Source organism: Lysinibacillus sp. A4 (assembly GCF_024919535.1).
Lineage (GTDB): Bacteria > Bacillota > Bacilli > Bacillales_A > Planococcaceae > Lysinibacillus > Lysinibacillus capsici.
Map to the genome: position 1 here is coordinate 628053 of NZ_JANWTB010000001.1, position 57671 is coordinate 685723.

The 57671-nt window shown below is 38.3% G+C and carries 55 protein-coding genes and 2 riboswitches (2 of these 57 cut by a window edge); of the genes, 16 read left to right on the plus strand and 39 right to left on the minus strand.

Going from position 1 to position 57671, the window contains the following annotated elements:
• The 8 genes from NY607_RS03510 to NY607_RS03545 form a co-directional block, all read right to left on the minus strand.
• On the minus strand, positions 1–83 hold the beginning of the coding sequence (locus tag NY607_RS03510) for a Zn-dependent hydrolase (protein ID WP_131519725.1). 1153 nt of this gene lie to the left of the window's left edge; only the first 83 of its 1236 coding nucleotides appear in the window; the start codon lies at positions 81–83; its stop codon lies off the left edge, out of view.
• Between the two features lie 169 nt (positions 84–252).
• Positions 253–711, minus strand: coding sequence for a nucleoside deaminase (locus tag NY607_RS03515; RefSeq protein WP_054550759.1), 459 nt, complete (start codon positions 709–711; stop codon positions 253–255).
• Between the two features lie 13 nt (positions 712–724).
• Positions 725–1675, minus strand: a complete 951-nt coding sequence (gene arcC, locus NY607_RS03520) for a carbamate kinase (RefSeq protein ID WP_048389956.1) — start codon at positions 1673–1675, stop codon at positions 725–727.
• Between the two features lie 2 nt (positions 1676–1677).
• On the minus strand, positions 1678–3156 hold the full coding sequence (locus NY607_RS03525) for a cytosine permease (protein ID WP_259419158.1): 1479 nt from the start codon (positions 3154–3156) through the stop codon (positions 1678–1680).
• A gap of 31 nt (positions 3157–3187) precedes the next feature.
• A complete protein-coding gene (locus tag NY607_RS03530; RefSeq protein WP_131519723.1) occupies positions 3188–4615 on the minus strand; it encodes a YlbE family protein in 1428 nt (475 codons plus the stop codon).
• Positions 4608–6161, minus strand: coding sequence for an acyl-CoA synthetase FdrA (gene fdrA / locus NY607_RS03535; protein ID WP_259419159.1), 1554 nt, complete (start codon positions 6159–6161; stop codon positions 4608–4610). The genes NY607_RS03530 and fdrA overlap by 8 nt, the downstream gene beginning before the upstream one ends.
• 2 nt (positions 6162–6163) lie before the next feature.
• On the minus strand, positions 6164–7039 hold the full coding sequence (locus NY607_RS03540; protein ID WP_259419160.1) for an oxamate carbamoyltransferase subunit AllH family protein: 876 nt from the start codon (positions 7037–7039) through the stop codon (positions 6164–6166).
• A 32-nt stretch (positions 7040–7071) separates the two neighbouring features.
• Complete coding sequence (locus tag NY607_RS03545; protein WP_081011059.1) at positions 7072–7680, minus strand: ankyrin repeat domain-containing protein; 609 nt, start codon at positions 7678–7680, stop codon at positions 7072–7074.
• A 214-nt stretch (positions 7681–7894) separates the two neighbouring features.
• On the opposite strand from NY607_RS03545, the gene NY607_RS03550 reads away from it, so the two are divergent.
• The 4 genes from NY607_RS03550 to NY607_RS03565 all read left to right on the plus strand — a co-directional run bounded on the left by NY607_RS03550 (position 7895) and on the right by NY607_RS03565 (position 13264).
• Positions 7895–9613, plus strand: coding sequence for a PucR family transcriptional regulator (locus tag NY607_RS03550; RefSeq protein ID WP_259419161.1), 1719 nt, complete (start codon positions 7895–7897; stop codon positions 9611–9613).
• A 131-nt stretch (positions 9614–9744) separates the two neighbouring features.
• Positions 9745–11502 (plus strand): ABC transporter ATP-binding protein, encoded by a 1758-nt coding sequence (locus tag NY607_RS03555; protein ID WP_310794741.1) that lies wholly within the window; start codon positions 9745–9747, stop codon positions 11500–11502.
• Between the two features lie 14 nt (positions 11503–11516).
• On the plus strand, positions 11517–12194 hold the full coding sequence (locus NY607_RS03560) for a response regulator transcription factor (RefSeq protein ID WP_131519718.1): 678 nt from the start codon (positions 11517–11519) through the stop codon (positions 12192–12194).
• Complete coding sequence (locus NY607_RS03565; RefSeq protein ID WP_193767299.1) at positions 12191–13264, plus strand: sensor histidine kinase; 1074 nt, start codon at positions 12191–12193, stop codon at positions 13262–13264. Before NY607_RS03560 ends, NY607_RS03565 begins: the two co-directional genes overlap by 4 nt.
• A 24-nt stretch (positions 13265–13288) precedes the next feature.
• Here the strand turns inward: NY607_RS03565 and NY607_RS03570 are convergent, their stop codons facing one another.
• A complete protein-coding gene (locus NY607_RS03570; RefSeq protein ID WP_054550751.1) occupies positions 13289–13876 on the minus strand; it encodes an NAD(P)H-dependent oxidoreductase in 588 nt (195 codons plus the stop codon).
• Positions 13877–13997: 121 nt separating this feature from the next.
• On the opposite strand from NY607_RS03570, the gene NY607_RS03575 reads away from it, so the two are divergent.
• Both NY607_RS03575 and NY607_RS03580 read left to right on the plus strand, forming a co-directional pair.
• Positions 13998–14435: a MarR family winged helix-turn-helix transcriptional regulator gene (locus NY607_RS03575; RefSeq protein WP_131519717.1), complete on the plus strand. Its 438-nt coding sequence runs from the start codon at positions 13998–14000 to the stop codon at positions 14433–14435.
• A 524-nt stretch (positions 14436–14959) separates the two neighbouring features.
• Positions 14960–15766 (plus strand): YqcI/YcgG family protein, encoded by an 807-nt coding sequence (locus NY607_RS03580; RefSeq protein WP_259419162.1) that lies wholly within the window; start codon positions 14960–14962, stop codon positions 15764–15766.
• On the opposite strand, the gene NY607_RS03585 is transcribed toward NY607_RS03580, so the two are convergent.
• The gene (locus NY607_RS03585) at positions 15713–17026 is read right to left on the minus strand and encodes an amino acid permease (protein WP_259419163.1); all 1314 of its coding nucleotides are present in this window, start codon (positions 17024–17026) and stop codon (positions 15713–15715) included. The two genes, NY607_RS03580 and NY607_RS03585, sit on opposite strands and share 54 nt — an antisense overlap.
• A 17-nt stretch (positions 17027–17043) precedes the next feature.
• Complete coding sequence (locus tag NY607_RS03590; RefSeq protein WP_131519714.1) at positions 17044–17979, minus strand: arginine deiminase family protein; 936 nt, start codon at positions 17977–17979, stop codon at positions 17044–17046.
• Between the two features lie 187 nt (positions 17980–18166).
• On the opposite strand from NY607_RS03590, the gene NY607_RS03595 reads away from it, so the two are divergent.
• Entirely contained in the window at positions 18167–18295 is a 129-nt protein-coding gene (locus NY607_RS03595; RefSeq protein ID WP_227744828.1) for an NUDIX domain-containing protein, read from the plus strand.
• Positions 18296–18576: 281 nt separating this feature from the next.
• On the opposite strand, the gene splB is transcribed toward NY607_RS03595, so the two are convergent.
• Both splB and NY607_RS03605 read right to left on the minus strand, forming a co-directional pair.
• A complete protein-coding gene (gene splB, locus NY607_RS03600; RefSeq protein ID WP_112117699.1) occupies positions 18577–19605 on the minus strand; it encodes a spore photoproduct lyase in 1029 nt (342 codons plus the stop codon).
• A gap of 12 nt (positions 19606–19617) precedes the next feature.
• Entirely contained in the window at positions 19618–19842 is a 225-nt protein-coding gene (locus tag NY607_RS03605) for a transcriptional regulator SplA domain-containing protein (RefSeq protein WP_004232790.1), read from the minus strand.
• Positions 19843–20020: 178 nt separating this feature from the next.
• Here NY607_RS03605 and NY607_RS03610 point away from each other — a divergent pair, with 178 nt between their 5' ends.
• Positions 20021–21409 (plus strand): TldD/PmbA family protein, encoded by a 1389-nt coding sequence (locus NY607_RS03610; RefSeq protein WP_259419164.1) that lies wholly within the window; start codon positions 20021–20023, stop codon positions 21407–21409.
• 3 nt (positions 21410–21412) lie between these two features.
• Positions 21413–22756 carry a TldD/PmbA family protein gene (locus NY607_RS03615; RefSeq protein ID WP_237900137.1) on the plus strand — a complete coding sequence of 448 codons (1344 nt, stop codon included), beginning with the start codon at positions 21413–21415 and terminating at the stop codon, positions 22754–22756.
• A gap of 130 nt (positions 22757–22886) precedes the next feature.
• Here the strand turns inward: NY607_RS03615 and NY607_RS03620 are convergent, their stop codons facing one another.
• From NY607_RS03620 to ribE, 7 genes are all read right to left on the minus strand, one after another.
• Positions 22887–23732, minus strand: coding sequence for a GNAT family N-acetyltransferase (locus NY607_RS03620; RefSeq protein ID WP_237900135.1), 846 nt, complete (start codon positions 23730–23732; stop codon positions 22887–22889).
• Positions 23733–23745: 13 nt separating this feature from the next.
• The gene (locus NY607_RS03625; RefSeq protein WP_237900123.1) at positions 23746–24294 is read right to left on the minus strand and encodes a histidine phosphatase family protein; all 549 of its coding nucleotides are present in this window, start codon (positions 24292–24294) and stop codon (positions 23746–23748) included.
• A gap of 98 nt (positions 24295–24392) precedes the next feature.
• Positions 24393–25700 carry an ATP-binding protein gene (locus NY607_RS03630; protein WP_103117740.1) on the minus strand — a complete coding sequence of 436 codons (1308 nt, stop codon included), beginning with the start codon at positions 25698–25700 and terminating at the stop codon, positions 24393–24395.
• A gap of 321 nt (positions 25701–26021) precedes the next feature.
• Entirely contained in the window at positions 26022–27461 is a 1440-nt protein-coding gene (locus NY607_RS03635) for a spore germination protein (RefSeq protein WP_131519708.1), read from the minus strand.
• 138 nt (positions 27462–27599) lie between these two features.
• Positions 27600–28082 (minus strand): 6,7-dimethyl-8-ribityllumazine synthase, encoded by a 483-nt coding sequence (gene ribH, locus NY607_RS03640; protein WP_048389922.1) that lies wholly within the window; start codon positions 28080–28082, stop codon positions 27600–27602.
• Positions 28083–28097: 15 nt separating this feature from the next.
• The gene (gene ribB, locus NY607_RS03645) at positions 28098–28727 is read right to left on the minus strand and encodes a 3,4-dihydroxy-2-butanone-4-phosphate synthase (protein ID WP_131519706.1); all 630 of its coding nucleotides are present in this window, start codon (positions 28725–28727) and stop codon (positions 28098–28100) included.
• Positions 28728–28751: 24 nt separating this feature from the next.
• On the minus strand, positions 28752–29390 hold the full coding sequence (ribE, locus tag NY607_RS03650; RefSeq protein WP_259419165.1) for a riboflavin synthase: 639 nt from the start codon (positions 29388–29390) through the stop codon (positions 28752–28754).
• A 199-nt stretch (positions 29391–29589) separates the two neighbouring features.
• Positions 29590–29715: riboswitch (FMN riboswitch) on the minus strand.
• 116 nt (positions 29716–29831) lie between these two features.
• Positions 29832–29957, minus strand: a riboswitch (FMN riboswitch).
• Between the two features lie 221 nt (positions 29958–30178).
• Here ribE and NY607_RS03655 point away from each other — a divergent pair.
• From NY607_RS03655 to NY607_RS03665, 3 genes are all read left to right on the plus strand, one after another.
• Entirely contained in the window at positions 30179–31303 is a 1125-nt protein-coding gene (locus NY607_RS03655; RefSeq protein WP_259419166.1) for a YibE/F family protein, read from the plus strand.
• Positions 31300–32076: a YibE/F family protein gene (locus NY607_RS03660; RefSeq protein ID WP_259419167.1), complete on the plus strand. Its 777-nt coding sequence runs from the start codon at positions 31300–31302 to the stop codon at positions 32074–32076. Before NY607_RS03655 ends, NY607_RS03660 begins: the two co-directional genes overlap by 4 nt.
• Positions 32077–32317: 241 nt before the next feature.
• Positions 32318–32935 carry an HAD-IA family hydrolase gene (locus NY607_RS03665; protein WP_259419168.1) on the plus strand — a complete coding sequence of 206 codons (618 nt, stop codon included), beginning with the start codon at positions 32318–32320 and terminating at the stop codon, positions 32933–32935.
• A gap of 46 nt (positions 32936–32981) precedes the next feature.
• On the opposite strand, the gene NY607_RS03670 is transcribed toward NY607_RS03665, so the two are convergent.
• The 4 genes from NY607_RS03670 to NY607_RS03685 form a co-directional block, all read right to left on the minus strand.
• Positions 32982–33806, minus strand: a complete 825-nt coding sequence (locus tag NY607_RS03670) for a methyl-accepting chemotaxis protein (protein ID WP_131519701.1) — start codon at positions 33804–33806, stop codon at positions 32982–32984.
• Between the two features lie 98 nt (positions 33807–33904).
• Positions 33905–34885, minus strand: a complete 981-nt coding sequence (locus NY607_RS03675) for a VanW family protein (RefSeq protein WP_131519700.1) — start codon at positions 34883–34885, stop codon at positions 33905–33907.
• Between the two features lie 301 nt (positions 34886–35186).
• Complete coding sequence (locus tag NY607_RS03680) at positions 35187–35795, minus strand: CAP domain-containing protein (RefSeq protein ID WP_112117691.1); 609 nt, start codon at positions 35793–35795, stop codon at positions 35187–35189.
• 231 nt (positions 35796–36026) lie between these two features.
• Positions 36027–36656, minus strand: a complete 630-nt coding sequence (locus NY607_RS03685; RefSeq protein ID WP_259419169.1) for a transmembrane-type terpene cyclase — start codon at positions 36654–36656, stop codon at positions 36027–36029.
• A 158-nt stretch (positions 36657–36814) separates the two neighbouring features.
• On the opposite strand from NY607_RS03685, the gene pgeF reads away from it, so the two are divergent.
• Positions 36815–37579 (plus strand): peptidoglycan editing factor PgeF, encoded by a 765-nt coding sequence (gene pgeF / locus NY607_RS03690; protein ID WP_259419170.1) that lies wholly within the window; start codon positions 36815–36817, stop codon positions 37577–37579.
• A 36-nt stretch (positions 37580–37615) separates the two neighbouring features.
• Here pgeF and NY607_RS03695 read toward each other — a convergent pair whose 3' ends face one another.
• The 10 genes from NY607_RS03695 to NY607_RS03740 form a co-directional block, all read right to left on the minus strand.
• Entirely contained in the window at positions 37616–38728 is a 1113-nt protein-coding gene (locus tag NY607_RS03695) for a Ger(x)C family spore germination protein (RefSeq protein ID WP_237900091.1), read from the minus strand.
• Positions 38725–39807 (minus strand): GerAB/ArcD/ProY family transporter, encoded by a 1083-nt coding sequence (locus NY607_RS03700; protein ID WP_054550732.1) that lies wholly within the window; start codon positions 39805–39807, stop codon positions 38725–38727. Before NY607_RS03700 ends, NY607_RS03695 begins: the two co-directional genes overlap by 4 nt.
• Before the next feature lie 28 nt (positions 39808–39835).
• Entirely contained in the window at positions 39836–41230 is a 1395-nt protein-coding gene (locus NY607_RS03705; RefSeq protein ID WP_053075663.1) for a spore germination protein, read from the minus strand.
• Between the two features lie 153 nt (positions 41231–41383).
• A complete protein-coding gene (locus tag NY607_RS03710; protein WP_257961404.1) occupies positions 41384–42757 on the minus strand; it encodes an amino acid permease in 1374 nt (457 codons plus the stop codon).
• A gap of 256 nt (positions 42758–43013) precedes the next feature.
• Positions 43014–43223, minus strand: coding sequence for a hypothetical protein (locus tag NY607_RS03715; RefSeq protein WP_016995612.1), 210 nt, complete (start codon positions 43221–43223; stop codon positions 43014–43016).
• A gap of 45 nt (positions 43224–43268) precedes the next feature.
• Positions 43269–44783 carry an NCS1 family transporter gene (locus NY607_RS03720; protein WP_054550729.1) on the minus strand — a complete coding sequence of 505 codons (1515 nt, stop codon included), beginning with the start codon at positions 44781–44783 and terminating at the stop codon, positions 43269–43271.
• A gap of 124 nt (positions 44784–44907) precedes the next feature.
• A complete protein-coding gene (gene preA / locus NY607_RS03725; protein ID WP_048389894.1) occupies positions 44908–46170 on the minus strand; it encodes an NAD-dependent dihydropyrimidine dehydrogenase subunit PreA in 1263 nt (420 codons plus the stop codon).
• Between the two features lie 188 nt (positions 46171–46358).
• The gene (locus NY607_RS03730; RefSeq protein ID WP_259419171.1) at positions 46359–47726 is read right to left on the minus strand and encodes an NAD(P)-dependent oxidoreductase; all 1368 of its coding nucleotides are present in this window, start codon (positions 47724–47726) and stop codon (positions 46359–46361) included.
• A 99-nt stretch (positions 47727–47825) separates the two neighbouring features.
• Entirely contained in the window at positions 47826–49229 is a 1404-nt protein-coding gene (gene hydA, locus NY607_RS03735) for a dihydropyrimidinase (protein ID WP_259419172.1), read from the minus strand.
• Between the two features lie 44 nt (positions 49230–49273).
• Positions 49274–50518, minus strand: coding sequence for a Zn-dependent hydrolase (locus NY607_RS03740; RefSeq protein ID WP_259419173.1), 1245 nt, complete (start codon positions 50516–50518; stop codon positions 49274–49276).
• A gap of 140 nt (positions 50519–50658) precedes the next feature.
• Between NY607_RS03740 and NY607_RS03745 the strand changes: the two genes are divergently transcribed.
• The 3 genes from NY607_RS03745 to NY607_RS03755 all read left to right on the plus strand — a co-directional run bounded on the left by NY607_RS03745 (position 50659) and on the right by NY607_RS03755 (position 54896).
• Positions 50659–51828, plus strand: coding sequence for a PucR family transcriptional regulator (locus tag NY607_RS03745; protein WP_048389885.1), 1170 nt, complete (start codon positions 50659–50661; stop codon positions 51826–51828).
• Between the two features lie 172 nt (positions 51829–52000).
• Entirely contained in the window at positions 52001–53362 is a 1362-nt protein-coding gene (locus tag NY607_RS03750) for an aspartate aminotransferase family protein (protein ID WP_112117682.1), read from the plus strand.
• Positions 53363–53375: 13 nt separating this feature from the next.
• Entirely contained in the window at positions 53376–54896 is a 1521-nt protein-coding gene (locus NY607_RS03755) for a CoA-acylating methylmalonate-semialdehyde dehydrogenase (RefSeq protein ID WP_259419174.1), read from the plus strand.
• Between the two features lie 92 nt (positions 54897–54988).
• Here the strand turns inward: NY607_RS03755 and NY607_RS03760 are convergent, their stop codons facing one another.
• From NY607_RS03760 to NY607_RS03780, 5 genes are all read right to left on the minus strand, one after another.
• Positions 54989–55306 (minus strand): DUF378 domain-containing protein, encoded by a 318-nt coding sequence (locus tag NY607_RS03760; RefSeq protein ID WP_048389879.1) that lies wholly within the window; start codon positions 55304–55306, stop codon positions 54989–54991.
• A 182-nt stretch (positions 55307–55488) separates the two neighbouring features.
• Positions 55489–55974 (minus strand): methylated-DNA--[protein]-cysteine S-methyltransferase, encoded by a 486-nt coding sequence (locus NY607_RS03765; protein WP_131519687.1) that lies wholly within the window; start codon positions 55972–55974, stop codon positions 55489–55491.
• Complete coding sequence (locus NY607_RS03770) at positions 55961–56875, minus strand: DNA-3-methyladenine glycosylase family protein (protein ID WP_237900083.1); 915 nt, start codon at positions 56873–56875, stop codon at positions 55961–55963. Before NY607_RS03770 ends, NY607_RS03765 begins: the two co-directional genes overlap by 14 nt.
• Positions 56872–57453: a bifunctional transcriptional activator/DNA repair enzyme AdaA gene (locus NY607_RS03775; protein ID WP_259419175.1), complete on the minus strand. Its 582-nt coding sequence runs from the start codon at positions 57451–57453 to the stop codon at positions 56872–56874. The genes NY607_RS03770 and NY607_RS03775 overlap by 4 nt, the downstream gene beginning before the upstream one ends.
• 25 nt (positions 57454–57478) lie before the next feature.
• Positions 57479–57671: the final stretch of an isocitrate lyase/PEP mutase family protein gene (locus NY607_RS03780; protein ID WP_259419176.1), read on the minus strand. 575 nt of this gene lie beyond the right edge of the window; the window shows 193 of its 768 coding nt (coding positions 576–768); the start codon falls outside the window, past its right edge; its stop codon occupies positions 57479–57481.

Here is a 57671-nt window from a genome sequence, read left to right on the forward strand (position 1 = left end):
GCAACTCTCGTAATCCCTTTTTCGCCTGAATTATATTGATTCATTTTATCTAGTAATTGTTGATAACGTTCTTTATAGATCATGTAAACAGCTCCTTTTGAAGAATTACGAAGATGAAAATCAGACCAAATGTACGCTTGTATAGTATCTATTTTACACCTTTTTGGTTGAAAATTAGAAAAGGGATTCTCCATAACGAGATCCCTACTCTAATTCACTGGAAAGACTTAAGCAGTATATGACTGCTCTAATCTATTTACTATTAGCCATTTTGTCATTGAAATGATGGAACAATGCATCACATTCTTCAGTCGTTTCAATTTTTTGCATGTTCAGGACACTTTTATCTTTACCCGTTAAGTAATCACGTAGATGCATATCAGAGAAGCCATGTACATGAGCATCTTCTGCTGTATTACAATAATGAACTTCTTTAATACCCGACCAAATAATAGCGCCCACACACATTGGACATGGTTCGCAAGTAGCGTAGATGACACAATCGGATAAATCCATTGTGCCAAGCTTTTTAGAGGCTTCACGAATGGCTACTATTTCTGCATGTGCAGTGATGTCTGTATCACGCATCATTGTATTGCCAACAACAGCGATGATTTCATCACCTCTTACAATGGTTGCACCAAATGGTCCACCAATATTTTGATCGATGCCTTCTTTTGTTTTGTCAACAGCTAGTTGAATATAATCCATACCGTGTTTCCTCCTAGTTAATAATATGAGTACCAGCCTGATTATTGATCGCTTCTTTCAGGCTTTCAGGGTTTGTAATAATTACTCGATGACCACCATTTTCTAAGAAGCTTAAGCTTGCTTCGATTTTTGGTAGCATACTTCCTGGCGGGAACTGATTATCTTGAACATGCTGCTTTGTTTCCTCAACAGTAATTTCTTCAAGTGCTTGTTGTTCAGGTTTTCCAAAGTTAATAAACACACGCGGAACACCCGTTGTAATAATTAATGAATCCGCATTTACTTGTGCCGCTAATAGACTTGTTGCAAAGTCTTTGTCAATGACTGCATCTACACCCTCATAGACATTGTTTTCTTTTTTCACAACTGGAATTCCACCACCGCCTACAGCGATCACGACATAATCATTATCAATTAATGATTTAATCGCCTCTTTTTCAACGATATCGATTGGTTTTGGTGAAGGCACAACGCGACGGTAGCCACGGCCAGAATCCTCTACCATTTTCCAATCTGGATGCTCTACTAGCATCGCCTCCGCTTGCTCCTTTGTAAAGAATGAACCAACTGGCTTTGTAGGGTTAATAAAGTTGGGATCATGTTCATTGATTTCAACTTGTGTAATCACACTGACTACCTTTTTATTAATTTGACGTTTAGTCAGTTCATTAATTAATGCTTGTTGAATTAAATAGCCAATTCCACCTTGTGTGTCAGCCACACAGTTTACTAACGGAATTGCTGGCATGCCTGATACTTCATTAGCAATTTCACTTCTTTGTAAAGTGAAACCAACTTGTGGACCATTGCCGTGTGTGACAACCACTTTATAACCTTCCTGAATCATATCCGCGATATGCTCGACAGTTTGAGCAACTGCCTCTTGCTGACTTTGAATAGATTCACTTCCACTATCTTTTACCAACGAGTTACCGCCGATTGCTACAATTACTAATTTATTCACAACTACACCCCTACTTCTTTTTCTACACTATTTTGAACATTTTGCTGATTAAATTTATATAACAGCGTATATAAAATGAATGACACGATCAGTCCGCTAAAGAAAGCAAAGTTATTTAGCTGTACTAAAAACGGCACACTTTTCAGGAAAGCACCTGACATTGGTAAGAGGAAGCTTATTAATAGAACGATACATGCTACGATGTTATAGCCAGATTTATAAGCTCCATTATGACCTTCTTCCACATACATCATAGATAAATCTAAACGTCTTTTACGCTCGATAAAGAAGCTAGACAACATAATACCTGCAATCGGTCCAAACATAGAGCCTATAAAACTATAAAAGAAAAATAACGTTTCTGTACTCGATACTAGTTTCCAAGGCAAAATGACTGTGCCAATAATCGCTGTTAAAATACCTGCTGTTTTGACCGTAAATACTTTAGGGAATAAAGTTGTCATTTGTAATCCAGATGGTAATAAATTACCAAAAACTACAAAAGCTGTTGCGCCTACATTTAAAGCTAAAATTAATACAATTACTGAAAAGGGATTTTGAATTTTATCAATAGCATCTACAATATTAAAAATTGGTTGCCCAAAAGCAATTTCTGTCCCTGCTATTAAACTAATACAAGTAATCGCAAATAATAGAAATGAGCCGATCATACCGATGGATAAGCCATAGATCATTGCTTTTGGCGATTTAGCTCTATGCGTAAAATCTGCAATATTTACAATTGGACCAGCCCAGTTAGACACCAATGCGCTAACACATGCAATAAGGACCAATGGACTTTCCATCGTTGTAGAAGGCTTATATGCTAAAATTGGTCCAATTCCTCCAGCAATATTAATTGCCCAAATCGCTGCGCCAATAATGAAAATATAAACAATCGGTGATGAGTATTTACCGAAGACTGTTAGCATATCCATGCCACCTAAAAAAAGTAAAACTGTAATTACCCATAAAATAATATAAGAAATCATAGTCGGAACATCTAAGCCAAAAATAGTGAAGTCTCCACCAATAGACATATAGTTCGGAATGAATCTTGCAAATAATACATTAAGGGATTGAGCGCCCACAACGGTCGTCGTACCAAAGAATACAACCCCAGCAATCAACCCTCGACATAACGCTGGAATAATAGAGCCTTTTACTCCAAATGAATCTCTTAGTAATATGGCAAACGGAATGCCATATTTAGAGGCGGAATATCCATTTAAGCAATAGCCTGCTGAGACGATTACTGCTGAAAGCATAATGGCTAAGAGAACTTGATTAACTGATAATCCTAAGACAAAAAACCCTGCAACCGTCATATAAGACATAATATTGTGAACTGCGCCCATCCACACGGTAATGTAGTTAAAGATTCCCCAGTCTCTTTCCTGAGGACCTTTTGGTAAAAGTTCTTCCGAATAGCCAAGTGCTCTATAATCTTGATTGGACTGTTCAATTTTTGCGTGTTCCATAGAAAGCTCCTCCTACTTATAGGAAGTGGGCTTAAGCCCACTTCTCACTAATTGTAATTAATGCTTTTTCAAAAGCTTCCATTGGAGGATTTGTGATACCAGCACCAATCATACCGATTCCAGCCTCTTTATGTGCGATAGCTGTATTAATAATTGGAAGAATACCTGATTGGATGACTTTGCGAATATCAATACCAGTAGGAATTCCCATGAAGTTTAATAATGGAATGGTAATATTTTGGTTTTCTGTCGTCGTAATTTCTTTCATTTTACGAGAATAACCAATTGCTTCATCCACTGTTCCACCTACTAAAGCAACGATTGCTGGTGCAGTAGCCATTGCGAAACCACCAATACCGTAAGTTTCTGTAATAGCACTATCCCCTATATCAAGACCTGAATCCTCTGGTTTGTAGCCAGCAAACATCGGTCCGATTACTTTTTGTGCTGGGCCAGTAAACCATGTATTACCTGGCATGCCACTAATACGAACACCAAATTCTACACCGTTACGTGCCATTGTTGTCACGACAGTACTATATTCGATTCCATGTGCAGCATCTAATGCACATTTACAGCATGCCATCCATGTAGGACCTGAAAAATAATCACTACTTGCCACGAAATCAAATACTGCTCGCTTCTGTTCAACAGGATAATCTGTTTCTAAGATATATGGTGTCAATGCTTGAATTAATAAGCTTGTACCTGCATTATTACGGTTATGACATTCGTCACCCATGTGGAGCGCTTGTGCAAGCATTAATCGTAGATCGATGCCGTCTTTATTTAATTTCATTGCATCACGTAAAATTGGTCCTAACACATCACGCATCCATATTAATCGCTCGACAACGCTGTCATCGTTGGCACCCATACGCAAGATTTTTGCCATTTGCTCACTTAAATTTGTATAGGCGATATTGCCATACGTTTTATTTTCAACGATGTGCATAAACATCGAAGCAGATGTTACCCCAGCCATTGAACCAACGGCATTATGCTCATGACAAGGTGAGAATGTGATTTCTCCTGAAGCCGCTACCACTGCTGCTTCTTCTAAGTCTTTTGCTAATCCTTCGAATACAAGTGCACCCATAACAGCGCCTTGCATTGGGCCATTCATGTTTTCCCACGTAATGGGTGGTCCTGCGTGTAAAATTGTTTTTTTCGTCATGCCAGGCACAACATTGATGGCTTGATCGAAACCAATCAGCACTGGTTGAGAGTTCACAATTTTTTCCACTGCAAGACGATTTGCTGCTTCGATTTTTTCAGCAAGTTCTGCTTTATCGATTTTGTTTAGTGCTGCAATAATTTCTGGCTTACCTCCACCTGGTGGTGACCACTCTAGGTGTGTAGCACTTGCATTTTGTGCTAATATATCATCCTTAAAAAGTTCAATACCTACGTTAATGACGTTAATTTTACTTGTAAAAAGTTCATTAATCTTACTCATGATTTTCTCCTTTCAACACCATTTCTCTAGCAAGTAATCCTGCATTTGTACTACTGCTTGCATGTGTAACACCTGCATCAATTAATTTTTTCACTTGCTCATCTATGTTTGGCGTATCTAAGTCTGTTCCAAGGACATACCCAATGATCTCTAAATGTCTACCTTCTTTTTCAGCAAATTGTTTAGCTTCAATGATGGCTGGAAGCATAACACCTACTGGGTCTTCATGAGAGCCAAAGCCTAATACGAAGTCCATCACAATGACACCAACTGTCGGATCTTTTGCTTCTTGTAAGAAGCGCTCAATGCGAGAAGACGGATCGATCATTGGATGTGGTTTACCATTTGTAAAATCATCATCACCGAAGTCAATGAATGTATGTTCCTGACTCACATTGATATCTTTCAATAAGAAATCAGGATTTTTCTGGATGTTACTGTAAACGTTATCGATTTTTTCCATTGCTAGATACATAGATTCATCACAAAGCGTACCGCCACAGAATAACCCACGAATGTATTTTTGTTCTGGTGCTAATTTTGCACGGACCTCTTCAACTAATGGAATGTTAAGTGCACGTTTGTTAATGCCTGCTTCATCAATACCTGCTAGTAAGACTGCTTTTAATGCTGCTTCTTTCGATGTTTTAGCAAATTGTCCACCAGCTGCCACTACCGCCTCTTCATTACCACCGATAAAGTAAACCACTACTGGTTTGCTGCATTCTTTGATTTGTGCGAGCACCTTTTTCTCAATACTTGCTTCAGGTGGCTTCGATACTAGAACGATCACTTTTGTCGCTTCATCCGCATCTAGTGCTTTAATGCCATCAAGCATCATAATGCCGCCTACTTCTTTACTTAAATCTCTTCCGCCAGTACCGATCAGTTGTGTGATTCCACCACCGAAGTCATGAATACGAACACTTACCTCTTGGCTACCTGTACCAGATGCTGCTACGATACCGATATTGCCTTTTCTCACAGCGTTGGCAAAGCAAAGACCTGTATTACCAATAATGGCCGTACCACAGTCTGGCCCCATCATTAATAGACCTTTTTCATGTGCTAAAGTTTTTAATTCTACTTCATCTTCAACGCTTACATTATCACTGAACAGCATCACGTGTAGATCATTTTCAAGTGCTTTGCGTGCTTCGCGAACGGCAAATGCCCCATTGACAGAAATGACCACAAAGTTTGCATCAGGAATTCCTTGTGCAGCTGAATCAATCGTTGCATATTTAATATCACTTTTTGCTTGTGCTTTATCTTTATTTGTTAGTAATTCTTCCACTGCTAGGTAAGCGCTTTCTGTTTGATCCGCATTAGCAGTTTTAACAATAATCATTAAGTCCCCTGCTGTTGCCTCCTCCACTTCTGGCGTCATCAAACCAACGTTACGAATGACTCCTTTGTTCATCTCCGTACCCATACCAATAATTGCTTGCTCGACGCCTTCAATTTGATTCGCTTTTGTAGATAGTGACATCAATGACACTGAATCAAAATATGTGTTGCGCTTAATTACGACTTTAATACTCATCATTATCCTCCTAATTTTATATTGGCTTCTAAGCCACTTATCAGCCCTAAGGCAATATCTGTTCCTGAGGAGGAGCCAATAGCAAGCACCTTTCTCAGAGCCTCAATGGATTCCACTTCTGTGCCATATAAAATGGCGTGTATGAATGAACAGATGGACTCCCTTACTTGTCCATATGCTGCCTTCTTCAATGTTGTAAAGCTAATCTCATTGGTCAAAGGCTGAATCACTTTGATGACGCTTTCACACAAAGGTTTATACATAGAACACGGGCTATTTTGTAAGTGAATGATAGCAAATAAGCCTACTAAAAAATCATCCCCTGATGGTGTTAGCCCTGGCCCCAAGCCTACTAAATCAGCTGCATATGCCTGAAAACGATCCAAACGTTGATTCAATATTTCCTCATAAAGTAAAGTTGTGCGCTGCTGTAATAATCTAGATGTCTCTGCTTCAAATTCACTGATGGGAGAATCATTACGTTTTATGCCGCCGCCTTTCCCATGTAAATCAATGAATTGTTTAACACGAATCATATTCATTTTTAAGCGTGTACAATTTGCTGGATAAATAGGTAGCTGACATTGCCAACGAGAGGCGGTAGGGATCGCTATTATTAATTTTTCTTCTATTAATAGTTGATTATGGCGAACCGATACCCTGTCATGTTGCTGAATGCCCAGGTGATCCAATGTATCAAGATCAATGACAAGTGTATTGGGTGCCCGATCCATTGCCTTCGTAGCAAGTGTAAAAATTTCATCATTACCATCACTCCGTATATTTAAGGCATGTTTAAACACGCTGTGAACCGTTCCCGTAAACGTCTCCACTATTTGCTGCAGGAAATAATCATCACCCAATTTGGCATGTATCATATGTACACCCTCTTTATGTCGTAGGAGTACTACTATTTCGCTCCTGCTTCTAGTAGAATTTTTTCAATTTCAGTAAATCCTTTTTCTTTAGCCATTGTTAATGGTGTCACACCATATTGATCCACTAATTGTGTATCTGCTCCATGTTCTACTAATAGACGAACTATTTCTTGTTGCTTTTCTCCCCCATCATTGAGAAGAATGGCTTCAATCAATGGTGTCCATCCACAAATATTTGTATGGTTGACATTGATGTCTGTAGTCGTTACAAGTTCACGAACTACCTCAACAAAGCCCTTCTCACTTGCTGGATGAATCCCTACACCGCCAAAGCGTGTTAAACGCTCTAAATCTGTGTTTGCTTGTAGCATTATTTTCACAAGCTCTAACTTTCCATTTATACATCCATACAAAAATGGGTTTAAACAAATTTGATCTTGAAGGTCAATATCTGCCCCTTCCTGAATTAAAAATTTTACTGTTTCTAATTGATCATTCATCGCAGCAAGTAAAATTGCTGTACGTTTGCGCTTATTTTGAGAATTAATATCCACACCTTGTTGTAAATAACCTTTCAGAGCGTTATTATCACCTGCTTCAGCTGCAGTTAAAAATTCTGAGACCACATTCATATCTACCAATTTCATTCCTCCATTTCTCTGACCTATTGTTCATTTCAACTAAAAAGAAATAAACCGCGAGAATGTTACTACTTTCACATTTCCGTCTTACAAGCTTTATTTTATTCTCTTATGCCGTAGATATCATTGTTTAGCAAAACCAAAAAGAATGTAGATCATTTAGGCAATATGTACAATGTTTTGTGATAAGATTATGGCGAAGGAGTGAAATCATTTGCTAACAATTAAAGATATATTAGAGATAAAGGCACTTGAAGGAATTAAAATTGTTGCTGGAGAGCAAGGAATTCACAATGAAATTGCACTTGTGAACATTATCGAAAATCCCGATGCATTTGATTGGCTGACACCGAATGAATTACTGTTAACGACTGGTTACATCTTCCAAGATGACGAAGCCTTACAAAATAAAATTATCCAAGAAATCTCTAAAATCAATTGTGCAGGCCTTGTTATTAAAATGAGACGCTATTTACAAAAGACGCCTCAAAACATGATCGATATTGCCAATCAGCATGGATTGCCGTTATTAGAGTTACCTTATAATTACACCCTTTCCAAGGTCATCTCGATTATCAATGAAAAGGCATCTGGCCGTTATGATCTATTAAATAGAAAATCTTTGGACATGCACAATACGCTATTTAAGGTGGCGCTTGAAGGAGGAGGCATCGAATCTATTTCCTCTAAGTTAGCTGAAACAATTAATAACCCGATTATTTTTTTAGATAATGACTGGAATTTACTGCATTATACAGATCTTGATACGAATCCTGTGCCCCTTGCCTATGGCATTAATTTAAAGAAGAATCGTCCAACATTTTCAAAGGATTTTATAAATACCATTCCGAATGATCTCAATGAAATGCAAAAATCCATTACACGAATCTATCAATTAGAAGATCTAGCCGTAAAATGTAGAATTCTTCCTGTTGCAGTAGCCAACTATATTTATGGCTATATTGTCATTTGGCAAACTGTACGGGATCTGAATGAGTTTGATTTCATCGTTTTAGAGCAAGCCTCCACGATTGTGGCACTAGAAAGGATAAAACAGAAGGAAATTGAGGGTGTACGTCTAAAGATTAAACAAGAGTTTTTTGATGATTTATTGACTGGAAAAATCACTTCGCTTGAAACGCTACAAACACTATGCGATCTCCACGGCTTAAAGATCAACCATAAATATTATTGCATCGTCATCTCTATTAGCCATGAAAATTTGCAAAATCAGCATGATTTAATTTCTAGAAAATACGAAACCGATAATATTGCAAAAAAATGTATGAATTTAATTTATGAGCACTCTAGCACAATTAATGGGGAAATTACATGCCTTTATCGCAACAATCAAATCATTATATTAGTTGGACAGCAAGACAACAAACAAGATTTCACGCTCAATGAAACAAAGCAATACGCAGAAAACATTCTCCTATTATTAGTACAGCAACATACGCAAAGCTCTTTCTTAATGGGAATTGGCAAAGAATATAAACATATACGTTTTGTCCATAAAAGCTTTGCAGAGGCACATGAAGCTCTCCGTCTTATGCACCGCTTCGAAGAGCGTGGGGCAGTGGCTCATTATGCAGATCACTCCATTTATCATTTTTTAGATTCGAATATTAATGAAGTGCAGCTAAAGGACTTTTTCTTAGAAAGCTTGGGTTCTGTCTTTGAGCATGATCTATTACATGGGACAAGCTATCTACTTACATTAGAAAATTACTTTATTAATCATATGAATCTAAGTGAAACAGCCAAGGAAATGTTTATCCATCGCAATACGTTAATTTATCGGATTGAAAAGATTAAAGAAATTTTAAAAACCGATTTAAAAAGCTATGAGGAGCTGTTACAAATCCAGCTAGCCTTAAGAATCTATCGCTTGCTTGGTAAGTCTTTATACCACGATGAATTTGCAGACTAGTATCAAAAGGTGGTGATCGCATCACCTTTTTTGATGACCATTCATTTCATATTCAGTTCATAAACGCATGCTATAGTAAAGCCATAGAAACGAAATACATTGTTTTCAGACAATGAAGGAGGCTTATTTCTTTGCAAGAAACATCAAATGATATATCTAAACAAAAAGATTGGCGCCGTTTTATACAATTAGTAAAACGTGCCGAACCACCGATTTGGCTACTTGTCATCGCTTTAGTGATGAGTTTAGCAACGACAGGTGTAGGGTTTATTGTTCCATTATTTACAAAACAATTAGTGGATGGCTTTTCGTTAGAATCGCTTAATTATTGGCAAATCATTATACTGGGTATTGCCTTTATCGCACAGGCTATTGCCAGTGGATTATCCATCTATTATTTAAATAGAGTTGGACATCATGTTGTGGCAAAATTACGTGACCAGCTATGGAGAAAGCTGTTGCATTTACCAATCCCTTATTATGATGAACATGATACTGGTGAAACATTGAGCCGTGTTACGAATGACACGGCGGTTGTGAAAGAGCTGATAACAGAGCATTTAGCAAACTGTTTATCTGGCGTTATCTCCATAATAGGTTCTATTATCATTCTTCTATTTTTAGATTGGAAAATGACATTAGTCATGCTGATCGCCGTACCACTGGCAATGGTGATCTTAATGTTGCTAGGGCGACGCATGTTTGTGATTTCAAAAGGGATGCAAGATGAAACAGCGAAATTTACGTCAGTATTAAATCAAGTATTACCTGAAACACGCCTAGTCAAGGCTTCAAACGCTGAGCAAATTGAATATGAGCGTGGAAAAAAGGGCATTACGAATCTCTTTACATTCGGCTTAAAAGAAGCAAAAATCCATGCGCTGATCTCCCCGCTGATTTCATTCGTTCTGATGTCTGTGCTTGTAGCTATTATTGGCTATGGTGGTGTCCGTGTTTCCTCTGGAGAGCTGACGGCTGGCGATATGGTGGCATTTATTTTATATTTAATCCAAATCATTATGCCAATGACGCAATTAACGATGTTCTTTACCCAGCTCCAAAAAGCCATGGGTGCTACAGAACGAATTAGTGCATTGCTTGAATATGAGGAAGAACATATTGATGAAGGCTTAACAGTAGAAAAAGTAGATCAACCCATTTATGTTAAAAATGTTGATTTTTCTTATGGTGAGGAGCCCATTTTATCCAATATTAATTTCACAATTGAACCAGGCAAAGTAACAGCCATCGTTGGACCAAGTGGTGGTGGTAAAACAACCACATTTTCACTGCTAGAACGATATTATCAGCCAACGAACGGCAGTATCACACTAGGAGATACACCAGTCGAAACTTTTTCACTCCACTCTTGGCGCAGTCAAATCGGCTATGTAGCGCAGGAAAGTGCCCTGCTCTCAGGTACGATTCGAGAAAACATTTGCTATGGTATAGACCGTGAAGTGCAAGATGATGAGCTAGAAAAAGTGGCTAAAATGGCCTATGCAGATCAATTTATTAACGAGCTTCCAGACAAGTTCGATACTGAAGTTGGAGAACGAGGCATCAAGCTTTCAGGAGGACAACGTCAGCGTATCTCTATCGCAAGAGCGCTCTTACGTAATCCGCAAATATTAATGCTGGATGAGGCAACATCAAGCTTAGATAGTAAATCAGAAATTTATGTACAAAAAGCATTAGACAACTTAATGCAAGGACGCACAACACTAGTCATTGCGCACCGTTTATCGACAGTGGTAGATGCCGATCAAATATTGTTTATGGAGAAAGGGCATATTACAGGCTGTGGTACACACGAAACACTCTTTGAAACACATGCTATGTATCGTGAGTTTGCCATGCAGCAATTACGCATTAAAGATGTTGAATAAAGGGGTTTGTTGAGATGACAAAACTATTAGTCGTGGATGATGATGCACATATTCGCGAATTGGTAAAAGTGTTTCTACAAAACGAGGGCTTAGAAGTAATAGAGGCTATCGATGGTGTCGATGCACTGTCTAAATTAGACACTGAGAAAGTCGATATGGTCGTGATGGATATTATGATGCCCAACATGGATGGCTGGGCATTATGTGAGGAAATACGTTCATTCAATACAGATCTACCAATCCTTATGCTAACAGCTAAAGGAGAAACCTCTCAAAAAATCAAGGGCTTTCATTTAGGGACAGATGATTATCTTGTGAAGCCATTCGAGCCTGCCGAGCTAATCGTACGTGTTAAGTCTATTTTAAAAAGATATCGTATCTCCCTTTCTCAAGTTGTAGAGGCTGGAAATGTCAAATTAAATCGCCATACACATGAAGTGGAAATGAACGGCGAGACGATTCTACTTCGTTTGAAGGAGTTCGAGCTATTATTTACACTTGCAAGCTATATTGGTAAAACCTTTTCCCGTGAACAATTAATCGAAGAAATCTGGGGCTACGACTATGAGGGAGATGAACGAACAGTTGATGTCCATATCAAAAGAATACGAGAACGCTTTCCACAGGAGACGAGTGGCTTTGTCATTCGCACCATTCGGGGCCTTGGTTACCGCTTGGAACTAGGCACATGAGAAAACGAAGATTCTTGTTAAGATTAGCGATGGTCTTTTGCCTGTTTCTGATTGCAAACACTGTTTTCGCTTTTATTTCCTATCATGTAACTTCATGGCTGTATGGACGGTTAGGAACTGAGCCTCATGGATTTTGGCTACAACTAGCAACAGTGATTGGGGTGTTTGCACTTTTTGCCTGTTCAGCTGCCATTATCTTTTTAATCGGACTAAATCGACAACGTAACTATTGGGATACGATTGTAGATGCATTAAGCCGCATGGCAAAAGGTGATTTTGATGTTCAGCTGGATTTGAGAGCAGATGAGGAGGATCAATTTGGGCAATTGATTCATGGTATTAATCATATGGCTGTTGAGCTAGGTGAACTGGAAAGAATGCGTCAGGAGTTCATTTCCAATGTCTCCCATGAAATTCAATCACCTTTAACGTCTATTAATGGCTTTGCCAAGGCTTTGAAAAATATTAACCTGCCTGAAGAAAAACGTCAGCATTATTTAGCTATAATTGAATTAGAAAGTAATCGTTTATCAAAAATTAGCGACAATTTACTCAAGCTAACTTCCTTAGAATCGCAGCATCATCCATTTGAGCCTATAACTTATCGACTCGATAAACAACTACGCAATGTTGTGCTGGCACTAGAACCGAATTGGTTAGCCAAACAGATTGACTTTGATCTCGATCTTGATAACCTGAGCATCACTGCAGATGAGGATTTGATGAATCAAGTCTGGATGAATTTACTGACAAACAGTATTAAGTTTACACCTACCAATGGAACCATCTCATTATCTATGAAAAAGCAGTTCGACACGATAACCGTGATGGTCCAAGATACTGGTATTGGCTTAACCGAAGAACAACAAAAGCATATTTTTGAAAGATTTTATAAGGCCGATCAATCGCGAACTGCTGGAGATGGCGGTAGCGGATTAGGGCTAGCCATTGTCAAAAAAATAATTGAGATGCATCATGGAACCATTGCTGTAGAAAGCAAAATAGCAGAATATACAAGATTTTTGATTACTGTCCCCATCGACAGTACGCCAACTCATGCAAACGACTAACCCCGTCTGCATGAGTTATTTTTTCTAGTATGCTACTTTACTAAAGTATCGATATACTTTATTTAGTTTCTGCTGTTGCTTCCCCTTTTTACTTTCCATATTACCAAACTCAAAAAACTTCACTTTTTTCATTCCAACAAATTTAAACAACGCCCTTTTCATTAAAATTTTATGTGCATTGTTCAACCATAAAAATGGATAATTGGTTGGCCCCTTCATCGTGGACACACAGACTACAGATTTCCCTTTTAAAAGACCCTCTGGAAATAACCCCTTTGTATCTCGATAAGCAAAATTTGCTGCAAATAATTGGTCGATATATCCTAACAGCATGGCTGGAGGTCTCCCCCACCAGATCGGATAAACAAATACAATTTGATCTGCCCAAGAGAGCTGTTGGCGGTATTTTTCCATTTTCGGATCCCGATACATATCACGACGTCGTTTATGTTCATGGAAAATTAAGCGTGGATCGAACTCTTCTTCATATAAATCTAGTATCTGAATCTCCTCGATGGTAGGATTCTCTCGACACCCCTTTATCACTTCTTGTAAAAAAGCATAATTTAAACTTTTATGGTTGGGATATGTATAAACAATTAACGTTTTCATTGTGCGCCTCCTCATTACTTATCATTTGATAATAAAATAATAGTTCAGTTCATTTTAGTTGTCAAATGATAATTGTTTTAGGACAAGTTATTTGTTATCTTGACAGTAAGAGGTGATCCCATTGAATAAAAGCGCTTTATTTCATCAGTTTGTAGCTTTTACAGCCACAATCCATCAAGTGACACATGATCTCACACAAAATGTTACCGCTGCGAATATCACACCGCTACAATATAAAATTCTTGAATATATTAAAGTAAGCCAACCTGTCACACCAACCGAAATCAGTGAATGTCAGCATATGTCCTTACCCAACACAAGCCGTGAACTTCGGAAATTGCAGGAACGGCAGCTAATCGAAAAATTTAACGACACAGTCGACCGCAGAAAACAGTATGTCCGTTTATCCAAAGAGGGTGAAAAAATGATGGAGGAGGCATTTGCCTGTATCGAAGAACGCTTTTTACAGCTTATTCAACACGCAACCCAGGATGATCTAAAGGACATCCAACATGCTCTAACCATTTTAGAGGAAAAGGTTTTACAGCAAAACGGCTAAGACCATGCTGCTTTTCGGGTGTGGTGATCGCTACTATTGGAGAAGCAGGAGGCGAGATCTTTTTTGACTGAAATTGCTCTTGCTTTGGTTTGAAGTGATCATTTTTTTCAAAACCGATCTTTTCTTTGCTCGAAGTGATTATTTTTTGTTCAAAACCGCTCTTTCCTTTGCTCTAAGTGATCACTTTTCAATCGCTACCGCTCTTTCTTTGGTTTAAAGTGCTCGCTTCTGATTCAAAGCCGCTCTTTTATTGGCTTGAAGCACTCTCTTTTCATGCAAAGCCGCTCTTTCCCTGGTTCGAAGCGCTCTCTTTTACTTCAAATTGCTCATCTCCTTGCTCGAAGTGATCACTTCTAAATCAAAACTGCTCATTCTTCTTTATGGAATGATTCATCTTACACGCAAAAAGGTTAGCCGTAATTTGACTTGAATCATTAAAAATCTTTAGTGTCACGCACCACAGATTCGTAACCACTTTGTCTTTTCTTTAATAGTATAAAGGTGAGTAGAAGGAGGAGTCTCAAGTGGAAGTAGTAGTGTTTGATCGGGAGTGGATTGAAGAACAGTTTGATACACTTCCATTATGGCAACGGTCAGCCTATACAGATTTTGCTGCCACGATTGCGGATGAAGCAAATACGTTTCCGTGTATACCAGCAAGAATGGGCTTTTTATCAAACCATTTGCGCTATAGTTTTGTCGGGGATCCACGGGAAGAGCAATCGATTAAAATGTTAGCACAATGCTTAAAGGACTATACGAAAGCATCACGAACTTTCGGGAAGTATACAACTCTTACTGTGTTCTTTCATACCCCTCACGATATGCAAGATAGCTTTGAGGTAGCAGATTATCAGCAGTTATTTTGGGCCATATTAAATAATTTAACCAATTTGGATGAGATGAATTGGCCTGAAGGAATACCAATGGAGCCTACTCACCATGAATGGGAGTTTTGCTTTCATGGTGAACCCTATTTTATCTCTTGTGCAACACCAGCCCATAAATTGCGAAAAAGTCGTCATTTTTCCACTTTATTAATGGCCATTCAACCCCGTTGGATATTCGATGATATAAACGACACCACAGCCTTTGGGCGAAAAATCAAAAAGCTCATTCGTCAGCGGATTGCAGACTACGACACAGTCCCAGGACATCCAGATTTGAAATGGTATGGGCAAGAAGATAGTTATGAATGGAAGCAGTACTTCTTAAGTGATGATAACCATAGTCCATCCAAATGTCCTTTTTTAAGGATGTCTCAGGAAAACGGTTCATTACGTAATGTTTTTTTGCCTTTTCACAACAATCCAGGTCGCCACACTGATTAAGGCTATAAAGAGCAGGCTCACATAAAAACCGAGTCTGCTTGTTTTTTCACCTAAAGTTCCAGATACCGTCACAGCAATGAGCAACATCCCCATAGCATTCTTTACATGCCCCCACTTAGTTAACTCCATGAGCTTCCAGTAGGTCACTAAAATAAAAAGCCAATTATAGATCAACATTAAACCCGCCGCTGTAATCAAATATTCAAAGATTTTTTCTGGCATCAAAAAACCAATTACAATCGTCATTACTAGCCCACTCGTTAAAAATAAAAAGGCTGGAAAAGGAACTTTCATTTTTCCTTTCTTTGCAAGGACTGCCGGTGCATCATGATCCTCTGCAAGTGTAGTGAGAATGGTGATCACCGCGTAAAGCGAGGCCACCATCGTTGAAAAACCAGCAATGATTAGCACACCATTAAAGATATCTGCCACAAAAGGGATATGGTGTCCTTGAAGCGCTGTAATAAAAGGACTTTCATCAATCGAAAAGTCTTTCCACGAAACGAGTACTATTGCAAGGGCGATGGCCATGATAAAAATAACGGTAATCACGATCAGCATAATTCTCCCCGCTTTTGGTGCCTCTTTTGGATTTTTCAAATCGATGACCATTAAACCCATCACTTCAATTCCTCCGTAGGCATAAAAGGCATAAAGTAATCCGAGCCAAATACCTTTTAGTCCTTGTGAAAAAAATGCTTCATAATTAGCTTGAAGTGAAGCCATTGTAGTAGATGGTGTACCTTTCATGATGATGACCACTGCTACAATAATGAACATAATGATGGCAGCTGCCTTTAAGGCACCGAAGATATTTTGGAAATTTTCAAAGCCCTTCATGCCTGTGAGAATAACGACTAAACCAATAGCAGCATAAATCGATGCAGCAATCCACAGAGGCAGTGCCGGAAACCAAAATTTCGTAAAAATGCCGAGCGCCATCAGCTGGCTTCCCATGATTAATAGCTCAGAAATCAAGTACACCCAGCCATTGCTAAATCCAGCCCAGCGTCCAAAGGCTTGCTTGGCATAGGTACGAAAAGAGCCTTTATCTGGATTTTCCACAGACATTTTAACAAGTGCATCATACACGATATACGTACAAATGGCCGCTAATAAAAAAGGAATCAATACCGCAGGCCCACTTTTATGAATGGCCATACTTGTCCCAAGAAAAAAGCCCGTTCCCAAAGTACAACCGATTCCAAGAAGCGAAAGCTGCCACCAGGCCATACTTCCTTTAGCTGATTTTGAAGTCATTTGTTCTCAACCCTTCGTTACGTTCTTACCAATGGCAATGTCATACATCGAATGCCACCACCGCCTTTTTCAAGCTCAGTGACATCAACTTCAAGCAAGTTTTTATTCTTCAGCAGTGGATGCGCCAATAATTGTTGTTGTGTTGCCTGCTTGCTTATCAACAGTGTTTCAGGATTCAGGTTAATAAAGTTGATGTCTGGAATGGTCTTATACGAGTTCAGCCAGTAAACATCCAAACCATGACGCTTTAAAAATGACTCTAGCATATCAAAACGACTGCTTTGAGCTGTTAACACCTGAATAGGAAAATGGCGTACAAAGCTTTTAGCAACAACCAGATTTGCGTTTACAACATTACAATTCATATCTAAATGCAGCGTATCATTGCTTTTCGGTAAATCAATTATGGCAATTTCAGAAAACCCCTCTTGAAAAATGCCTTCCTTTAAGCCTTCGATAGCTTCTATCGATGTTCTCATTCCAAGATTAATAAGCACAGCATCTTTATTTAAAATTAACAAATCTCCACATTCGAAGGAATGAAGCGGCTGCAAATTAGCTTTCCATTGTTGTGGTAACCATTTTTCTAATAGTGAATGTGCAAGAGGGTACTCTGGTTTTCTAAGTGAACTTCCAGCATTTCCAAGTAAAAGCCGATTCCCAATGACACAGGCTAGGTCACGCACAAAATAACGATTGAGGAGCTGCTCACTTAATAGCTGCTGATCGTGGGCTAGTTCTCTTGCATAATCAAGTACATGTACCCCTGCGTTTTCGAATGTTGTCTTTAATGCCATGAAATTATCCATAGCCTTCTGATGGTTGACCGTATCACTCCAACCAACCTGCTCTGCTATTGTTAAATCCGTTACATCTACGAGTGAAGGTGCACAAAGCATCACTACTTTCAGTTCGCCATATTCTGACCAACAATTTAGTTGAAATGAATCCATTCAAGTATTCTCTCCTTCTTCACAACAATCTCTGTTAGCGTTACCATTGACTTTCAGATTATACAAGGACCATAATTAAGAAGAATTTACCAATTAGAATCATTTAGAGAAAGGGGTGTCATTATGGAATACTATAAATTTTTAAGACAGTATGTAGGACACCAACCCATTATTTTTACCTGGTTCGGTGGTTCTCATTCTTAGTACTGAAAACGAAATATTACTACAAAAAAGAGATGATGGTGGTTGGGGGCTTCCTGAAGGATTAATGGAATTAGGCGAGAGCTTAGAGGATACGGCCAAAAGAGAGGTATAAGAAGAGACAGGACTAGCCATCACAGATTTACAGTTACTAGGTGTTTTTTCTGGCCCGGATTGTTACCTAAAGTTTCGAATGGGGACGAATTATACGCAGTTACAGCAGTCTTCTCTACAAGAAATGTGCTTGGTAATTTAGTGATTGATTACAATGAATCAGAGACTATGCAATATTTCTCCCTTTTCCATTTGCCAAACAATTTAAAAGATCGTCGATTTATTGAACCATATATCGCACAATTAATTTAGAGAGAAAACATGCCGTTTTCTCTCTTATTGTCATGTAAAATATTCTAATTTTGCTTGAGGGAAAAACTTCTGCATATAGCCATACAAATGTTCCTTAATGTCTTCTTCTTCCTCTTTTTGATAAATATATTTACCAATGCCATATTTGCCCCATTTATATCGTCTTACCGTCTCGTCGAGCTCTAGCTTCGTCATTGGATAATTTTTTTCAATCACACGCTTTGCAGGCTTTGTAAAGCGATGTTGAATAAATTCAAAGGTGATGTCATCGCGCACATCCTTTGGCAATTCAGCGTCCAATCGCTCAAACATATGATAATAGCCCTCCTGCCAGCCATCATGAAGATAGATTGGCGCAACAATAAATCCGAGTGGGTATCCAGCTCTTGCCACTTTCCCCGCAGCCTCAATGCGCTTTTCCAATGGTGATGTACCTGGCTCAAAGTGCTTAATCACATAATCAGCATTGACACTAAAACGAAACCTTGTACGACCATTATGCTTGGCATCTAATAAATGATCCACATGATGGAATTTCGTTACAAATCGTAACTGACCTAGCTCACTTTGTCCAAAATGCTCAATGGCACGCTTTAAGGTATGTGTAAGATGATCAATTCCTACAATATCAGAAGTACAGGATGCCTCAAAGCGAGTGATGTCAGGTGCTCGTTCAGCCATATAGTGATCGGCCTGTTCTAGGATTTCATCGACATTGACATAGGTCCTAATATAAGGTTTGCTGCCCATTGTTGTTTGTAAATAGCAATAATGACAATGCCCCATACAGCCAGTCGCAAATGGGATGGCATATTCCGCTGATGGCTTAGATGTATCAAACTTTAATGTTTTTCGAATACCCACTACTAAGGTCGATTTTGCTACCCGATACTTTTGAAAATCATTGTCTCCAGGAAGGTTTCTCACTTGATTATGGGAAGTTGTATAGCGAATTTCAATTCCCATCTGCTCAAACTTCTCTTTTAGCTCCTGACCTAATGGATACTGGAGGGCATCTGGCTCAAAATAAACAAGCTGAGGGGTAAATGGCTTTATCATATGAGTCCTCCCTTAATGAAAATACTGGTGATAGGCCTGTTCAGCCGCCATCTCGCTTGCAAAAATCACCATGTCATTTGTGATTGGATAATAGGTTTCAAATAAAAATAGCGCTAGCTCCTCTGGTTTTTCTGGATGATAAACGACTGCCGCTTCCTGTATATTCGTTACATCTTGAATATGTGGATTGCGGTAAAAAATATAAACAATATCACCCACATCAAATGGTTGTTGCATCTCTTCACCTTCCTCTGCCTTTCCATTAGTTTGGTGAAAGTGTATAAAAAATATGTCATAAAAAATTTAGTTGGTAATATACATACAGTCGTGCGGTTATTTCATCAGGTATCTAGGAAAATAGCATAATACAGAATTTTTTAATAATTTGGTATAATCAAGAAAAGGAGGAAGATACATGCTTAAACAATCTATTATAGAAAATGTACTTGAAGCGGCTCTTGCAACAGGCGGTGATTTTTCTGAAATCTTCATTGAAGATAAGTACACCAATGAATTCCTATTACAGAGCGAGAAAATTGAACAAAGTATTGCTGGACGTGATTTCGGTATTGGCATCCGAATTTTTTCAGGATTTCAAAGTATATATACCTATACGAATGACTTTTCAGAGGAAGGTTTACTAGCAGCGGCCAAAAGAGCAGCAATAGCGATTAAAGGTGGAGCAACAGGAACTATTCATCCACTCCAAAAAGACATCATCACACCTATTCATCAAATCCTCCGTATGCCTAATACAGTGGAGCACACAAGTAAAATAGCTATTATGCGTCAAGCAGATTCCATAGCAAGAAATTACGATTCTCGGATTAACCAAGCCAGAGTTCGCTATTTAGACGAACAACAAAACGTTTTAATAGCTAATTCAGAAGGCAAATTTGTGGAGGATACACGTGTTCACAGTAGGCTCAGCATACAAGCAACAGCTACAGAAGGCACTGAAGTCCAAACAGGCTTTTATGGACCTGGTGCACATGCAGGCTTTGAATTTATTGAGCAACTAGATTTAAACCACTATGCAGGAGAAGCTGCACGTATTGCTGTGACGATGCTGCATGCAGATGAATGTCCAAGTGGTAAATTCCCTGTCATTATTGATAATGAATTTGGTGGTGTTATTTTCCACGAAGCTTGTGGTCATGGTTTAGAGGCCACGGCTGTTGCCAAAAACAATTCTGTTTTTGCCAATCGTATTGGTGAAAGAGTAGCTCCTGAAATTGTTACTTATATAGATGATGGCACACTTCCGAATGAATGGGGTTCTCTCAACATTGACGATGAAGGAGAACAAACAAGAAGAAATGTTTTAATTGAAAATGGCATTTTAAAGGGTTACCTAATTGACAAATTTAATGCTCGACGCATGAATGCGCAACCAACAGGCTCTTCACGTCGACAATCTTATCGATTTAATCCAACCTCTCGTATGACGAATACTTACATTGCACCGGGCACATCTACCCCAGCAGACATAATTGCCTCAACTGAGTATGGGATTTATGCAAAATATATGGGTGGGGGACAAGTTTCCCCTGCAACTGGTGATTATAATTTTGCAGTGATGGAAGCCTATATTGTCAAAGATGGCAAAATAGATCGTCCTGTGCGAGGCGCCACGCTCATTGGCAATGGTGCCAAGACATTACAACTAGTAGATCGAGTTGGGAATAATCTCGCTCATGGAGCAGGTATGTGTGGATCACTTAGTGGTAGCCTTCCTGTCAATGTCGGACAGCCGATGATTCGCGTAAGTGAAATAACAGTTGGTGGAACAAAGGGGGAATAGACTATGAGTATCACACAGTTCCAAAATAAACTTTTACAAGAAGCCGCACTGGCTGGGCTAACGGAAGCAGAAGTCTATTATGAACAGAAAACTTCTTTCCAATGCACACTGTATGAGGGTGAATTAGATAGCTATGAAACATCAGAGGATGGTGGACTTAGCCTTCGTGGTGTCTACAATGGTAAGATGGGCTATGCTTATACGGAAAAAGTAGATGAGGATTCCATTTCTTTTTTAATTGACTATGTAAAAGCCAATGCAGATGTATTAGATGAGTATGAAGACCTTTCCATTTTTGAAGGTAGCCTGGAATATGCTGAGCACTCTTTTTACAATGAAGAGCTAGCTGCAGTTAGTATTCCTGAAAAAATCGAGTTCTTACGTGCTATCGAACAGAAAATCCGAGCTTACGACCCTCGCATCGTTACACTTGATTATTGTATACTACAATACTATTCGACGGAACGAACATTAGCGAATAGTAAAAAATTGTCTTTATCTCATAAAGAAAATGGCTTAATCCTTTACCTTTCGACAGTGGTCAAAGAAGGCGACGAGCTAAAAACAGGTGATTATTTAAAAACAACAAGGGATTTCCATGCACTTGATGTAGATACTATTGCCAAGAGGGTGGCTGAGGAGGCACTTGCAAACTTAGGTGAACAGTCCATCCCTTCTAGTAAATATCCAATCCTTCTTCGTCATGATGCGGCAGCCTCACTACTTAATACTTTTATGCCCATTTTTTCTGCTGAAAATGCACAAAAAAATCAATCATTATTAAAAGGAAAAGTGGGACAGCAAGTCGCTTCTAAAGGAGTCACACTCCTCAATGTTCCTTATCATCCCGATGCGTTATCTGGTGGGAACTTTGATGGTGAGGGGGTTGCGACAAAACATCAGGCCATTATTACTGAGGGGACATTACAAACACTTTTGCATAATCGGAAAACAGCTGCTAAAGATGGCTGTGAGACAACAGGTCATGCAAAAAGAGAATCCTATAAAGATACCTTGTCCATTGCGCCTCAAAACATATATATTGCACCTGGCCAAGATACACAGGACACATTAATCTCCTCTTTATCAGAAGGAGTACTTGTAACCAATTTATCCGGACTTCATTCTGGTACAAATAGTATTTCAGGCGACTTCTCTGTTGCTGCACAAGGGTTTCATATTCAAGATGGCAAACTTGCATCACCCGTGAGGCAAATGACCATTGCGGGTAATTTCTTTAGTTTGCTTAAAAATATAGAAGCTATTAGCTCTGATCTTTACTTTTTACCAAGTGGTCATGGTTCCCCATCAATCATTGTGAAAGAACTTGCTGTAACCGTTGAATAATCATAGAAAAGTGAGCCTCCAATAAATGGAGGCTCGCTCATTAATTAAAAATTCCTCATCATGTTAGGTTTGATCAAATAGCTTCACATAACTATGCTTCGCTGGATAATTATAAGATGAAAAGCCTGGCTTATAGTTGCTTTGTCATCTGTACCTGCTCTGTTGTCACCTTTAATCCATGCTTTAACAAATAGCTCGTTGCTGGATTGCTCGCTAAGAAATTCACTGTCGTCAAATGGACTTTATGTGTTGTAATACTTGCTAAAAACTGTGTTATTAACTCTACATTACTTTCCTCTAGTATTACCATTTGATAAAGTAGAATACGCTCCACCTCACCATATTCATTCCACAATGTTTTGTATAGCATATAGCCAAGTGGTTCATTGTTATCATTATAAAACACCTTTGCTTCCCCATGCTTCACGCTCTGCCAGTTACACTGCCAAGGAACATTTTCCCGATAGAAAGATAGATGTGCTAGCTGCTCTGGGCGAATGGTCGCAATATGAAGGGCTACTGTAGATGTTACCTTTGCTTCATACTCGCCGCTTAAAAATAATAGTTGATTGGCAACCACATAGCCATATTTTTCATATAAGGCAACGGCTACCTGATTTTCCTTAATGGCTTCTAACGTACCCAATTCTACATTTTCTCGCTTATAGATAGCTAGGGTTTCCTCCATTAATAGGCGCGAGACACCCTTACCACGATATGCTGGAGAAATACCAGTCCCACCATTCCAAGCTGTTTTTTGGCCATCGATGGTACGAAAGCCATTCATCACAATGGCAATCGGTTCCTCTTGATCAAAAACGACAATAGAATGCTCAGGAGATAACCCCTCCCCCACTAGTCGCTGTAAAAACATTTCTGCTGTCATATTAATTTCAATAAAATAACCTTCAAAGCCTTTGTTCCATGCTTTCAATACTTCATCTAATGTACATTGTGCAACTGTTTTAATCTTCATACAATCCCTCTTTTCAAATGGAATCTAATGCTGCTAGATTTTCTAAGGTTAGTTTTCTCACAATCTCATAACCATGTCCTTGACCTTTAGGTTTTATGACAACCGTCCCCATATTCGAAATGATGCCCAGCCCCACATTTCTTGGAAAGCTATGCCCAATGATTATGTTGTTTATGCCCTCGGGTGGGATGATTTCCAGCATCGATGTAGAAATCGTTACTATACTGCTTTGCACTACTGTAGGAAGATTGCCACCTAACATAAAGATTTCAAACAAGAAGGGGTCAATTTGGAGATTGCTGTTTGGAAATGCCAAACGTGCTGTTTCAATGGTCCGACAAAAAGGACTGGTAGTGATAGTGGAAAGGATGGGAATTTGCCAATAGCGTAGCATTTGACCATAATAAATTGCCTCCCTACGACCTTGATCGGATAAATTCCGTTGATTTTGACAACTTTGAAATGTACCATATGCTTGATCTACACCAATAGTTGCTGTTCCGTGTCTTGCATATAAGGTTAGCCCACCTTTTCTCAATAACGCTAGGAGACCCTTTTCCATTTTCTTCATCTCCTTCATCATATCACTTTCTACTTTGTAATGTATGTGCTGTACATAGAAAAAAGCTCCCCACAACTTTTTGTAGGAAGCTTTTTTTGTTATTTTATTGGAATTCTGACAATAGCAGTCGTTTCTAAATGTTTTGATGAGTCAATTGAAATATGACCATTATATTTAGTGACAATTTCTTTGACAATAAATAAGCCTTGCCCTCTTAGTCTACCATTCTCATGTTTTTTCGTTGAAAATCCTTGTTTGAATATGTGATCGGGATTCGCAATATTTGGCCCAGTGTTGGTAATTTTAAATTCATACTGAGATTCATCTGCTGTACAGCAAATCTTAATCTTACGTTGTTCCTCAGGTAATTCAACAGCAGCGTCAATCGCATTATCAATTAAATTGGATAGAATCTTGATTAAATCTGTCGTTTTAATCTTATTAAAGTCATTTTGAGAAAGCGTAAAATCCATATCAATATGATGATTTTGAGCCGTTAATTTCTTCGTTTGCAATAAGATGGACAAACCTGGATGATCAATATTTAATTTTAATGACTTAATCGCCTGAACTTCTTTTGATAGTGAGGATAAATATTGTCTCGCCTGATCTGTTTTTTCTAATTGTAATAAACCATGTAACACTTGGATATGGTTCGTAAAATCATGACGTAGGGACGACACCGAAGTAATCAATGTTTTGATTTCTGCTAGATATGTGTCCTCTGTAGCGCCAACTTCCTTCGCTACCTCTTTTTGATACCATCTTTGTAAAAATAAAAAAGAACCGATGACAATTAAAATAAGTACACCATTAAAAATAAAATTAAATAGGTTGTCTTCAATGACTTTACCCTTAATACCATTTAGCGTATCTGCACTAATGTCAATGCCTAAATACCCGATAATTGTTCCATTATCATCTTTGATGGGTGCACCAACAGATAAATAAGACCCATGTTCAGAATCATGAATTACCTCTGTAACATAGGTTTCACCATTATAGGCCTTTTCAACATGCTTTGCAGGAACAGTACAAACCACGCCAATACCGAAGCCCTCTTTCATTTCTTTTGGCATTCCTGTAATCATGGCTATAGATACTTCAGGATTGTCCACCTTTAAGGTGTAAACAAATAGTGCACCTAATTTTATCCTTGCATCGTTTAAATAATTTCTTACTTTCCAATAATAATCATTTTCCTGTGGATTATTTAAAAATTGCTGATAGGCATCCGTATCTATGGATGCAGCAATAGAATGGGCTGCCTCTAAGCTTTGATTGGCAATCGACTCTTCAACGGTCTTTTTTATTTTTACATAGGATGTAAAGATGTTTAAACTTGTAAACAAACATAATAAAATCGTTGATAGAATTAATATTAGTTTTATTTTTCTATTTTTCATAAAAAACGGTACTTCCTCATCTATAAATATTCTAGAATATTATTATATTATAATTAACTCTATTTTTTGTTTGTAAAGCAAACATTGCTTGTATATCCTACATAAATTAAAACACAAAATCAATTTTTATTTTATTCATACCCAAAATTACACACTGTAACAAATAGTTTAATAATCCTTGACAAGAAAGTAAACTAAAAAGATAAGTAATAACTTTTTATGTCTCATTTCCTATTTAAATGGAAAATTAAAAAAACCACTAAAGCAAAGGTAACAAAAAAAGATCAGGTATCAACAATACCTGATCTCATCACAATATGCTTATTTTTTACTTGAAGTCCGTGTTTGATCTTGCGGCTTTAGAAAGGTAGGTCGTTTACTATAGCCCTTTGGAGATAGTCGCAATAGGGACTTACGTATATTGCCCTTTTCAAAATCGGCACTAAAGTTTACGTACGGCACTCCCAAGACTCTCATATTCGCAGTGTATAAAAGGATGAAAAACACGGATATAAAAAAACCAAATAAACCAAAAAATGCCGAAGCCATAATAATGATTAATCGAAAAATACTCATAGCCGTCACAAAGGATTGATTGACCAATGTAAATGCAGCGATACTAGAAATGGCAATCACAACAATCATTGAGGGGCTTGTAACACCTGCTTTAATCGCTGCATCCCCAATAATTAGTCCTCCTACCACACTAACGGAGCCACTGACGGCACTCGGAAGACGTAAGTTGGCTTCACGAAACAATTCAAACATAAATAGCATCATTAAAATTTCTAGAATGGTTGGGAAAGGCAATCCCGTTCTCGATTCGACAACCGTTGCCAGTAGTAAAAATGGAAGCTGTTCTTGATGATATGTCGTCAATGCAAGCCAAAAACCTGGCAGTAGCATACTTATTAATATCCCGACAATTCTGAGTAATCGTTCCATCGAGCTAACAATGAGTGGGTACTCATTATCCTCTGCTGATTTAAAGAGCAACATAATATTCGCAGGTGTAATTATGGCATAGGACACACCATCAATCATTAAGAGTATTCTTCCTCTAATTAAGGCCTGCATAGCAAAATCAGGTCTTCCTGTATAATCATGTCTTGGAAGAATTGTCGCTGTCTTTTCAATTTTTTCCATTAATAAGTCGCCATTGATAACAATATCCGTATCAATTTTTTGTAATTGAAGTCGAATTTGTTCCAGCATATTTAAATTCACAATGTCTTCCATATATAGTATGGCTACGGTTGTTTTAGAACGCTTACCAATTTCTAATGTCTCTATACTAAAAGAATTAGTCGGTAATCGCTTTCTTAATAAAGCAATATTAATAAAAACATCTTCAATAAAGTCATCTCTAGGTCCCTTTACTACTAGTTCTAATGTTGTTTCCCCAGGCTCTCGATTGGGTCTTTTTGAAATATCACTAGAATAAAGTAATTGATTTTCTTCAAAATACAGTAAAACATGGCCTTTATAGACCCTAGTTACCGCATCCTCTTTCGATAAAATCTTTTGTAAATAGGGAATGTGTAAATGCTGTTCAATTTCTTCCTCTAGCATGTCCTCCGTGACATTGCATAACAAAGATTGAACACGTTGAACAACCACAGTTTGAAGTATTTGCTCATTGACCATTGCATCACAAGTAATCAAATGTACTGTATATTGCTGAAAATTATATTGTTGGAAAATCACATCAGCAGAGCGTTGAAATAGTGATTTCAACATTTTCAAATTAATTTGTTCCATTGATGAAATACTTCTCATCTCCTACTGAGCCAGCTCAAGATTAGTACATTTATGAAAACAATCACCTTCAATAAATACACTTAAGCATATTTTTCCCATGGTTGTTCAAAATATTCAAAGAAACAAATGTTGTGACGACTATTCAAATTGTCCTGATCCAATCATTTTCTTTAGATTTGCCATCTCAATTGCAGACATTGCAGCATCATAGCCTTTATTACCAGATTTCGTTCCTGCACGTTCAATTGCCTGTTCAATATTTTCGGTAGTAACAATTCCAAAAATAACAGGTACATTCGTTGACAATGACACATTGGCAATGCCTTTTGCCGATTCATTACAAACATAGTCATAGTGTGTTGTAGAGCCACGAATAACAGTACCTAAACCAATAATAGCATCATATTTCTTGGTTTCTGCCAGTTGTTTCGCTATAAAAGGAACTTCAAAAGCTCCTGGCACCCATGCAACATCAATAGATGCAGAATCAACCCCATGACGAGTTAAACCATCCATTGCCCCATCCAATAATTTGCTAGTAATAAACTCATTAAAACGACCCACTACTACTGCAATTTTCAAATCCGTTCCAATTAATTGTGCTTCAAATGTTTGACCCATTGTTCCTTCTCCTTTTTACATAGAAATTTTAGTTTTATTAGTGGATAATTGTTGACGATAAGCAACCAATGCTTCTATCGAGATCATTTTTAAGCCATGATGTGCAGCGTAATTTGTTAGTTCTTCAAACCGAAGCATGTGCCCATCATCACCCATAATTTCGCAAATAACACCTGCAGGTACGCTATGACAAAGCTTCGCTAGATCAATAGTGGCCTCCGTGTGTCCTCTCCGTTCCAGCACGCCTTGCTCTTTCGCAATCAACGGAAAAATATGGCCTGGTCGACGAAAATCAGTCGGCTTAGCTTGCTTTTCTACCATCCTTTGTATCGTTAGCGCACGCTCAAAGGCGCTAATCCCTGTCGTTGTTTCTACATGATCGATACTTACCGTAAATGCGGTTTGATGGTTATCTGTATTGTGCTGAACCATTGGATATAAATCTAGCTTTTGTGCAAGCTGCTGTGAAATCGGCGTACAAATTAAACCTCTACCATTGGTTGCCATAAAGTTGATTGTTGCTGGTGTGATGAATTCAGCGAGTGCCAGAAGATCTCCTTCATTTTCTCGATCCTCATCATCAACCACCACAATCATATTGCCCTGCCTTAAATCCTCTATGGCTTCTTCAATTGAATGTAGCACGATGATCAACTCCTATTCTGTGATTTAAAAACCATGTTGTGCTAAATAATCTCTTGTAATAGCTGGCGTTGTTTGCCCCTTTTTTAATTGCCCTATAATGTATTTTCCAACTAAATCGGTTTCGATATTAACGATTGCTCCAACCCTCTTCATACCTAAAACGGTTTCTTTGTAAGTATGAGGAATAAGTGAAATTGTGACACTCTTGGCTTCAACATGAAAAAGGGTTAAGCTTGTGCCATCAATTGTTATGGAACCCTTTGGAATACAGAAGTTGGTTAGTTCCTCTGACAATTCGATATCAATATAAACGGCGTTTGCTACTGGACGTTTTCGCAAAATTTTGCCGACTCCATCAACATGACCAGCAACAAAATGGCCACCAAATTGCCCATTAGCAGGCATGGCACGCTCCAAATTAACAGAATCACCTATTGCCAGCTGCTGTAGATTTGTTGCTTTGACTGTTTCAGGCATAACATCCATCGTAAGCTGCTGTTGTGTGAAATTTGTCACCGTTAAACAAACTCCATTGACCGCTATACTGTCACCAAGCTTGACATCCTCTGTTATCTTGGCTGATTGCACCGTAATTTTCATACTGTCCCGATCGCTTTGCACGGCTTTTATGATACCAATATCCTCTACAAGTCCTGTAAACATTCCATCACCTACTCTACTTTATTAGCACTTCTATCCTTTACTTTTAAAGTTGTTCCACCTGTTTTTGTGCCTTATCCTTCTCCCTTCTCTCGTTAGCAATAAAAAATAAAAACCCCTTTACATCAAAGGGGTTTTGGGAGTATAAGACATCAACAAATAAGCCTATTTGAAAACAATTTTTTCATAGACTGTCATCTCATTCGTTCTTCTCCCATCCAGACTATCACTGTCGGTTTTGGATTTGCACCAAATCAGCTTGCGCTCACGGACTTTGAATTGCTTCATCACCGCCGATTGGGAATTTCACCCTACCCCGAAGAACATCTTCTATTCGATTGTAGCTAAATAAAAAAACTTCCCACAAGATGATTGGGAAGATTTGTAGTAAATGCATAGTCAAATAAACCTTCTAAATTAGAATCAATTTAAAAAGTTCGCATTTTTACCCTTCTCCCATCCAGACTGTAACTGTCGGTTTTGGATTTGCACCAAATCAGCTTGCGCTCACGGACTTTGAATTGCTTCATCACCGCCGATCGGGAATTTCACCCTACCCCGAAGAATATTTTTATTTAGCTAGTCTTACGATAACACTATTTTATTATATTATCCATCCTTCTTTTTAAATTTTTTTCGAAGCATAAATTTTAAACAGCTCTGACGAGACTTGAAAAATGTAAAAGATGTTAATAAAATGATGTCATTTAACCTGTTTATGGAACTTCTTAATCAACAAAACGTTCCTTTACAAGTGACTATTCAGTCTAGGCCGTTTGGAGGTCATTAATTTGACATTTTTAAAAAATATACCTTTTAAACAAGCTGTTTTCTATGCCCTATTAGCACTCTGTTGTGGGGTTTCGATTGTTTTCGTAAGTCATAACGAACAATTTTATGATCGACCGATAGCAGAAATAACGCAAGTGGATGTAATAGAATCAGAACCGATGACAGATATGTATGAAAATGAGGATTTTTTGTTTACACAGGAGATGATGGCCATTATCAAAAATGGTCAGCATAAGGGGCAATCCATTCATTTGACGAATGACTATTCTTCGTCTGGTGCTTTTGATCAAGAATATCATGTAGGCAATGAAATCTTTGTCACGGTAGATGATCGCACAACACAATCAGTTTTAACAGGAACCATTCTCGATTTAAAACGAGATCAAACCATGGTAATGATTGCATGGATTTTTATTTTTGCCCTACTTATTGTAGGTAAAAGACAAGGCTTATTTTCTATCATTAGTTTGAGTGTCAATGCTGTGATTCTATCATTCGCATTAGATCTTTATGTGAAGCATGGGGGCGTAAGCCTGTTATTAGTCAGCGGCATTTGCGCCCTGCTATTTACGATTATTTCGCTACTACTTATTAGTGGATTGCATACAAAAACATATGTAGCCATCGTGTCCACACTTTTAGGCACTGTTATAGCGCTTATCATAAGCTCTATTGTAATGTGGTTGACAGGTGAAAATGGTCTTCGTTATGAAGAAATGCAATTTTTAACACGTCCCTATCGTACCGTCTTTATGGCAGGTTTATTTATTGGCTCACTCGGGGCAGTAATGGATGTTTCTATTACAATGGCTTCCTCAATTTTTACTTTGTACGAGCAAGATCCTACAATCTCTGTCAAGGCTCTGAAATCTTCGGGACATGAAATCGGTAAAGATATTATGGGTACCATTACAAGTATCTTATTCTTTGCCTACCTTTGCGGCTCCATACCTATGATTATTCTCTATTTAAAAAATTCTTCCACATTAGGGCTTACATTGTCCTTAAATCTTTCTTTAGAATTAGCCCGTGCCTTAGCAGGGGGTATTGGTGTTGTCCTTACGATTCCTATCAGTCAGTATACCGCTCTATTTTTCATTAATCGAAAGAGGGTTCGAGGATGAATGTTGTCGTCTTATTAGCAGTTATATTATGCGTGTTAATGGTACTTGTCGGCGGTAGACAGGGGATACGCTCATTTCTTTCTTTATTCCTAAACTTTGGTGTGCTCTTTGTCACCATTTTTTTAATGACAAACCCTAAAAATAGCCCTATCATCTTGACGTTTATTGCCTGTACGGTCATTAGCTGTATTAGTCTTTTCTATATCAATAAAACAAACAGTAAAACCATTACAGCCTTTATCTCTACGATGATAACGATAGTTGTGTTACTACTCTTTATTGCCTTTGTAACGGAAAAGTCGATGATCCAAGGGTTTGGCGAAGAATCAACTGAAGAAATCAGCATCTTTTCTCTCTACGTCGGTGTTAATTTTGTGCAGATAGGTGCATCAGTCATCATTATGAGTACGATAGGTGCCATTATGGATGTAGCCATTTCCATCGCTACCTCTATGCATGAGATTTTTTATCGCAATCCTTCGATGAGTAGAAAAAAACTATTTGCAGCTGGCTTAAGTATAGGAAGAGATATATTAGGAACCGATACTAATACGTTATTTTTTGCTTTCTTTGGTGGCTATTTAAGCTTATTAATCTGGTTCAAGGACCTCTCCTATTCGATTGGGGAAATTGTTAACTCCAAGGTTTTTAGTGCCGAAATGACAACCATTTTTTGTGCAGGAATCGGCATTGCATTGATTATTCCGATTGCCGCCTGCATCAATGCCTTTTATTTAATTCGAACACGCGAAAAAACAGAAAAACTTTTATAATAATTACCAGTACCTATCATAAAACACAATAAAGCCGAGGTGTCTCAATGGACTTTTAAGACACCTCCTTTTGTTGTACCATTTTCATTGCAATCGCCGTATTTTCTGATAATATTTACCATAAGATGTTTACGTACGCTCAAAATGGTTGTTATTTCAAGAATACTAGATTGCCCATTCCATGTAACATTTTTTAGCATAGAACGTCAATACAACGAGATGAAAAAGGAGAAAGTTTGCAATGAAGCATATTATCTTTGATTTTGATGGGACGCTTGCAGATTCTACTGCTGTGTTTGCATCAGCATGGAATACTTTAGCCCTAAAATATAAATTTAAAGGCATTGAATTGAAGGAAATTGATACATTAAAAAAATTATCAATTTCAGAACGCAGTAAATTATTCGACTTCCCAATGTATAAGTTACCTATGATTTTACCGCAATTTTATAAATTGTATCGTCAATCATTAAATGATGTGCATCTTTTCGATGGAATGAAGGAACTATTAATAGAGATTGATAAAAGAGGCTATAAAATCCTGATTATTTCCTCAAACTCTAAAGAGAATATTTTAGAATTTCTTAAAATGAACGGTATTCATTGTGTAGCAGATGTACTTTGCTCCAACCGCATTTTTGGTAAGGACAAAGTAATGAAAAAGTTTTTAAAGGAAGCGAATGTCGACTCGTCTGACGTCGTATACATTGGAGACGAGCAAAGGGATATTGTTGCTTGTAAGAAAGCCGGTATACCAATTATTTGGGTGGAATGGGGCTATGATGCCAAAGAAGTCGTGCAAAATGACGAACCTGAATACAGTGTCTCAACACCGCAGGAAATTTTAGAGATCATTTAATCATGAAAAAGGATAATAGCACTTGTCTATTATCCTTTTTATATGCCTATCCTTTGATGTCACTAATTTGCATTAGCTTTTCTGCTGTACTATTAACCCCTTTGTAGGCATCTGTTAATTCATGCATACTCGCAGCAAACTGCTGTGTAAACGCAGCAATTTGATTTGTTGATGCATTGACCTGATCGATGGATTGTTTAATATTTTCTAGTTGCACAGTTATGCTATCAGCACTTTCTGTGCTACTCTGGGACATTTTTTGTATTTCAGAAGCGACCACCGCAAAGCCACGCCCATGCTCACCTGAACGTGCTGCTTCTATCGATGCGTTTAGACCAAGAATTCTCGATTTCATAGCTAAATCTTTTACTAAATGGACAATCACATTAATTTGTTCAATATCGCCTGTCATCGATTCCGCGAAATTAGATAGCTCTTCCAAACGATTGGATACATCCTTACTGGCAGTGGCTAATCCATCATTTGTAGCTGTCATTTCTTCTACGGCACTCGAAAGCTCAGTTGCCAATAGACGCATACTATCCATTTTTTCGTTCGAAATAATGGCACTTACTACGCCAATAATACGTCCTCCTTCAAAAATAGGCTGGGCAGAGGCGATATAGGCCATACCAAAACCTTCTGCGCTACGCTCCTCTTTCACAAATTTTCCTGAACTTAACGCTATTTCTGTTGCTGTACCTCGATATTTATGTACTGGGTCACCAACCCCAACTTTTAAGTCAACCTTTTTTCCTGGTTTGTAGGCAAGCACTTTTTCCGTATCTGCCACGATGACACAAGCATCCTCTGGGTAGGTTGCTTGGTATAAATCAATCGAATCAATCGTTGCTTGTAGTTTAGGATGCATTTGTCTTTTCCCCCTAAAATTTTCTGAATTGTATCAATTTAACTATAGCATGCGATCCGAAAAAAGACACCAACGTCCAGTGGTGTCTCCTTACAACATTATGGTTTTTTCAATAATTCTACATATTTTTCTGCCGTTCGAATTTCAATTGTTAGAGAATTCTCTCCATAGCTTGCCTTAATTAAAAATGGTACATCATTTGAGTTTTGAAACCTAAAATCTAACGTATCATAAGAAACCGTAGCATCTCTTCCTTTTGGGACATATCCTACATCTAACGAATGATGATGGCGCTCAACATATTTGACGGGAATTTGGTCTACTGCATTAAACAAGGTTGAAGAAGTTTGACAGATTCCACCACCAATTCCCATGACTACCTTCTTATTAATAATTTCAGGTGCGGGTTGATAGCCATTTGCCTCATCTCTTGGACCCACAATTGTATTAAAAGAAAAATAATCGCCACTGCCTACAATCACATTATGAATGGCTCTAGCAGAGAGCTCAATATTTTTATTTCTGCCTAAATCAGCACGATTGAAATAAGTTGTATAAGATGCAACAACCACTTCCTCTAATAAAGGAAGATCCTCAAAATAATAGCCACTTTCTGTTATATAGAGCGGCATTTCTACCTGACCGCCAGTCGCAGAAGCTTCGATAATACGCTCCACTAGCTCACTTTCCTTTAAAATGATTTGCGGCTTCCCCTTGATCACTTGCCCATTTTCATCCAATCGATCAAGCATCATACGCTGATCATAGCCATTTGATGTGTCCGTTCCTCTCGCCCATTCCCTTGCTAATTGTTCGATATGCTTTTGATAGGCTTGTGGGTCCGTATCGAAGCCAAATTCCTTTGGAGATATTGTTTTAAGTACCTTACTCGTAGTTGGATCAACAACCTCTACAATAGGATCAATCATTTGTTCTTGTTCATATGTAACAGGTTGCTGTATTTCCTCACGTTGTTGAATTTTTTGTTCTAGCTTGTTATCAGGGACTGCTGTTTTTTCACAACCTACGAGACCCGTCATACAGATAACGCAACATGTAGCTAACCACTTCTTTTTCAACCATAAACACCACCTCTATCTTCATACTACAGAGACATCTTATTCGTCTATTGCTCATAGTGTGTTGTTTTTTGGTTATTTTTATTTGTCAAGATAGCAAAAACAGGCTACATTATCCTTAGCCTGACATATCTAAAGATAGTTTGATGTGTATTCTTGTAGTTAATTAACCTTTTAATGATTTAGGGGGATTAATTCTAGAAGAAGTAATATACGCTTCCAATACGGTATACTTTAGAATTTAACGCGAAAAAGAGCATCTACTAGCTATCACAAAAGCCAATAGATACTCTTTCTTTTTTTATTTTTGAATAAACATTTGTGTCCAGTAATTACCTTCCTGTACATAGCCTACACCAATATGTGTGTAGCTTTTATTAAGGATATTGGCACGGTGTCCTTCACTGTTCATCCAGGCCGTTACAACTTCCTGTGCGGAGCGTTGGCCCTTCGCGATATTTTCACCAGCAGATTTATACGTAATACCGAAGTTTTTCATCATGGTAAAAGGTGTACCATACGTTGGACTTGTGTGGTCAAAGTAATTTTTATCCTGCATATCTTGCGACTTATATTTAGCAACCCTTGATAGCTCCCAATCTTCTTGCAATGCTGGAAGACCTGCTTTTGCCCGTTCTGCATTGACAAGTTTCACAACCTCTTGTTCAACTGTTGCCTGTTCTTTTACAGGGACGTTAATTTTTTGACCTGGAGAAATTTGATTTGGGTTAGCGAGTTGTGGGTTGGCATCAATTAATTCCTGTACACCCGTTTCTGTTTTTAATGCTATTTTCCATAGCGTATCACCAGATGTCACTGTATAGGATTCGGCGGCCATTGCCGCAACTGGCACTAATAATGAAGTTGCTACTACTGAAGCTAGTGCTACTTTTTTTATTTTTTTAAACATGTTAATCACCCTTCCTAATTGCTCTACCATTATCGTAAATAGTTTTTGAGCCATAATCATCACAAAATATTTGGAAGGATTTTTACAATTGTATGACAAGCTCGCCATATGTTTAGTTAAAGCCCTTTCTCTCGCTATTCTTTCCCATTGGAATTGTCATCAAGTTGCAATATGTTTGTAATTGGCATACATTACTAATAGATTCAGTGATCAATTGCTGCACAAAATATCCTATTTTGCTAATTGCTTACGCTGTAATCGATAAATTAAGAGAATATAGAGCCAATCATAAAAGAGCGTTGCTACAGAAATAACGGTAATTAAAGGTGTGCGGAAGTATAGATAAAAGCCTACCGCTGCAAATAATGTACCCACCATCTTACAAACTGCTATCCCCAGGGATTGACCAGCTAAATTCCCTCTTTGCAAGAGTAAAGCAATAAATAGACCTGACATCATAAGATTTTGAAAGAATGCTACGTACTTTCCTTCAAAATCTTGAAATTCATAGACTATACCTAAAATGATCAGCATGCTAAAGATTAACGTGATCAAAAAGGAGAAATACAATAGCTTTTTTGATAGCATCTTTCGATATTCATTTGGCGCATAACGTAAAAATTGCATCAAAATAAAGACATCCAATACAAACCAAATCAGCGTAATATAGCGTTGCAGGTCATTTTGTGGGTAGAAAAAAGCAAAGATAAATTCCCATGAAATATTGGCACAAATAGCGACCATAGGCATGCCATAGGTTTTATCTTGCCATCCTTTGTAAATAACAAGTATATATGTAAAAATCCAAAAAAGACCCATTCCTACTTGGCAAATGAATAATATGTCTTGTTCACTCAACATTCACGCTCTCCCCCTCTCTAGCATTCCTTCTACTATATGAGGAAATTGATTCTTTATGTCTAAAAGTTTGATAGACGGGTAAAGGAGTAGCTAAATAGTAAAAAACGGCAACCTATACATTCCACAAGCGATCCTATATAGTAAAACGAGGTGATTAAATGAAAATAAAAATGTATATAGAGAATGAGCAATTTATCGCAGGAACGACCTTAAAAGATGAGATGGAAGTAGAACACAATAATATGGCTTTGCATAGTTGCCATGATGTTCAAGCTATCATTAACAATCGTCAGCATTTAGCTGTGACATTGAACTGTGATTTACAAAATTTTATTTGTACAGAGCAAACACATAGTGCGAACTTTCATAAAGTCACATTAGCTGATCAAGGACGAGGAGCGGCACAAATGGATACAGCGGTGAAGAATACAGACGCGCTTTATACAGTTGAGCCTAACTTACTATTATGTAGTTTTACAGCAGATTGCGTGCCCGTTATTTTTTATAATGCTGTGAATGGACTTGTCGGTGTGATTCATTCGGGATGGCAAGGAACCGTCAAAGAAATAACACCCAAACTGTTTCAGCATCTTATGAATGAAGAACAATGTCGACCTGAGGACTTTCATGTTCAAATCGGTATGGCACTGAGTCAGCAGAAATTTGAGGTAGACGCAGATGTATATGAAAAATTTCACAGTCTTGGTTATGCCGAAGAATTTATGTATTACAATGCAGAAACGAAAAAATACCACATTGATAATCAGCAGACAGTCAAGAAGCAATGTGAGCTTGCGGGTATTCCAGTGAATCAAATACAAATTGATGAAACCTGTACATTCCTTAGTCCCGATGGCTTTTCTTATCGTCAAGATAAACAAGCTGGAAGACATTTAAGCTTTATTATGCGAAAAACACAATAACAGCAAAGACCCTTCTTATCGAATGGGTCTTTGCTGTTATTTTAAAGTACCTGTACTAATAATGGACGTTTCTACATGGACCTTCACGTCTAATTTTCTAATAAGCTCTCTTGTTTTTTTCGATGTCCATTTTCCATGATGATACATTCTAAATTCTTCACTTAAGCCAGCTGGATCTACCTCTGTTTTATTTAATCGTGCTAAAAATTCACTAATATCCTGTTCCAACTGTTTATTCACATCTTTTTCCAGATCACTAATGCTTTCAACTGTAAATAAATGTGATTCTCTTTCTCCCTTATATTCGCTTAAAGTACCCTTTATTTTTAAGAAAATCGTTAATTTGGGTGATTCCATATTTTTATTACTCTCTTTTTTCACACTGCTCTCGATTAAATCAATCATTACCTTTTCTTCTCCATGTCCTGCATTTAAATCAAGATGCAATGGAGCAAGATTTTTCTGTCCACTTAAAGCTTGAATAACTAGTGCTTCCTCAGGTTTAATTAATTCATGCATCTGATTCCCTTTAAATATGGCAACGCCTTTAATCTCTAATTTCTCCCCTCGTTTTTCAACATAGGGTAATACTACATCAACTACTGGATTGGTAATCGAATACATAAAATCATGAATATTTGTATTGGGATTAAAAGCAGTATTGATACTCGGCTCTAATAGATTGTTCAAATAAAAATTAATACTTGGCTTATCAGGGTAATCCCCTTTTAAAATCGCTTCCGCATTATCCTTCACAACAGCTATCAATACTTTATTACCTACTTCCGCATTGCGATATAAGTGCTGAACAATTTTTCGAACATTCCCTTTCCGCGCAAAATCTTCGTTTACTAAGACAACTCGCAATTGATTGAAGACTATTTTTTTATCGGATTGCTTTTCTATTTCCACGATGCCGCTTGATACTAAATCTGTTGTGATAGAAAAAGTTTGTGTGTCTTTTTCTGCGTCTGGAGAATATTGGGGGATCGCTACTGTGAGTCTCATCTGGTTCTCATCGATATAGTCAAAAGCCATCGAGTCTACCATCCCAACATCTTCTAGAGGAACTTTTAATTCTTTTTTAGAACAGCCTGTAAGTAAAACGAAAATCAAAAAAGAAATGATGCATAGATGTTTATTTTTCATACCTGCACCTGCTTTTTTCGAATAACATATATCAGGATTAAAAACACTGGCCAGCTTACCAGCACATAGCCTACATAGTTACTTGCCATAAATAATTTTTCTTGGAATTCACGCGAAAAGGGCATTTTTACAATAAAGAAAATAATCAAGGCGATGATATACAACTGATAACTTTGCTTTTTCTTTTTAAGGAAGGTATCCATACCCCTTTTTGCACACCATACATAGGCTGTAATCGAGGATAAGATTAGAAAAACCCAAAGCGTAATGCCAATGATATCGATTCGCTCAATAAAGGTAAATTCTCCTGCCTTAAATAGGTTTAATACTGAAAACTCTACATTTTTTAATTGCCACTCTGAATAATACATGACGCTAATAGCTGTTGTGATAAAGCATAAAAATATACTAATCCAAATACCGATTAAGGAATGACGAAATGCCTTTTTTTGATCGATGATATATGGAAAATAAAATAGAATTAATTCGTAACCAAGGATAGAAAAATATCCTTGCTTTAACGCTTCATAAAATTCCTTAGGCGTAAAATTAAAGAGTGGCAAAAAATGACTTGGATCACCTTTTTCAATGGCCCAGCGCGTAAAATAGAATAATCCAATGGTAATAAAAAATGTCATTATACAAAATCGTGCAATAGATTTAATACCCCCACTTACAATATAAATAAGTAGCAGTAAAAAGCAAAGAACAGGCATGGTGATGGTTTGTTCCTGCAATGCTGTACTTTGAATTAAGTGCATATAATTACTAATAATCCCTGCACTAAAAACAATAAATTGAATAATGACGAGTAGATTTATAAATTTTCCGAGCCATTTTCCCAATAATATTTCATTCATTCGAAATAAATCATCATTGGGAAACTTCGAACAAAGCCATACCATCGCAAATAGTGTCAGGCTAGCAATCACACCAAAGAGAAGAGGCATAAATGATTGTGTGTAGCCCATAGGACTTAATTTCTGAGGGAGCGAAAGGATACCGGTACCAATCATAATACTTTGCGCTAAGAAGATGACATGATAACGATTTAACACCTTTCCTTTTGTTGTATTCAAAGTTAACCACCTCATTCTCATTCTGACACTATTTTTTCTGTACTTTTGAAATACCAGTCTTACTTCTTATATATTTAGTTGGAAATCGGATGACACTATCCAATAAATCGCTTGGCTTTCTTGGAATAGCAGGTGTCATATAATGCGTTCCTAAAGATTTGAGACTTAATAAATGGTGGATTAACCACGCAAAGGCGAGCATCTGTCCAAACAAGCCAAATAAACCTGCTGATAAGATAAAAATATAACGGATAAATCGGCTAGTATTACTCATTAAGAAAATGGGCGGTAAGAAGGAAAGTAGTGCTGAGGTAGCGACTAATACAATGAGTATATTACTGAGTAATCCAGCTTCTACGGCCGCTGTACCAATTACAATACCTCCTACGATACCAATGGTTTGTCCGACTTTGGCAGGCATTCGAGAGCCCGCTTCTCGTAAGACTTCAATTATAAGCTCGATAAATAATACCTCAATCAGTGGTGGAAAAGGTACCTTACTTCTTGATTCTTGAAGATTTAGTAATAATTCGTATGGCAAAATTTCTGGATGAAAGGTTAAGGCTGATATATACATTGGTGTAATCATGATCGTTAAGAAAAAACCAAAAAAGCGCAGCATCCTTAATAAAGATGCTGTTGTCCAACGGTTGTAGTAATCCTCAATCGACACGAACATTTCAAAAAAAGAAGTGGGACAGACAATGGCTAGTTGACTATTATCCATAAAAACGACGATTCTACCATCCAGAAGATAACGGCAAATACTATCTGGACGGACTGTCATGTAATATTGAGGAAAGGGCGATAATGGATTATCCTCAATTAATTGCTTCAACACGGATATATCCGTAAATAACGGATAATCTACCTGGTCAATACGGTTTCTTAAATCATCTAAATTTTCATGGCTCACGATATTATCCATATACATAATCGATATTTTAATATTGGCTTCTGACCCAACAATTCGGTTTTCATTTTTTAGCATGGAGCTTTGAATCCGTCTTCTCACTAACGATATATTCGTTTCCAGTGATTCTGTAAATGCATCCTGTGGACCAATTACAGTCGACTCTGTTTCCGTATCCGTAATGGCCCTTGTAGGCGCACTATACGTATCGACACTTAATAGGGCGTTGGTTTCGTGAAAAAAAAGAAGGGTTTGCCCAGCATTCAATTTTTTAACGACACCTTTCACATCTTTCGGGTCCACATATTGAGCCATTTGATGAATTTGTTTCAAATTATTAGCTAGTGGAATCGTCACCATGGTTTGTAAGGTCATTTTTTCGATGAGTGAGGAGAAATAAATGACCGTCACATCCCCTTCTTCTGTAGCGATCATTTTCAGTTTTACGTCATCGACTTCGTTAATCTCCTGCTTTAATTTAGCGACAATCTGCTCGGGTATCTCGTTCATTTTTGCTCCACCCCTTTTGTTCCGATAAATACCAGTCCATATCATTCATTTTTTAGTAGTTTGTCTTTTTTTCATTTAATTATGTAAAAATTGTGCTAGCAAAAATAGCCATACAAAAAGGATGCATCCCAATTAGAGATACATCCTTAAAGGTTATTCTATAGAATCTTTGCTGTATCGGTTTTTACCAATACCAAATACGTAGTAGCTAATGGTTACGAGAATCAAGAAAATAATGCCCACTATTAATGACACGCGTGTATCATCATTGAACCACATGCCGACTAGTACCATGATTAAAAAGATGATTGTTACATAGTTTGTAATCGGTGCGAACGGCATTTTAAAAGGATGCTTTGCTAGCTGCGCTCCCTTTACTTTTCTAAAACGAATTTGACTTATTAAAATGATAAACCATGGAATCATCCCTGGTAAAACACTTGCACTATACACATAGACAAATAAGTTTTCAGGGGCAATATAACTTAAAATAACACCAACGACTAAGCCAACTAATACGCCCGCTGTTCCAAATAAAGGCACACCATTACTAGAAAGCTTTGCGAAAAATTTTGGTGCTTGTCCATTCATAGCAAGTGTATATAACATACGTCCAGCACTATAGATTCCACTGTTACACCCTGACATTGCAGCTGTGATGACGACGAAATTAATAATACCTGCAGCAGCTGTGATACCTACCTTAGCAAATGTTGCAACGAAAGGACTACCAATTGTGCCAAGCTCATCCCAAGGATACACTGTAACAATGACAAAGATTGCACCGATATAGAAAATTAAAATACGCCAAATAATGCTTTGGATGGCATTCGTAATCGTTTGTTGAGGGTTTTTTGCTTCTCCTGCAGTAATCCCAATGAGCTCCACCCCTTGATAGGCCGCAACGACTAAAGATAAGGCAAAGAAAAATCCTGTCCAGCCACCTGTAAAGAAGCCACCGTGACTCCAAAGATTAGATAAGCCGATTGCTATTCCATCATTGCCAAATCCAAAGAAGATGAGTCCGACCCCTGCAATAATCATTAAAATAATCGTAACAATTTTAATCATCGCAAACCAGAATTCAAATTCTCCAAACGATTTGACAGAAATGAAGTTTGCCACACCCAAAATCACCATTGCAATTAGACCAGGTATCCAAGCTGGTAATTCTGGATACCAATATTGCATATACGTTCCTACTGCTATAATTTCAGACATCCCAACAATAACCCATTGGAACCAGTTACTCCACGCTGTTAAATACCCTGCTAAAGGATGAATATATTTATAGCCAAATGTGGCAAAAGAGCCTGTACTTGGCTCCATATAAAGCATCTCACCCATTGCCCTCATAATGAAAAAAATAAAAATACCTGCAATACCATAGGCAAGGAGTACAGAAGGTCCTGTCCATTGAATAGCACTTGCTGAGCCCATAAATAGCCCAACACCAATCGTACCGCCAAGTGCAATCATTTGAATATGACGTGCTTCTAATCCTCTTTTCAATTCCTTATTGGCCACTCCATAACGCCTCTTTTCCTGTTGTTCTTTCTACGATGTTTTTACTTTAAAATAATAATCAATTTTTCTAAAAAAGACAAATGTATTTTTAGGAAAAACAAAAAATATTACTATTTTAATAGAATAACAAAAAATAGGTAATAACGACGATTTAATTGATGTTTGTACGAAATATGATGTTACTTCAACATAATTAAAATCAGAAAATTCAAAAAACTCTATTCCGTTCAAGTCGAAAGGAATAGAGTTTACTTCGTTATTGTAATAAAGTTTGTTCCTGTAATTTTGCAGAAAAGTATTTACGTGCATCTGCTGTTAGAATTTGTAGCAAAGTCACTTCTTCTTGACGTGCAAACTCTACAAACATCCCACTTAAATTTTCGTAGACATATTTGATTTTAAAGCCACTATCTAAATAATGATCTACTTTTTGAATTTCCTCTGTGCTTTGTTGGAATTCAGACATGCCATCACCTCACCTTCTTTTGAAAATGTCTTGATGTTGTCTCACTTACTCGGCACCCTTCATCTCTAACAGAGGATCTGGTTGCTCCACCAGTTCATCTTCATCCGGAGTCGCCGTTGGAGCTGTTGGCTGGCCAAATATTTCGTCTAAATTATGTCCGACAGTAATACCTAAATATTTGGCATCACTTGGATCATCTAGCTCAGCTTGTGGATACTTTTTAAACCACCAATACTTCGCTAATACATAATATACAATCGCGCCTACAGCAAACCCTACTAAAGAAGAGTAAGTTGAAAATATATTGGCAACAGCACCACCGATTACCCAAGCGATTAATCCAGCCATATTAAAGCCCTTATAATATTTAAATTGCCCATCTAATTCATAAAGCTCTTTTACATGTACGCGCCGTTTACGAATCAGGTAGTAATCAGCAAATAAAATACCTACAATCGCTGTTAAAATACCGCCAATGATTAATAGGACATTGACCATGACATCAAATAGACTCCAGGGCTGTGCAAGAATACCAATAATCCCTGCAATAACTACCCCTACCCAGAATGGCACTTTCGGTCCACCGATATTAGAGAAAATAGTAGCTGCTGGTACAACGTTGGCAGAGGTATTTGTCGACCATTGTGCTAATACAATCATCAGCAATAGAATTCCAAGAATAAAGCCGCTTGCACTTTGCTGTAAGGCATTAATTGGGTCTGCCGAGGCAACTGCCATATAGCAAACTGCACCAATCGTAACAATGAATGTGTTTGTAATGGGCATGACAATTAAAGAGCCTACAAGCTGTGTTTTATTACGCTTGAACCAATTACGCTCATTTTTGGGTGCTTTAAAGAAACGGGACAAGGATGGCATATCTGCTGCTAAGGTTGCCCAAAAGCCCATATTTGCCATCACCACTACCATAAAGGCGGTAAAAGCAGCGAAGCCTGTTGTTGGGGTTTCCACCCACGTCCAAATATTTTTTCCCTGAGATGTTGCATTATCTGCCAATGTGTAATACATCCAACAAGAAATTAAAATAATGACAGGGGCTGCTAAATCAGCAAAACGCTCAATGGATTTAATACCAAGAGATGTATTAAAGAGTTGAAGCGCTGCAAACACAAGGAAGCAGATAAACCAATTATCAAAGCCAAACAATAAATTTAAAATTCCGTTTATCGCTAATGCACCAAAATACGTATTCAAACCAAACCAACAGGCAGCTGTAACACCACGTACAAGAGAAGGTATATGAGTACCGAATGTGCCAAATGGTGCACGCATATAAACAGGGAAAGATAATCCATGCTCTATTCCGATGTCACCAATTAACGTCATAAAGACGCCAATTAAACAAGAACCTACCAATGTTGCCACAATCACCATTGGTAAGGATAAATTCATGATAGCCGAACCACCAATGGCAAAAGCCGCTAATACAATTGCCATTCCTATCCAAATCACCGCAAAACCAAATGTTCCAATATTTCTTTGTTGATGTGTCACTGGAAGTAAATCTGGGGATTTTAAATAATTCCCTTCACGTTCCATAATGTTTCTCTCCTTTTTTTCTAATTTCCGTGACAACCTACTTGAAGTGCCTTCCTTCACCCAAAATGCTGAAGGAAGGTGGAATTTCGATTTTAATCTTTATTCAAAAATGAACAACGGTCCTTTATTTTGATAGACTGCTAAGAAGTGATTGGCGTTCATTCCATGTCATTGGCGGAATTGTAGATGGGCGTTCAACCATTGAAATGGCTCCATCGACAGGACAAACAATTGAGCATAAATTACAGCCTACGCAGTCTTCCTCACGAACCTTTAGCATTGGGCGACCATCCTCCGTATAAAGGTCAATACATTGATGGGATGTATCCTCGCAAGCAATATGACACTTATTGCAATTAATACAAACATCATTATTAATTTCTGCGACAATTTTATAATTTAAATCTAAATCACCCCAGTTTGAATACCTTTGTACAGAGCGACCAACTAAATCCATGACTGAAGCTAGACCTTTATCATCTAAGTAGTTATTCAGCCCATCAATCATATCCTCCACAATACTAAAGCCATGATGCATTGCTGCTGTACATACCTGTACGCCTGTCGCACCCATTAATATAAATTCCGCTGCATCTTGCCAATTGGAGATCCCCCCAATGCCCGAAATCGGTACATTGACTAATGGATTACGAGCACATTCTGCAACCATGTTCAGTGCAATTGGTTTAACTGCTGGACCACAATAGCCCCCATGAGCTCCTTTTCCAGCCACATGTGGTACTGTATTCCAAGAATCTAAATCAACACCAGCTAAACTGTTAATCGTATTAATCATACTCACAGCATCTGCTCCACCTCGTGTTGCCGCTTCCGCCGTCACGGTAATATCCGTAATGTTGGGCGTTAGTTTAACAATAACAGGTGTACGTGCCGCTTCCTTTACCCAATACGTTTGTTTTTCCACCAATTCAGGGACTTGACCAGAGGCAGAACCCATGCCTCGTTCTGCCATCCCATGTGGACAACCAAAGTTAAGCTCAAGACCATCAACCCCCACATCTTCTACTCGTTTCACAATTTCATGCCATTTTTCTTGCTTTGGTTCCACCATTAACGAGGCAATAATTGCGTGATTAGGAAATTTCTTTTTCGTCTCATAAATTTCTTGTAAATTCACTTCTAATGGTCGATCCGTAATTAATTCAATATTGTTAAAGCCTGCCACACGTTGGCCATTATAGCTAACTGCTGCAAAACGGGAAGACACATTTAAAATCGGTTCTCCTAACGTTTTCCAAACTGCGCCACCCCAGCCCGCTTCAAATGCACGTTGGACTTGATAGCCTGAATTCGTTGGTGGAGCAGATGCTAGCCAAAATGGATTCGGCGATTTGATGCCCGCTAAATTAATGCGTAAGTCTGCCATATAAGTTCCCCCTCTATCCGTACTAACAATCTTTTGTCAACTGAAAGCATAGTGCCAGATACAGGCTGTATGACCACCATTTCAAAAGCTAATGTAATCATTCAGATGGGGGATTAACAGCCTGTATAAACCCGATTGATGAATCTAACAATCAGTGGAGGAAGAGCCTCCCTGATTGAAGGTTCACTTTATGCAATCTCACTTGGTTTTCTTAAACGTTCATGAATCTTATATGCTGCATCTTTTCCTTGCTGTACAGCGGTCACTACCATCGCTTCACCCTGTCCATTACCAAAGACAACATCTCCACATGCAAATACTTTGTCATTGGACGTTTGCATTGTTGTCTCATCAATGTCTACGACACCATTTGTATGAGCTAAACCAAAGGCTTCAATTAACGATACAAAACGAGTTTGCCCGATGGCTTTAATAACAGCATCCACTTCAATGATAAAATTGGAGCCCTTTACTTCTTCAGGGCGTTGTCGACCATCAGGACCTGCCTCACCAAGCTTCATTTTCACACATTCAATGCCTGTCACCTTTCCTGCTTCATTGCCAATAATTTTTTTAGGTGCAGTTAGCCATTTAAATTCCACACCATCCTGCTTGGCAAATTCATATTCAAATTTGTATGCTGTCATTTCTTTTTCTGTTCTACGATAGAGAATTTGTACATTATCTGCGCCTAAACGCACCGCACTTGTAGCACCGTCTATCGCCGTGTTTCCAGCACCGATTATGGCTACTCGTTTCCCTACAATATCATTTGTAAGCGGTCCCATTTTTGTTTTTCGAATAAACTCAATGGCATCATGTACCCCTTCTAATTCTTCCCCATCAATGCCCAAATTTGGGACAGCACCCATACCGACAGCTAAAATCACACTGTCATACTGAGCCAAAATTTCATCAGCAGAAATATCCTCACCTACAGCTGTATTCGTTTGAATGTCCACACCGAGCTGTTCAATCTGCTCTACTTCCCAATCTACGACATCATTTGGTAATCGGAATGCTACAATCCCATAGCTTCCTAAGCCCCCTGCCTTCGCTTCAGCCTCATAAATAGTTACTTGATAGCCTAAACGACTGAGCTCACGTGCTGCCGATAAACCAGCAGGACCTGCCCCTACAATGGCTATTTTCTGTCCATTATGTGGACCTGCCTTAAATAGCTGAGCATTGGTTTCCATTGCCCAATCCGTTGCATAACGTTGTAACTCACCAATTTTAATTGGCTTTGTTGAAGAATTTAAGACACACGCCCCTTCACACAGTTCTTCCGTTGGACAAACTCTTGCACAGCTTGCACCAATTGGGTTTGCTTCTAATATAGTCGTAGCAGAACCCTTCATATTACCAGATGCAATTTTTTTTATGAAATTTGGTATTTGAATACTTGTTGGACATGCTTTAATACATGGTGCGTCATAGCAATACAAACAACGATTGGCTTCCTCAATAGCCTCATTCTTTGTCATCTTACCTTTTAATTCCACAAAATTACGTCTAAGCTGCACGGTCATTGCATTTTCTTGAATCGGAACCATTTCCACATCCCCCTCATGTGTTCATTTTTTCCGTACCCTAATTACGAAACCGATTGTTTTGCTCTCCAGTCAAAACAATCGGTCCTATCCTGTAGGAAGCTAAATGTTTAGTGCTTCCGCAGTTACTGTTTTTAATGGACGTTTAATGTATCGTCCACTGCCAAGTACACCTACAAATTCTTTATTTTTAATGACATATTCCCCACGTACGAGTACACTAACAGGCTCACCTGTTACCTCCCAGCCTTCATATGGATTATAGTCCACATTCATATGATGTGTTTTAGCTGAAATTTGGCGCTGTGCCTCTGGGTCAAAAATGACGATATCCGCATCTGAACCAATTGCAATCGTTCCTTTTTGCGGGAATAAGCCAAATATTTTTGCGGCACTAGTAGAGATCATATCAACAAATTCATGGATGGAAATTCTGCCTTTTGCCACGCCCTCAGAGTATAAGATACTGAAGCGGTCTTCAATGAATGGTCCGCCATTTGGAATTTTCGAGAAATCATTTAAGCCTAATTGCTTTTTACCTTTAAAGCTAAAGGAGCATTGGTCTGAGCCAATCGTTTGTAGCTGTTTTGCCTTTAAGGCATTCCATAAATGTTCTTGATGATATTTAGGACGAAGTGGCGGTGACCAAACATATTTGGCTCCTTCAAAGCCTGGTTGCGCTAATGCGGATTGATCGAGTGTTAAATATGGTGGACAAGTTTCACCATAAACATCATAGCCCTTTTCACGAGCGGTAATAATTTCATCTACCGCTTCTTTACATGTCACATGCACCACATAGAGCTTCGCACCAGCTATATGCGCTAATTCGATAGCACGCTTTGTTGCCTCTCCTTCCAATTCCGCTGGACGAGTTAGTGCATGATAGATCGGTTCCTTATGTCCAGCACGTCTTGCCTCCTCTACTAGCTCATCTATAACAGAGCCATTTTCACAATGGACCATCACTATCGCACCAAGGTCCTTAGCGATTTTAAAGGCTTTAAATAATGTACGATCTGTGGCTTGGAATTCTTTTGCATAAGCCATGAAGACCTTGACAGAAGTAATGCCCTCTTGCTCTAATAATTGTGGTAATTCAGCTTCGGTTTCAGGTGTTAGATCACCAATCATCAAGTGGAAGCCATAGTCAATAGCAGACTTTCCTTTTGCCTTGTCGTGCCATTTCTCTACGGCTGTCGATAATTTTTCTTCTCCTGCTGTTAAACAGAAATCTAAAATAGTAGTTGTCCCACCAAAAGCCGCTGCAATGGTGCCTGATTTCCAATCATCATCCGTCACCGTGTTATTGAATGGCATGTCTAAATGCGTATGGGGATCAATGCCACCAGGCAATACGTACTTGCCTGTAGCATCAATTATTTCAGCGCCAGCATCCGTTAAATTTTGTCCAATTTGAACAATTTTACCGTTCTCAATTAAAATATCTGCCTCAAATACATCAGCAGCAGTTGCTACTCGTCCACCTTTAATAATTTTTTTCACTATGCCTCTCACCCTTCATCACAAAATTAGAGAATGCTTGATAGTTAATGCAGTGTATATGTTTCGCCCATACTAAACTTCGTTTGTAGCGTTAACACCGTTTCCAATAAAATATCTGCGCCCTTTGCACAATCTTCAAAGGCTGTTTCCTCTTCTTCACAATGACTCTTGCCTTGAATGCTTGGAACAAAAATCATCGCGGAAGGAACCATACTTGCCATATACTGTGCATCATGCCCAGCGCCACTAAACATACGATGAGATGAATAGCCAAAGCTTTGACAAGCTCTTTCTACTTCATTGCAAATCGCACTATCAAAATACACGGTATCTCTGCCCCATAACTTGACAGGCTGAATATGGCATCCGCCCGCTGTCTCAGGAAGCGCGTTGAGAATATCCTCAACCTGTTGCATGACCTCTGGCTTTTGATGACGTGAATCAATTGTAAATGTCACCTTATTTGGGATAACGGTATGAATATTCGGGGAAACATTCATACGACCAAAAGTAAAAACAAGTTGTTCGTCAATTTTTCCTAATTGTTCATATAGCTCTTTAATGATGGTTGATGCCACAATCATTGGGTCTTTACGCATTGACATTGGGGTTGTACCTGCATGGTTTGATTGCCCACTAATTGTAATTTCATAGCAGACCATGCCTAGCACACCTTCAACCACACCAATTTCCTGCTGTTTTGCTTCTAATACTGGCCCTTGTTCAATATGCAATTCGATATAAGCAAGTGCCTCCTTCAGACGATTGGTTTGCTCTCCCTCATAGCCACTTGCTTGTAAAGCTTGTTGAAAACGAATGCCGTTTTTATCCGTAGATTGGAGCATTTTTTCTTTGTCAAATTTTGAGGTAATGACGCCTGAACTCATCATGGCTGGATCAAAACGTGCCCCTTCTTCATTCGTGAAATTGATAATCGTAAGAGGAATGTCCACTTCGATATCATTTTCCTTTATTGTTCGAATGGCCTCGATCGCTGTTAGTACACCTAACACACCATCAAATCTTCCACCTTTTTCTACTGAATCTAGATGGGAACCCATGACAATGGGTGGCACATTCTTTTTACCAGGAAGAGTGGCGTAAATGTTGCCCATATCGTCCACCTGAATATCCATTCCTAACGCTTTGCAACACTCACAAAAATAGTTTCTTGCTAATACATCCTCATTCGAAAGAGACAAACGTGTGACGCCACCATTTTCGGTGGCCCCAAATTGACTAAATTGTTCAATTAACTCTTGCAATCGTCTACTATTACATTTATACATATGCAAGTCCTCTCTTTCACAGTAGTTAATAAACATTCTAAAATAGATAAAATTTGTGAGATATGGATAGTAAACTAAAAAAATATGTGCAACTGCACATCATATATGGTAAGTTATGTTCATAATTAAGGGGGGAACGTATGGGGACGATTCGTAAAATTGTAGAGGGAGTTCATTTCCCAATGCTCACATTAGTCGCTGGACATAGTGGTACGTATCGCAGAGTTACTGGTATTAATGTTGTGGAAAGCAGTGATTTAATCATGTTTTGTAGACCCAATGAATTAGTCGTCACAACAGGTATTAATTTAGATGCGCAGCAAGACTCCTTGGAACATCTTGTCAAACAGGCATACACAAAAAAAGTAGCTGGCTTTATCATTAATACAGGACCATTCATTCCTAGCATTCCAGAAGCCGTCATCTCTTTTGCCAATCAACATGATTTCCCAATTTTTCAAATGCCATGGAATTATCGCATTGCTGATCTATTAAAAACTACCTTTCAATTTATTGCCAATCACCATCAAGAGCTTTCTATCGAAGAAAAGGTTCTTTTCAATCTACTATTTCATTACAAACAAAACACTAACACAATGAAAGATCAACTAGCACAGCTAGGATTTCCTCAAGGAAGAGAATTAGCGATCATAACTTGTACAACCATTGGCTCCAAAGCAGCTATTGACCGTTATGAGGTCATGATCCAATTCGCTTTTCAAAATCGCTATCAACGCTTCTTAAAATTAAAGCATAAAAATCACCTCATCTTTTTAATTGATAAAGCACAAATCAATACACCTAATATACCCTTCTCAAAAGTTGTGGAAGAAATCTATGAAAAAATCACGCTAAAAAATGGTTACTTGGATATTATTATTGGTAAAGGTAACTTTCATAAAGAGCTAGAAAATGTTCGCCAAAGCTATGATGAGTCCTTAACCGTCATCCATTTAGCACAGCTTCATAACAATCGTTATTTGTATAAATACAAAGAAATCGGTGCCTATAAAATATTGATGGCTGTGAAAAATCAGCCCCTAATGAAATCGTTTAGTCAGGATATTTTAGGACAACTTTACCGCTATGATGAACTACATGGGACAGACTATGTACCTTTTTTACGTATTTTTGTTGAGGAAAATGGCAGTACAAGCAGGATTAGTGAACGTCAATTTATACATCGAAACACCGTCCTCTATAAAATTAAGAAAATTGAAATGCTATTAGATATGGACTTAAGCAATCCCTTTACGAAGACTAATTTGTATATTGCCTTTTTAATTGAGGATGTCTTAATGCATCAATAGCCTGTCACAACATTAAATTAACTGAATTATCTTTCTCATTAAATACTCCTTCTAAAATTCTTGAAGCATACATATAAAGTACAAATGGGGGCGACTGCGCATTTTTGTTGTCCACATCTGAGGAAAACATATGCATGCTAATCAACTACCTGTTTAGAAGGAGTGAAGCTTCGTGACAAATGTAACAAGTCCCAATTGGCAAGTAAAAGATGAACAATTCGTATGGCATTCTATGAAGCCCTACAATCCAAATGCAACAATGATCGTCCAATCCTCTAAAGGGGCATGGATTACTGACATTGAAGGCAAGCGCTATTTAGATGCAATGGCAGGTTTATGGTGTGTAAACGTTGGCTATGGACGTGAGGAGATTGCCAAAGCTGCCTATGAGCAATTACTAGAAAATACGTATACCCCATTATCTGTTGGGCATATCCCTGCTATTCAATTAAGTGAAAAAATTAATGAGCTTTTAGGGGATGATTATGTCGTCTTCTTCTCCAATAGTGGCTCCGAGGCAAATGAGGCAGCCTTCAAAATAGCTAGACAATATCATCAACAAAAAGGTCACGTCAATCGAACGAAAATTATTTCTCGTTACCGGGCCTATCATGGTAGCTCGATGGGTGCGCTTGCAGCAACTGGACAAGCTCAACGAAAGTATAAATATGAGCCACTGGCACCAGGTTTTTTACATGTCACTCCACCTGACGCTTATCGTGCCAATGAAGACCATATTCAAAGTAAGGACCCTTGTGCATTACCATCCGTCCAAGCAATCGATCATGTCATGACTTGGGAAATGTCAGATTCCATAGCAGCAGTCATTATGGAGCCTATTATTACTGGCGGTGGTGTAATTATGCCCCACGACAGCTACTTACAGGGAGTTAAAGCTGTTTGTGAGAAGCATGGCGCACTACTCATTGTCGATGAAGTCATTTGTGGTTTTGGTCGTACAGGCAAAGCTTTTGGATTCCAAAACTACGGCATCCAGCCTGATATTGTGACTATGGCGAAAGGCTTAACCAGCGCTTATATGCCACTGTCTGCTACAGCTGTTCGTCGTGAAATTTATGAGGCGTTTGCTGGAACTGAGGAATATGACTTTTTCCGTCATGTCAACACATTCGGTGGATCACCAGCAGCATGTGCCGTCGCATTAAAAAATATTGAAATAATGGAAAAGGAAAATTTATTTGCCCACTCGGCTGCACTAGGTGCTACATTACTCACTACATTACAGGAGCAATTAAAGGAGCACCCGAATGTTGGGGATATTCGTGGGAAAGGCTTATTAATTGGCGTAGAGCTAGTACAAGATAAAGATAGCAAAACACCCCTCGACATGACACTTGTGAACAAAGTGATCACACAATGTAAGGAACAAGGGTTACTCATTGGGAAAAATGGGGTAACCGTGGCAGGTTTCAATAATGTGTTAACCTTATCTCCTCCTCTGATTATTTCCTCAGACGAGACGAATTTCATTGTTGAAAAATTTGTACAAGCCTTACATTCTATTAAACTGTAGGAGGAATAGCTAGATGGTAACAAATACAGACATACAGGATTTAGGTCATTTTATCAATGGACAAACAGTTCTAGGGAAAAGCGGTCAGTTTTCAGATGTTTACAATCCAAGCACAGGTACTGTCATTGCTCGTGTACCTTTAGCAACAAAACAAGAGGTACAGGAAGCGATTGCTGCTGCCCAAGCGGCTTTTCCTGCTTGGCGTGCCTTATCAGTTGGTAAACGAGCTGAAATTATCCTTAGATTCCGCCAACTCATAACAGAAAATATCGATGAACTAATTGATATGATTTGTACAGAGAGTGGCAAAACGATTGAGGATGCCAAGGGCGAAATTACTCGCGGTTTAGAATCTGTTGATTTAGCTATCAATGCCCCCCATTTACTTAAAGGAGAGTATTCGGTGAATGTTGGTGGTCATATCAATGCCTATTCTCTGAAAGAACCATTAGGCATTGTAGCGGCTATTTCACCATTTAATTTCCCTGTCATGGTACCGCTAGCAATTACAAGTATGGCGGTGGCTGTAGGAAACTGTGTGATTCTGAAGCCGTCAGAGCGGGTTCCTTGCTCAGCATTATTTTTATCAGAGCTGTGGAAAGAGGCAGGCTTACCAGATGGGGTTTGGACTGTTATTAATGGAGACAAAGATGCTGTTAATGAGCTGTTATGCCATCCTGCCATTGAAGCGATTTCCTTTGTAGGCTCTACGCCAGTTGCAGAAGCCATTTATGCTACAGCCTCTAAACATGGGAAGCGTGTCACAGCACTTGGGGGAGGTAAAAATAATATGGTGGTTATGCCAGATGCTGACTTAGAGCATGTAGCAAATGCCTTTTTAGGGGCTGCATATGGAGCTGCCTCCCAGCGTTGTATGGCACTGTCAACCATTATTCCTGTTGGGGAGGATACAGCCAATAAATTAGTGGGTATTCTTGCCGATAAAATTGCCAAATTAAAAGTGGGTCCCTATACAGATGCAGAAGTTGATTTTGGACCAGTCATTACTCAGCAATCAAAGGATGCCATCATTGGCTATATCGATCGTAGCCTAGAAGAAGGCGCAACATTGGTCTGCGATGGGCGAAATCCGGAAATTTCCAAACAATCGAACGGTTTCTATCTTGGACCTACATTACTCGATCATGTAAAGCCTGGAATGGAAATTTATGAACAAGAGGTTTTTGGACCTGCACGTAATGTCGTCCGCGTGGCATCATTAGAGGAAGCTATAGCCCTTATTAATGCCCATGAATTAGGAAATGGTGTAACCATCTTTACGAACAATGGTGCAGCAGCTCGAAAGTTTACCACTGAAATTGAAGTAGGTATGGTAGGTGTCAATGTACCCATTCCTATTCCAGTAGGCTATCATAACTTTGGTGGCTGGAAACGATCAAGATTTGGTGAGGGGCATATGTTTGGACCTGACCAAGTTCGTTTCTTCACAAAAGCGAAAACCATTTCAGAAAAATGGGTAGAACAAGGAAATGACATTACCTCTTCCTTTGCATTTCCAAGTAATCAGGACTAATCCTAAAAAAATAAATATTCGCGTAGTCAATAGCTACGCGAATATTTTGAAAAACTGACGCGACAACATGGTCACTAGTTTTTACAGTTTAACTATTTGTTCTCTTTTTTCTCTTCCGTTTTTCTTACTTCTGAGAAATCTGTTTCTTCTCCAGCCTCCATGCCATAGCTAGGATTTCTATCCATACGAGTAAATGTATCTACATCATCCTCGTCTTCAAATCGCTTTACAAGAATTGGAATCGAAATTAGCCCAGCAAGACCAACGAGTGCATAAACCCAACGAGATAAGACCGCCGTTTGTCCACCAAATAAATAAGCCACTAAATCAAATCTAAAGAATCCAATGAGTCCCCAGTTGATTGCACCTATAATAACTAGTACTAAGGCGATTCTATAAAGCACGCTCATGTGTACACCTCCTTTATTTTCAATACTCCAAGCTATATTTCTTAGCAGGGAGGTGTCATAAGAAGCGATAAAATGACAAAGACTAGTCATTACAACCGCCATTTTGACGGTCTTATTTTTTGCAATAACCTCTTTTTTATACTGTGTACAAATAGCGAAATGACGTACTCTGATGAATGGGGTTACTTGGATAAATTTTTATGTGTCTGCTCATGCTGAAGCAGCCATTCTTTGCGCCACATCCCGCCTCCATAACCTGTCAGCGTTCCATTGGAGCCGATAATTCGATGACATGGCACAACAATGCTGATATTATTTTTACCATTCGCACTACCAACAGCCCTTACAGCTTTTTCATTGTTAATAGCAATGGCGATATCCTTGTATGAAGCCGTTTCACCAAATCCTACACTCGGTAAAACATGCCAAACAGCTTGTTGAAAATCTGTACCTCGAAAAACATAAGGAAATGAAAACTCCTGACGATCACCTAGAAAATACTCATGCAATTGCTTAACACATTCCAGTAAAACTTCAGGTGTGTCTTGCTGAGGAGCATTTACGATCTGCTCTCGCTCTGCAAAGTTAATGGCATCAATTGCTGTATCACTTCCCTCAACTTCTATAATCCCAATTGGTGATGAATAATCTAATTTATACCGTTTCATACAGTGACCTCCATAAATAAAAGGTGGCATAAGCTTGCCAGCCTTGCCAATGTTCCGCATAGTTCTTTAATTCTTCAATTGTTGGTTTTCGTTCTAATGCTAGTTGTATTTTTAAAGCATTATGTAGACCTACATCTGCTATAGGAAATGCTGTCGGTTGTTGCAGACATTTCATAAGCACATAATCTGCTGTCCATGCACCAATTCCTCGAATGTCCATTAATCGTTTTTTCATGGCTTCGTAGTCCTCTTGTTGCCACAGCAAATTTTTTGTCAATTGTCCGCTTACGATAATTTTGGCAATATCAATAATGTATTCTGATTTCCTCCGTGTAAATTGGAGGTGGATCAAATCATCTACCTCAATAACGGCTATTCTCTCTGGCGTTGGAAACAGCCAGTAGCTTTGCCCCTCAAAGTAAACATATTCTCCAAAATGCTCGACAAATCTCTTTTTTAACATATAGGCAAAAGTTAAATTTATTTGTTGACCAATAATTGCCCAAACCAATGCTTCAAATAAATCAGGAATCCCGATTAACCGTAATCCGTTATATTTCTTCACAAGTGGCTTTAGGATTTGATCGTTTTCAGCCATCTGGTAATACCCCTGCAAATCCTTTGTTAAATCAAACCACTCTGCGATATATTGTGCGATGATCGCCTGTTCATGGCTAGCTGGCTGTTTCATTGGAAATATTACTATTATTTTATGTGCTTGTTCAGTTATTTCACATAAAATAAATTGTTCATCAATCTTCAATAATTTGTAGAGCACATCATCCTTTATATGGTGAAGTATTTCATGATGTGAGCGCTTTAAGAACTGCAAACACTCTCTATAATTAAATGCCTGTGGTAACTCGATAACTAAATAGCCAACATCGTTTGTCCATTTCATATCATGTCCCCCTGCAACGATAGGTTACGGTATTCTGTAGGCGAACAATTTTTCAGCCGTCGAAAAACTTTATAAAAATTAGATGGGCTTTGAAAGCCAGCTTCATAACATATTTCTAAATTTGTAAAGTCGGTATGTTTTAATAGATGGGCAGCCTTATCAATTCTGATTTTCTCTAAATACGTTCGAGGCGTCTCAGCAGTCTCTTGTTTAAATAGTCGTTCAAGGTGAAAGGGACTGAGGCCAACATGCTCCGCCATCTCCTGTAAAGTCACTTTTTGTTTATATTCCTTCATAATAAAAGTCGTGACATTTTTTATCAATTGCGTGTGTGGAGAATGTTCGATTTCAGGCTGACATCGTTTACATGCCCGATAGCCAGCCGCCTCTACCTTTTGGATATCTTCATAAAATTCAACATTCATCTTTTTCGGCTTTCTGGATTTACAGGAAGGACGGCAATAAATCTTAGTAGTTTTAACCGCTGTATAAAAAAGCCCATCATAGGTTTGATCACATGTTATAATCTTTTCCCACTTTTCCTCAAAAGATAAATTGATATTGATTGCATTGTCCACGATTATCTCACCTCATTCCCATCGACTATATATATAACGCAGAAGAATCTTGGTCTTTTAATAATTGTGTAGCATACTGTGTTAAATGCGCAATTATTTTATCTGAAAGTGCATTTCCAAAGCTAAAGCGTTTCACCCCTAATTCTTTTAGTAGCTTGACATTCGTTAAATTAGGTAAAGAAAGAAGATTAATGGGCGCATTTATATTACGAGTCATC

Excerpts from the sequence above, each read along its gene's own strand:
- NY607_RS03515 (WP_054550759.1), bottom strand. The coding sequence starts at position 711 with ATGGATTATATTCAACTAGCTGTTGACAAAACAAAAGAAGGCATCGAT.
- NY607_RS03525 (WP_259419158.1), bottom strand. The coding sequence starts at position 3,156 with ATGGAACACGCAAAAATTGAACAGTCCAATCAAGATTATAGAGCACTT.
- NY607_RS03530 (WP_131519723.1), bottom strand. The coding sequence starts at position 4,615 with ATGAGTAAGATTAATGAACTTTTTACAAGTAAAATTAACGTCATTAAC.
- fdrA (WP_259419159.1), bottom strand. The coding sequence starts at position 6,161 with ATGAGTATTAAAGTCGTAATTAAGCGCAACACATATTTTGATTCAGTG.
- NY607_RS03540 (WP_259419160.1), bottom strand. The coding sequence starts at position 7,039 with ATGATACATGCCAAATTGGGTGATGATTATTTCCTGCAGCAAATAGTG.
- NY607_RS03560 (WP_131519718.1), top strand. The coding sequence starts at position 11,517 with ATGACAAAACTATTAGTCGTGGATGATGATGCACATATTCGCGAATTG.
- NY607_RS03565 (WP_193767299.1), top strand. The coding sequence starts at position 12,191 with ATGAGAAAACGAAGATTCTTGTTAAGATTAGCGATGGTCTTTTGCCTG.
- NY607_RS03570 (WP_054550751.1), bottom strand. The coding sequence starts at position 13,876 with ATGAAAACGTTAATTGTTTATACATATCCCAACCATAAAAGTTTAAAT.
- NY607_RS03585 (WP_259419163.1), bottom strand. The coding sequence starts at position 17,026 with ATGACTTCAAAATCAGCTAAAGGAAGTATGGCCTGGTGGCAGCTTTCG.
- NY607_RS03590 (WP_131519714.1), bottom strand. The coding sequence starts at position 17,979 with ATGGATTCATTTCAACTAAATTGTTGGTCAGAATATGGCGAACTGAAA.
- splB (WP_112117699.1), bottom strand. The coding sequence starts at position 19,605 with ATGATAAAGCCATTTACCCCTCAGCTTGTTTATTTTGAGCCAGATGCC.
- NY607_RS03605 (WP_004232790.1), bottom strand. The coding sequence starts at position 19,842 with ATGCAACAACCATTTGATGTGGGTGATATTGTTTATATTTTTTACCGC.
- NY607_RS03610 (WP_259419164.1), top strand. The coding sequence starts at position 20,021 with ATGCTTAAACAATCTATTATAGAAAATGTACTTGAAGCGGCTCTTGCA.
- NY607_RS03615 (WP_237900137.1), top strand. The coding sequence starts at position 21,413 with ATGAGTATCACACAGTTCCAAAATAAACTTTTACAAGAAGCCGCACTG.
- NY607_RS03620 (WP_237900135.1), bottom strand. The coding sequence starts at position 23,732 with ATGAAGATTAAAACAGTTGCACAATGTACATTAGATGAAGTATTGAAA.
- NY607_RS03625 (WP_237900123.1), bottom strand. The coding sequence starts at position 24,294 with ATGGAAAAGGGTCTCCTAGCGTTATTGAGAAAAGGTGGGCTAACCTTA.
- NY607_RS03630 (WP_103117740.1), bottom strand. The coding sequence starts at position 25,700 with ATGAAAAATAGAAAAATAAAACTAATATTAATTCTATCAACGATTTTA.
- NY607_RS03635 (WP_131519708.1), bottom strand. The coding sequence starts at position 27,461 with ATGGAACAAATTAATTTGAAAATGTTGAAATCACTATTTCAACGCTCT.
- ribH (WP_048389922.1), bottom strand. The coding sequence starts at position 28,082 with ATGGGTCAAACATTTGAAGCACAATTAATTGGAACGGATTTGAAAATT.
- ribE (WP_259419165.1), bottom strand. The coding sequence starts at position 29,390 with ATGTTTACAGGACTTGTAGAGGATATTGGTATCATAAAAGCCGTGCAA.
- NY607_RS03660 (WP_259419167.1), top strand. The coding sequence starts at position 31,300 with ATGAATGTTGTCGTCTTATTAGCAGTTATATTATGCGTGTTAATGGTA.
- NY607_RS03665 (WP_259419168.1), top strand. The coding sequence starts at position 32,318 with ATGAAGCATATTATCTTTGATTTTGATGGGACGCTTGCAGATTCTACT.
- NY607_RS03670 (WP_131519701.1), bottom strand. The coding sequence starts at position 33,806 with ATGCATCCTAAACTACAAGCAACGATTGATTCGATTGATTTATACCAA.
- NY607_RS03680 (WP_112117691.1), bottom strand. The coding sequence starts at position 35,795 with ATGTTTAAAAAAATAAAAAAAGTAGCACTAGCTTCAGTAGTAGCAACT.
- NY607_RS03685 (WP_259419169.1), bottom strand. The coding sequence starts at position 36,656 with ATGTTGAGTGAACAAGACATATTATTCATTTGCCAAGTAGGAATGGGT.
- pgeF (WP_259419170.1), top strand. The coding sequence starts at position 36,815 with ATGAAAATAAAAATGTATATAGAGAATGAGCAATTTATCGCAGGAACG.
- NY607_RS03695 (WP_237900091.1), bottom strand. The coding sequence starts at position 38,728 with ATGAAAAATAAACATCTATGCATCATTTCTTTTTTGATTTTCGTTTTA.
- NY607_RS03705 (WP_053075663.1), bottom strand. The coding sequence starts at position 41,230 with ATGAACGAGATACCCGAGCAGATTGTCGCTAAATTAAAGCAGGAGATT.
- NY607_RS03715 (WP_016995612.1), bottom strand. The coding sequence starts at position 43,223 with ATGTCTGAATTCCAACAAAGCACAGAGGAAATTCAAAAAGTAGATCAT.
- NY607_RS03720 (WP_054550729.1), bottom strand. The coding sequence starts at position 44,783 with ATGGAACGTGAAGGGAATTATTTAAAATCCCCAGATTTACTTCCAGTG.
- preA (WP_048389894.1), bottom strand. The coding sequence starts at position 46,170 with ATGGCAGACTTACGCATTAATTTAGCGGGCATCAAATCGCCGAATCCA.
- NY607_RS03730 (WP_259419171.1), bottom strand. The coding sequence starts at position 47,726 with ATGGTTCCGATTCAAGAAAATGCAATGACCGTGCAGCTTAGACGTAAT.
- NY607_RS03740 (WP_259419173.1), bottom strand. The coding sequence starts at position 50,518 with ATGTATAAATGTAATAGTAGACGATTGCAAGAGTTAATTGAACAATTT.
- NY607_RS03745 (WP_048389885.1), top strand. The coding sequence starts at position 50,659 with ATGGGGACGATTCGTAAAATTGTAGAGGGAGTTCATTTCCCAATGCTC.
- NY607_RS03755 (WP_259419174.1), top strand. The coding sequence starts at position 53,376 with ATGGTAACAAATACAGACATACAGGATTTAGGTCATTTTATCAATGGA.
- NY607_RS03760 (WP_048389879.1), bottom strand. The coding sequence starts at position 55,306 with ATGAGCGTGCTTTATAGAATCGCCTTAGTACTAGTTATTATAGGTGCA.
- NY607_RS03765 (WP_131519687.1), bottom strand. The coding sequence starts at position 55,974 with ATGAAACGGTATAAATTAGATTATTCATCACCAATTGGGATTATAGAA.
- NY607_RS03770 (WP_237900083.1), bottom strand. The coding sequence starts at position 56,875 with ATGAAATGGACAAACGATGTTGGCTATTTAGTTATCGAGTTACCACAG.